The organism is Paenibacillus sp. PastF-3, from assembly GCF_029893135.1.
Lineage (GTDB): Bacteria > Bacillota > Bacilli > Paenibacillales > Paenibacillaceae > Paenibacillus_AQ > Paenibacillus_AQ nitricinens.
Window position 1 is genome coordinate 1 of record NZ_JARXWM010000020.1, and the last position, 57671, is coordinate 57671.

General features: G+C 42.8%; 54 protein-coding genes and 1 pseudogene (1 of these 55 running past the window's edge). 11 read left to right on the plus strand and 44 right to left on the minus strand.

Features of this window, described 5'->3' with window-relative positions; translation table 11 throughout:
* Positions 1 to 139: IS3 family transposase (locus M2444_RS27710; protein ID WP_280788653.1), on the plus strand; the 139-nt coding region annotated here is incomplete at its 5' end.
* A 52-nt stretch (positions 140 to 191) separates the two neighbouring features.
* Here M2444_RS27710 and M2444_RS27715 read toward each other — a convergent pair.
* A complete protein-coding gene (locus tag M2444_RS27715) occupies positions 192 to 413 on the minus strand; it encodes a hypothetical protein (protein WP_280788605.1) in 222 nt (73 codons plus the stop codon).
* Positions 414 to 548: 135 nt separating this feature from the next.
* Positions 549 to 1274: an HAD family hydrolase gene (locus M2444_RS27720; RefSeq protein WP_094878387.1), complete on the minus strand. Its 726-nt coding sequence runs from the start codon at positions 1272 to 1274 to the stop codon at positions 549 to 551.
* Positions 1275 to 1468: 194 nt separating this feature from the next.
* Between M2444_RS27720 and M2444_RS27725 the strand changes: the two genes are divergently transcribed.
* Complete coding sequence (locus M2444_RS27725) at positions 1469 to 2632, plus strand: YhgE/Pip domain-containing protein (RefSeq protein WP_094874132.1); 1164 nt, start codon at positions 1469 to 1471, stop codon at positions 2630 to 2632.
* Between the two features lie 96 nt (positions 2633 to 2728).
* A complete protein-coding gene (locus tag M2444_RS27730; protein ID WP_094878389.1) occupies positions 2729 to 3238 on the plus strand; it encodes a PadR family transcriptional regulator in 510 nt (169 codons plus the stop codon).
* 142 nt (positions 3239 to 3380) lie between these two features.
* Here M2444_RS27730 and M2444_RS27735 read toward each other — a convergent pair whose 3' ends face one another.
* The 6 genes from M2444_RS27735 to M2444_RS27760 all read right to left on the minus strand — a co-directional run bounded on the left by M2444_RS27735 (position 3381) and on the right by M2444_RS27760 (position 9180).
* Complete coding sequence (locus M2444_RS27735; RefSeq protein WP_042125931.1) at positions 3381 to 3638, minus strand: AbrB/MazE/SpoVT family DNA-binding domain-containing protein; 258 nt, start codon at positions 3636 to 3638, stop codon at positions 3381 to 3383.
* 540 nt (positions 3639 to 4178) lie between these two features.
* Positions 4179 to 5183, minus strand: a complete 1005-nt coding sequence (locus M2444_RS27740) for a CapA family protein (protein ID WP_445671633.1) — start codon at positions 5181 to 5183, stop codon at positions 4179 to 4181.
* Between the two features lie 138 nt (positions 5184 to 5321).
* Complete coding sequence (locus M2444_RS27745) at positions 5322 to 5981, minus strand: class I SAM-dependent methyltransferase (protein ID WP_280788607.1); 660 nt, start codon at positions 5979 to 5981, stop codon at positions 5322 to 5324.
* A gap of 138 nt (positions 5982 to 6119) precedes the next feature.
* Positions 6120 to 7142, minus strand: a complete 1023-nt coding sequence (locus tag M2444_RS27750) for an SDR family oxidoreductase (protein ID WP_094874129.1) — start codon at positions 7140 to 7142, stop codon at positions 6120 to 6122.
* A gap of 225 nt (positions 7143 to 7367) precedes the next feature.
* Positions 7368 to 8216: an NAD-dependent epimerase/dehydratase family protein gene (locus tag M2444_RS27755; RefSeq protein ID WP_094874449.1), complete on the minus strand. Its 849-nt coding sequence runs from the start codon at positions 8214 to 8216 to the stop codon at positions 7368 to 7370.
* 31 nt (positions 8217 to 8247) lie between these two features.
* Entirely contained in the window at positions 8248 to 9180 is a 933-nt protein-coding gene (locus M2444_RS27760; protein WP_280788608.1) for an aldo/keto reductase family protein, read from the minus strand.
* Positions 9181 to 9354: 174 nt separating this feature from the next.
* On the opposite strand from M2444_RS27760, the gene M2444_RS27765 reads away from it, so the two are divergent.
* On the plus strand, positions 9355 to 9699 hold the full coding sequence (locus M2444_RS27765) for a winged helix-turn-helix transcriptional regulator (RefSeq protein ID WP_042186450.1): 345 nt from the start codon (positions 9355 to 9357) through the stop codon (positions 9697 to 9699).
* Positions 9700 to 9999: 300 nt separating this feature from the next.
* Here the strand turns inward: M2444_RS27765 and M2444_RS27770 are convergent, their stop codons facing one another.
* From M2444_RS27770 to M2444_RS27810, 9 genes are all read right to left on the minus strand, one after another.
* Positions 10000 to 11001 (minus strand): anti-sigma factor, encoded by a 1002-nt coding sequence (locus M2444_RS27770; protein WP_280788609.1) that lies wholly within the window; start codon positions 10999 to 11001, stop codon positions 10000 to 10002.
* Positions 10998 to 11489, minus strand: coding sequence for an RNA polymerase sigma factor (locus M2444_RS27775; protein ID WP_094874451.1), 492 nt, complete (start codon positions 11487 to 11489; stop codon positions 10998 to 11000). The genes M2444_RS27770 and M2444_RS27775 overlap by 4 nt, the downstream gene beginning before the upstream one ends.
* Before the next feature lie 109 nt (positions 11490 to 11598).
* Positions 11599 to 12711, minus strand: a complete 1113-nt coding sequence (locus M2444_RS27780) for a response regulator (protein WP_094874452.1) — start codon at positions 12709 to 12711, stop codon at positions 11599 to 11601.
* A complete protein-coding gene (locus M2444_RS27785) occupies positions 12708 to 15806 on the minus strand; it encodes a sensor histidine kinase (protein WP_348536935.1) in 3099 nt (1032 codons plus the stop codon). Before M2444_RS27785 ends, M2444_RS27780 begins: the two co-directional genes overlap by 4 nt.
* Positions 15807 to 15962: 156 nt before the next feature.
* On the minus strand, positions 15963 to 17090 hold the full coding sequence (locus tag M2444_RS27790; RefSeq protein WP_280788610.1) for an ABC transporter permease subunit: 1128 nt from the start codon (positions 17088 to 17090) through the stop codon (positions 15963 to 15965).
* A gap of 5 nt (positions 17091 to 17095) precedes the next feature.
* Complete coding sequence (locus M2444_RS27795; protein ID WP_280788611.1) at positions 17096 to 17959, minus strand: ABC transporter ATP-binding protein; 864 nt, start codon at positions 17957 to 17959, stop codon at positions 17096 to 17098.
* Positions 17949 to 18773, minus strand: coding sequence for a hypothetical protein (locus tag M2444_RS27800; RefSeq protein WP_280788612.1), 825 nt, complete (start codon positions 18771 to 18773; stop codon positions 17949 to 17951). The genes M2444_RS27795 and M2444_RS27800 overlap by 11 nt, the downstream gene beginning before the upstream one ends.
* On the minus strand, positions 18770 to 19366 hold the full coding sequence (locus M2444_RS27805) for an RNA polymerase sigma factor (protein ID WP_280788613.1): 597 nt from the start codon (positions 19364 to 19366) through the stop codon (positions 18770 to 18772). Before M2444_RS27805 ends, M2444_RS27800 begins: the two co-directional genes overlap by 4 nt.
* A gap of 150 nt (positions 19367 to 19516) precedes the next feature.
* Positions 19517 to 20374 (minus strand): LysR family transcriptional regulator, encoded by an 858-nt coding sequence (locus M2444_RS27810; protein ID WP_280788614.1) that lies wholly within the window; start codon positions 20372 to 20374, stop codon positions 19517 to 19519.
* 124 nt (positions 20375 to 20498) lie between these two features.
* Here M2444_RS27810 and M2444_RS27815 point away from each other — a divergent pair, with 124 nt between their 5' ends.
* From M2444_RS27815 to M2444_RS27830, 4 genes are all read left to right on the plus strand, one after another.
* The gene (locus M2444_RS27815) at positions 20499 to 21008 is read left to right on the plus strand and encodes a GNAT family N-acetyltransferase (protein ID WP_280788615.1); all 510 of its coding nucleotides are present in this window, start codon (positions 20499 to 20501) and stop codon (positions 21006 to 21008) included.
* Positions 21009 to 21371: 363 nt separating this feature from the next.
* On the plus strand, positions 21372 to 22328 hold the full coding sequence (locus M2444_RS27820; RefSeq protein ID WP_280788655.1) for an ROK family protein: 957 nt from the start codon (positions 21372 to 21374) through the stop codon (positions 22326 to 22328).
* Between the two features lie 29 nt (positions 22329 to 22357).
* Positions 22358 to 22975 carry a sugar O-acetyltransferase gene (locus M2444_RS27825; protein WP_094874455.1) on the plus strand — a complete coding sequence of 206 codons (618 nt, stop codon included), beginning with the start codon at positions 22358 to 22360 and terminating at the stop codon, positions 22973 to 22975.
* Positions 22976 to 23041: 66 nt separating this feature from the next.
* On the plus strand, positions 23042 to 24241 hold the full coding sequence (locus M2444_RS27830) for an MFS transporter (RefSeq protein ID WP_094878742.1): 1200 nt from the start codon (positions 23042 to 23044) through the stop codon (positions 24239 to 24241).
* Positions 24242 to 24357: 116 nt separating this feature from the next.
* Here the strand turns inward: M2444_RS27830 and M2444_RS27835 are convergent, their stop codons facing one another.
* A complete protein-coding gene (locus M2444_RS27835) occupies positions 24358 to 25116 on the minus strand; it encodes an HAD-IIB family hydrolase (RefSeq protein WP_280788616.1) in 759 nt (252 codons plus the stop codon).
* Between the two features lie 80 nt (positions 25117 to 25196).
* Here M2444_RS27835 and M2444_RS27840 point away from each other — a divergent pair, with 80 nt between their 5' ends.
* Positions 25197 to 25886, plus strand: coding sequence for a Crp/Fnr family transcriptional regulator (locus M2444_RS27840; RefSeq protein WP_280788617.1), 690 nt, complete (start codon positions 25197 to 25199; stop codon positions 25884 to 25886).
* A gap of 16 nt (positions 25887 to 25902) precedes the next feature.
* Here the strand turns inward: M2444_RS27840 and M2444_RS27845 are convergent, their stop codons facing one another.
* The 3 genes from M2444_RS27845 to M2444_RS27855 all read right to left on the minus strand — a co-directional run bounded on the left by M2444_RS27845 (position 25903) and on the right by M2444_RS27855 (position 29023).
* On the minus strand, positions 25903 to 26241 hold the full coding sequence (locus M2444_RS27845) for a hypothetical protein (protein WP_280788618.1): 339 nt from the start codon (positions 26239 to 26241) through the stop codon (positions 25903 to 25905).
* A 411-nt stretch (positions 26242 to 26652) separates the two neighbouring features.
* Complete coding sequence (locus M2444_RS27850; protein WP_280788619.1) at positions 26653 to 26946, minus strand: hypothetical protein; 294 nt, start codon at positions 26944 to 26946, stop codon at positions 26653 to 26655.
* Between the two features lie 19 nt (positions 26947 to 26965).
* Positions 26966 to 29023 carry a zincin-like metallopeptidase toxin domain-containing protein gene (locus M2444_RS27855; protein ID WP_280788620.1) on the minus strand — a complete coding sequence of 686 codons (2058 nt, stop codon included), beginning with the start codon at positions 29021 to 29023 and terminating at the stop codon, positions 26966 to 26968.
* Between the two features lie 240 nt (positions 29024 to 29263).
* Between M2444_RS27855 and M2444_RS27860 the strand changes: the two are divergent.
* A pseudogene (locus M2444_RS27860) lies at positions 29264 to 29595 on the plus strand (transposase); the annotation flags it as partial.
* A 439-nt stretch (positions 29596 to 30034) separates the two neighbouring features.
* Here M2444_RS27860 and M2444_RS27865 read toward each other — a convergent pair.
* From M2444_RS27865 to essC, 23 genes are all read right to left on the minus strand, one after another.
* Entirely contained in the window at positions 30035 to 30508 is a 474-nt protein-coding gene (locus M2444_RS27865; protein ID WP_280788621.1) for an SMI1/KNR4 family protein, read from the minus strand.
* A 24-nt stretch (positions 30509 to 30532) separates the two neighbouring features.
* Positions 30533 to 31729, minus strand: coding sequence for an HNH endonuclease signature motif containing protein (locus tag M2444_RS27870; protein ID WP_280788622.1), 1197 nt, complete (start codon positions 31727 to 31729; stop codon positions 30533 to 30535).
* A gap of 708 nt (positions 31730 to 32437) precedes the next feature.
* Positions 32438 to 32689: a hypothetical protein gene (locus M2444_RS27875; protein WP_280788623.1), complete on the minus strand. Its 252-nt coding sequence runs from the start codon at positions 32687 to 32689 to the stop codon at positions 32438 to 32440.
* Positions 32690 to 32695: 6 nt separating this feature from the next.
* Complete coding sequence (locus M2444_RS27880) at positions 32696 to 34771, minus strand: hypothetical protein (RefSeq protein WP_280788624.1); 2076 nt, start codon at positions 34769 to 34771, stop codon at positions 32696 to 32698.
* A gap of 109 nt (positions 34772 to 34880) precedes the next feature.
* On the minus strand, positions 34881 to 35264 hold the full coding sequence (locus M2444_RS27885; RefSeq protein WP_280788625.1) for a WXG100 family type VII secretion target: 384 nt from the start codon (positions 35262 to 35264) through the stop codon (positions 34881 to 34883).
* Positions 35265 to 35305: 41 nt separating this feature from the next.
* Positions 35306 to 38623 (minus strand): DUF5704 domain-containing protein, encoded by a 3318-nt coding sequence (locus tag M2444_RS27890; RefSeq protein ID WP_280788626.1) that lies wholly within the window; start codon positions 38621 to 38623, stop codon positions 35306 to 35308.
* 6 nt (positions 38624 to 38629) lie between these two features.
* Positions 38630 to 39820 (minus strand): copper amine oxidase N-terminal domain-containing protein, encoded by a 1191-nt coding sequence (locus M2444_RS27895; RefSeq protein ID WP_280788627.1) that lies wholly within the window; start codon positions 39818 to 39820, stop codon positions 38630 to 38632.
* A gap of 78 nt (positions 39821 to 39898) precedes the next feature.
* Positions 39899 to 40879, minus strand: coding sequence for a hypothetical protein (locus tag M2444_RS27900; protein ID WP_280788628.1), 981 nt, complete (start codon positions 40877 to 40879; stop codon positions 39899 to 39901).
* Complete coding sequence (locus M2444_RS27905; protein ID WP_094870410.1) at positions 40866 to 41417, minus strand: hypothetical protein; 552 nt, start codon at positions 41415 to 41417, stop codon at positions 40866 to 40868. The genes M2444_RS27900 and M2444_RS27905 overlap by 14 nt, the downstream gene beginning before the upstream one ends.
* A 14-nt stretch (positions 41418 to 41431) precedes the next feature.
* On the minus strand, positions 41432 to 41794 hold the full coding sequence (locus tag M2444_RS27910; protein WP_143812135.1) for a hypothetical protein: 363 nt from the start codon (positions 41792 to 41794) through the stop codon (positions 41432 to 41434).
* Positions 41791 to 42333, minus strand: a complete 543-nt coding sequence (locus M2444_RS27915) for a hypothetical protein (protein WP_094870408.1) — start codon at positions 42331 to 42333, stop codon at positions 41791 to 41793. Before M2444_RS27915 ends, M2444_RS27910 begins: the two co-directional genes overlap by 4 nt.
* A 27-nt stretch (positions 42334 to 42360) precedes the next feature.
* On the minus strand, positions 42361 to 42882 hold the full coding sequence (locus M2444_RS27920; protein ID WP_094870407.1) for a hypothetical protein: 522 nt from the start codon (positions 42880 to 42882) through the stop codon (positions 42361 to 42363).
* 56 nt (positions 42883 to 42938) lie between these two features.
* Positions 42939 to 43445 carry a hypothetical protein gene (locus M2444_RS27925; RefSeq protein ID WP_094878484.1) on the minus strand — a complete coding sequence of 169 codons (507 nt, stop codon included), beginning with the start codon at positions 43443 to 43445 and terminating at the stop codon, positions 42939 to 42941.
* A 13-nt stretch (positions 43446 to 43458) separates the two neighbouring features.
* Positions 43459 to 45540, minus strand: coding sequence for a hypothetical protein (locus M2444_RS27930; protein WP_094878483.1), 2082 nt, complete (start codon positions 45538 to 45540; stop codon positions 43459 to 43461).
* A complete protein-coding gene (locus M2444_RS27935) occupies positions 45537 to 47384 on the minus strand; it encodes an ATPase, T2SS/T4P/T4SS family (protein ID WP_280788629.1) in 1848 nt (615 codons plus the stop codon). Before M2444_RS27935 ends, M2444_RS27930 begins: the two co-directional genes overlap by 4 nt.
* The gene (locus tag M2444_RS27940) at positions 47377 to 48210 is read right to left on the minus strand and encodes a hypothetical protein (protein ID WP_280788630.1); all 834 of its coding nucleotides are present in this window, start codon (positions 48208 to 48210) and stop codon (positions 47377 to 47379) included. The genes M2444_RS27935 and M2444_RS27940 overlap by 8 nt, the downstream gene beginning before the upstream one ends.
* Positions 48211 to 48216: 6 nt before the next feature.
* Positions 48217 to 48786 (minus strand): hypothetical protein, encoded by a 570-nt coding sequence (locus M2444_RS27945; RefSeq protein ID WP_094878481.1) that lies wholly within the window; start codon positions 48784 to 48786, stop codon positions 48217 to 48219.
* Positions 48787 to 48791: 5 nt separating this feature from the next.
* Positions 48792 to 49841, minus strand: coding sequence for an SAF domain-containing protein (locus tag M2444_RS27950; protein ID WP_076208263.1), 1050 nt, complete (start codon positions 49839 to 49841; stop codon positions 48792 to 48794).
* 21 nt (positions 49842 to 49862) lie between these two features.
* The gene (locus M2444_RS27955) at positions 49863 to 50210 is read right to left on the minus strand and encodes a hypothetical protein (protein ID WP_094870401.1); all 348 of its coding nucleotides are present in this window, start codon (positions 50208 to 50210) and stop codon (positions 49863 to 49865) included.
* A 21-nt stretch (positions 50211 to 50231) separates the two neighbouring features.
* Positions 50232 to 51692, minus strand: a complete 1461-nt coding sequence (locus M2444_RS27960; protein WP_280788631.1) for a hypothetical protein — start codon at positions 51690 to 51692, stop codon at positions 50232 to 50234.
* A gap of 27 nt (positions 51693 to 51719) precedes the next feature.
* Positions 51720 to 51971 carry a hypothetical protein gene (locus M2444_RS27965; protein WP_094870399.1) on the minus strand — a complete coding sequence of 84 codons (252 nt, stop codon included), beginning with the start codon at positions 51969 to 51971 and terminating at the stop codon, positions 51720 to 51722.
* A 20-nt stretch (positions 51972 to 51991) separates the two neighbouring features.
* Positions 51992 to 52699: a hypothetical protein gene (locus M2444_RS27970; RefSeq protein WP_280788632.1), complete on the minus strand. Its 708-nt coding sequence runs from the start codon at positions 52697 to 52699 to the stop codon at positions 51992 to 51994.
* A gap of 20 nt (positions 52700 to 52719) precedes the next feature.
* Positions 52720 to 56706, minus strand: a complete 3987-nt coding sequence (gene essC / locus M2444_RS27975; RefSeq protein WP_280788633.1) for a type VII secretion protein EssC — start codon at positions 56704 to 56706, stop codon at positions 52720 to 52722.
* 545 nt (positions 56707 to 57251) lie between these two features.
* Here essC and M2444_RS27980 point away from each other — a divergent pair.
* A protein-coding gene (locus tag M2444_RS27980) for a Crp/Fnr family transcriptional regulator (RefSeq protein WP_280788634.1) crosses the window boundary here: on the plus strand, positions 57252 to 57671 show its 5' portion. The gene runs 15 nt beyond the window's last position; the window shows 420 of its 435 coding nt (coding positions 1-420); the start codon lies at positions 57252 to 57254; the stop codon falls past the right edge of the window.

Sequence of the window (57671 nt, forward strand, 5' to 3'; positions counted from 1 at the left end):
AAAGGAATTCGAAAGTATCGCACATTTTAAACAAGAGCTATTAAATTACATCGATTATTACAACAACAAGCGAATTAAAGCAAAACTAAAAGGCCTGAGTCCGGTTCAGTACCGAACTCAGGCCCAACAAGTTGCCTAATTATATAACCTGTCTAACTTTAAGGGGTCACTTCATTCATGGGCGGCCTAATCTACATTTTACCTTGTTTAATCCAAGACCATATTCGGTAAGAGCCAAACAAAGACGCAAACAATAAAAGTGCCAACATGATCAGCCAAATGCCCAGCCGATTTATATCCCGTAGCCCAAATACATTAGAGAATACAAATACACCACAGACCATAAAAAGAACATACATAAAAACATTAGGAATTACCCAAATAATCCGCAGCTTTATGTTTCTATTCTTCAACCCTGTCGCCTCCTTTGGAGTGTCATCTTTATTATACAAATAATTGATAGCAAAATTTAGAAACATCAAAAAAAGGCAAACCTCCACTTACGAGGTTTGCCTTTTTTTGTTTTCCAAATCTAAATCGCGATACTCCTATTCGCTAACCGATGCGTTGTCGTACAAGTCTATCAACTCATTGAAGGAGGTGATAATTACATCGGAGCCCTTCAGCTCATCCTGACGTCCAAACCCTGCATATGCACAGCCGATGACGGTTTGAGCATTTCCCTTACCTGCCTCCACATCGGACGAGCGATCGCCTACCATCCAGGCACTCTTAATTCCATGATTGTCCAGCAAAATGCGCAGCAATTCTGTCTTCGTCGCAGTGCCTTGACCACCCGCACTATACAATCCTTCAAATAACTCTTTAAGCTCATGCACCACAACTATACTGTGAATGTATTCCTCCAGCCCATTACTAGCCACAAACAATCGTACTCCACGCTCTTTTAGGGCAGTCAGTGTTTCGACCACTTGAGGATACAATAACGTCCCACCTGCTTCAAGTCCTTCGACCTCTAGCTGCAACAGCAGCTCATCTGCACGGCGGTGTACCGCCTCATCGGCATCAGGCATAACCTTCTTCCAAATATCTGCCAATAGCATCCCTAAGCTGCTTAGAATACGCTCCTCCGGTGGTGTAGGTCCTGCATATAGTCCCTCTTCCCGCAAAATATCGAACATTTTATGATATGCAGGTAATAAAAGACTTTCAGTCTGGAACAATGTTCCATCCATATCAAAAACAATCGCTTCCGGCTTGTTCAACTCCGAGTGAACCGCGTTCAGTTCTGTTCCTTGTACCTCATTACTCATCTGTTGTTCCTCCCCATTCTCTTTTGCTTCAGGTAAGCACATTCATCTGCACGAATTCTCCAGTACAAGCCCTATGATATATGATATCACTTCAGAATGTCCATGCTCTCCACATTTCTTGTTGCAGTTTATATTTCATTATGATATATTTCAATCTGTAATATAACACATTGAAATATAAAGGAGAGATATCCATGTCACTTCAATTAATCATGCGCTTTCTCAAGCAGCCTGCTACTATCATTGGGATCATAACTGCACTGTTGTTCCAAGTCTTTTTCAGTTTGATCTGGATTACAGGCTATGACCATGTAACCGATCGAGTAGATCGGTTGCCCATTGCTATAGTGAATGAGGATGGTGCCAATGCCCAGCCCATTGCCGAAGGGATTGCAGGCTCGCTGCAGTTCGTAACTAAACAGGACTTCACGCTGAAGGAAGCCCAGAAAGAGCTGGAAAATCGGAAAATTCGTATGATTATTAATATTCCGCAAGGGTTTACCGGACAGATCAGTAATCCTTCCACAAAGGCTGAACTCCGTTACCTCGTAAATGAATCCAATCCGCAAATGGTTAGCAATGTTATGCAGACTGTAGCCCTTAAAGTCACGGCTGCCATGAACACTCAAAGCAGTGATGCAGCACTAAACCAAACCCTTGAAGCTATGAAACTGCCGAAGGCACAAGCAGAGGTCATCAAAAGTGCGGCAAGCAGCCGAATCTCCGCAAACGTTCAAATCATCAATCCCACAACTAACTTTGCACAAACTATGGTTCCGTTAATGATTGTTACTGCCTCCTTTACCGGAGCTATGTTGCTCGCTATGAATCTCCAAAAATCGTCCTCCAACCTGTCTGGCCAATTCGGTAAATGGGATCGTTTGGCAGCACGATTCGTAATCATGGGTGGAACAGCCATAATCACATCACTAGTGGGAACTATGATGGTTAACTCACTAGGGATTCACTCTAGCCGCGGTTTTCTACTCATGTGGCTGTTTGAATTCACCGTTATTCTCTCCTGTATGATCCTTGCCCAGTTCAGTCTGCTGCTTCTTGGGGACGCTGGCGCCTGGTTAAATATTGCGCTGCTCTCCATCCAAATGTTGGCTTCCGGCGCAACGATTCCTCGTGACGTATTGTCTCCGTTTTATAGCTGGATCGGTCCCTTCTCACCTGCTTACTACGCGGTAAATGGTATGCTCGACCTGGTTATCGGAGGAAATGGTATATGGAAAGATATGTTCTACCTACTCTGCATTGGCGCAGCAATAGCTGGATTAAGCATTATCCTAACCTTCATTCGTAAGGAAACTCAGTTATCGAGAGAGCAAGAGCCTGTACCAACAAATGCGTAATGATGTAGTTTGTCACTTCGATTATGCCAATTCAAATTGAGAGCGATATGCAGTTGTGATATGGTAGGAGGTGAACGAAAGGAGCGGTAACGATTCATGAACATACAAGATGTGATTCTAGGATTATTATGTGAAAAACCACAATCGGGTTATGAGATAAAACGGCATTTCGAGGAATACTTCTCTTTTTTCTTTGATGCTAGCTACGGCACTATCTACCCAACCCTAAGTAAGATGGAAAAGCTAGAGCTAATCACCAAAGAATCCGTACGCCAGGAAGGCAAACCTGACAAAAATATATTTACTATTACCCCTGCCGGCTTGAATCAGTTCCATGCTTACTTGCAAAGACCGGCCGAAAAGGAAGTGCTGCGTTCAGATTTTTTTATGCATCTGTATTTCGGAGATAAGACCGATAAAGAGAACATAGATAATCTACTTCGGCAAGCATTGATAGAAAAGCAGGCAATGTACGATGATCTTGATCAGAAATTAAAGCAACTAGATTGCAAACTGTCCCCTTACGAAAAGCTATGTATGGAACTCGGCCTTGTGCAATATGAAGCCTTTATCAAAAAAGTTCAAAGTGTGCTGGAGCCTGAATAAATATCGTTTGGGCAGTGGGTTTCCTATTTTTTAAGGGGATCTGCTGCTTTTTTAATGTGATATTAAAAAAAGAACCGGCAGCATGCACAATTCGTGCTTGCTGTACCGGTTCTTTTTTTAACAAAAATGTGTAATCTATCGACTACACTCTGTCAAAGCTAGAAATTAGCTCATCGAGAACATCTTTGCTTACCATTTTACCTTTGAAATTGATGAGGTTCTCTGCGCTTCCGGAGAAGATACAAGTTGGCTCATATTTTCTAAGAATAATTTTCTCTCCATCTACAAAAATCTCGAGCGGGTCTTTTATGTCAATTCCCATCGTTCTACGTAGTTCAATAGGAATTACGATACGTCCCAATTCATCTACTTTTCTTACTATGCCTGTCGCTTTCATCATCGTACATCCTCCCTTGAATTAACATTAATAATCATTTTTGCTAAAAGCTATGTAGGCTTCTAAGTGATAGTAATGATTACGCTATACTCTAATATTAAAGTGCTATTCATTCCCTGTCAATTTTATTTCTACAAAATATGATATTTATCGACAATTTTTCGACAAAATGATGTACGTTTTCGACAAAATGCTGTAAAGCGAACCAAATTATTCGTCTTGAAATTAATAAATATCCAACATTGCGATTACAAATTAGCTTGCAGAGTATCCCTATTGATACCCTCATTTACCCAATACATCAAGTCTGGAAACACTCCGACGTAAATAAGAGCATAGATATGTTTAGTAGATTTAATACAGACTATTTATGCTTTATGCATCAACTTTTTTCGACAATCTAGCTTTCAACTATGTACTGGTTTAATATAAGTATTACATATTATTAATAGAAAGATCAAATATTGGATAAATTTAGTATAATTAATTGAATTTAATTACAAAAAAAACCGACCAGTGATCTCTGGTCGATCTATTCTATCGTTATAGTGGCTTCTCCGTAACCCTGCCATTCGCATCAACAATTGCATTATAAGAAAGGTTATTCATTAGCTTGATCGTCTTCCTATTGTAAGAATCATCCATAAAGTTGGGCTGTCCCCCAATAATCTTGACTGGTGTAATCTTACTCGTCACCTGGGCATCATTAATCTCAAAATTCACTAGCATCGAGTGAAGCGTCTTTTCTCCACCACGTGTTGAACGATTAAACACAAAGTTTCCAAGTGAATAATAGATCGGTTTATTTTTGTAGTATTCAATGCCCATCAGGCAATGGCTGTGTGCGCCGAGTATGATATCAGCACCACTATCAATCATCTGTTTAGCTAGCGTACGGGCATATTTTTCAGGGTAATCCTTAAACTCTTCATTCCAGTGAATGTACACAACCGTGTAATCATTCTCCTTAGACATCTTCTGAATAGCCGTAAGCATAGGCTGCGAGGTGTACGCTGAGGCAGCTCCCGGTTTATTGTTGCCTGCATACCAAGAAGGGCCTGAAAGCACTCGACTTACCCCTAAGATAGCGATCTTCTTCCCCTTTACCGTCCGTGTATACGGTTTGAACGCTTCCTCTACATCTTTGCCTGCTCCTGTATGGCCAATTTTGTTTCGATCCAGATGCACCAGTGTGTCGAGCATAGCGTCTGTTCCGAAATCTAATATGTGATTATTAGCCAAAGATACGCCGTCAATCCCAGCATAGGTTAAGCCACTAAGCACTGTTGGTTTGGACCTAAAGGCAAAGGTCTTCTCTGCAGCCTTCCCTCGAATAGACACTGGCGTTTCCAGATTCGCGAAGGCGATATCTGCCTTTTGCAAGGTAGGTGCGACTTTCACAAACGGAAAGTTCACTCCGTATTTCGCGATCTGATCACCCACAAAACCATCCAACAGAATATCACCAGCAAAAGCAAGTCTGATAGGTTCTGAAGATGGCGAGGCTGCACTAGATGCAATCGTCGAAGGGAGGATCAGTGATAACATAAGGGTTGTGAGTATCATTCTTCGCAGCATATTCGACCCTAATCTCAAAAATACAGCCTCCTATCATCAGCATTATTCTATATTAGCTTATTCTAGCTTACTGGAAATAGATTACTAATTTAAGGGTAAGAAGACCTGTTATCCCTTTGATTTTTTCAAAACAGCCCGGAAGCACTGTAACCCACCCCACAAATCTGTGGACACAGCATCTGCAGGCAACTCAAAATCCGTCTCCCCCCAATATTGAAAACCAGCCTGCAGCAGCAAATCATTCATAAGATTTAAGTTTACCGTTGGGTAATCAAACGTTAGCACGAGCAACCCTTCTTCATTCAACGTTCGGTGAAATTCCCGTAAAGTGCCCACCGTATCCTCTAAGGTCAAATGCTCCAGCACTGATATGCAAAAAATAGTGTCAAAGCTCTCGTCCTCATATGGAAGAGCCGCAAGATTGGCCTGAGCAAGATGCAAGTTGTTAGTTCTTCTAGCTATAACCTGTTTCGCCGCTTTTTCCCCGATCTCATCTGTAATTGCATCTAGGATGTCCTCCCGGTAAATAACCCTGCTGTCCATATCGCAAGCATAAACCTCTGCACATACCCCAGCTAAATAAAATTTCAAGGGATGAGGAATTCCACAAGCAGCGTCCAGCACCACACCATGTGGAGAAATGAAGTTAATACACCACTCATATTCAAAGGGACGGCTCCACCAGGATTCAGGCAAATCATAAATTAACTTCTCACGACTTGCATCTGAGTTTACAAAAAAACGCGAGACAAAGGGATGTGTTGGCATGGCCAGGACTCCTTTTTAACGGAATTTAAGGTAGTGAGAGTATATTCATGATTTTCTGATTCATTCCATAACCTTACATAGACAAGAAAAAGACGGCTGCTCCTGAAGGAAACAAACCGCCTTTTTAAGGACCTACACTTATGAGAAGTATGAAAGCGGCTTCGCTTCAACTCCATGTTTCTCGATCAGCGTATCCAATAGCTCAGACCATTCTGCATCCACCGTGCATTGTTCAGGATGTGCCTCAAACCAAACAACCGACTGCTTTATCCCTTCAGTGAAAGGGACGGTCGCCTGGAAATCAGGCACGAGACGTTTGATTTTACGATTGTCAAAAACACTGCTGACCGCTTGATCGCCGATCAAGCCATCCGCCGTCCCTGAAGGAGTGAAGGCTGTGATAAAGTCTGTAGAGATATGAACCACTTTCGGCTCCACCCCTGCCGCTCGCCCGATAGCCGCATAGATCTGATTCCAGTTCAATACCTCGTCAGATGTAATATGAATGGCCTCCCCAATCGCATCCGGATGCCCTAGCAATCCGACGAACCCTTTTGCAAAATCTGAGTTATGCGTCAGTGTCCACAAAGATGTTCCATCTCCATGAATCACTATAGGCAAGCCGCGACGGATACGATCTATCAAGGACCATGGATGCTGTCCACTCGTGAGTGCCGCAGGGATGGCAGTGTTTCCGTAAGTATGGGAAGGACGAACAATCGTTGCCGGGAACCCGCTGCTCTTGTGTGCTTCCATCAATAGCTGCTCGCAGGCTATTTTATTCCTCGAGTATTCCCAATAAGGGTTCTCCAGGGGTGTCTCTTCAGTGATTACATAATTACGCTGTGGTTTCTGGTACGCCGAGGCTGAGCTGATAAATATATATTGCTTCGTCTTCCCTCTGAACAGGTCAATATCTGTCTGCACATGTTCCGGTGTAAAAGCAATCCAGTCCACCACTACGTCGAATTCGTAATTTCGTAATATTTCGGCAGCCTCCGCCGGGTTACGAATGTCTCCTTGAATCACCTTCGCCCCATCCGGAACGAATTCGCCTCTTTGTCCTCTGTTGAACAAATACAGCTCGATCCCTTGCTCTACGGCAAGCGGGGAAACAGCCTGACTAATCAGTCCCGTACCTCCGATAAATAATACCTTCATTTCAAACGCTCCTTATAGAGGATGTTCAAAAAGTCCGCTTTTGATCACGAAGGATCACAAGAAGCGTACTCGACATCGAATATTGAATTCAGGCAAAACTTCCGGTGCTCACGTAGCTAACACTACGCTCCGCTCCTCAGTTTCTACCTTCATCCAATCTTCTCGGTGCTGAAAACCGTACTTTTTGAACTCTCATTTATAGTAAAAATAAACCTGGCTCGTTATTTAATCGTTAACATAATCTCGCCATAAGTGCTTTGGCTGCCAACTCAGCAGCTTCTTAGCCTTCGCATTACTGAGTAACGACTCATGGCCTTCCAGCGGCTGACGGTAGTCCGTCACTTCTGGATAACGTGCGGCCATTAGCTCTCTGCTAGGTATAGCCATGCTGGTCTCATCTGCACATATGTTAAGTGCCACCGCACCGAGTCCGTCCGTTTCGATCGCCAATTGGCAAGCTGTCGCTACATCCCGTGTATCAATATAGCTCCACAATATCCGATCGCGCTGCGCAGGATCATGAATGAAGGAAGGGAAACGTTCATACGCGGATGGATCAATGACATTTCCGATTCTTAGGGAAACGACCTGTATGCCCGTTCTGCGCTGGAACATCTCTGCGGTCTGCTCATTCACAACCTTGGACAGACCGTAGCTGTCTTCAGGCAATTGTGGGTGATCCTCATCCATAGGTACATACTGTGGTCCTAGAGGGTTAACCGCAAAACAGATGCCATAAGAGGATTCACTGGAAGCAATAACGGCTTTGCGAATGCCTAGTCCAGCAGCAGCCTCCAGAATGTTGTAGGTGGATACTACATTGTTTTGAAAAGTGACTTCACTCGTCTTTATATTTGCGGCTGGGATCGCAGCCAAATGTACGACTGCATCAGCGCCTGCTAATACGCCATACACTTCACCCAGATTATTCAAATCAGCAATCAAAGTTTGGCACAAAGAATCCGGTGATTTCTGCGTATCTACATTCACAACCTCATACCCTTGTTCTACAAAATGCCGTACTACCCATCTGCCCAGCATCCCGCTTCCGCCAGTAACCACTACTTTCGCCATGATCATATCTCCTTTTTTTATAAAGCTGTCTCTATTTAAGAATCTCTTCAATTTTCTTCAAAATATCCTCGGTAAGCTCTATCCCCGAAGCCTTAACATTCTCTTCAACCTGCTCCGGACGACTGGCACCCACCAGCGCACTAGCTACATTAGGCTGACGCAAAATCCAAGCCAAAGCCAGATTTCCCACAGAAATATTCAGCTCTGCAGCGACCCCGCTTAATTGACGAACCTTTTCAATCTTCTCTTCCGTAAACGCCTTCTTCAACCGATCCAGCTTAGCCGCACGACTGTTTTCAGGGATTTCTGCGTTATATTTTCCAGTTAGCAGCCCTTGAGCCAGTGGAGAAAAAACAACCTGTCCAATGCCACGGCGCTCGCCGAGCGGAATGATTTCTTTTTCAATATAACGTTCGAACATATTATAAATCGGTTGGTTAACCACGATATGATCCAGCAAATAACGATCGGCTACAGCTAAAGCATCCGTCATTTGCGCCGCAGTCCACTCACTAACCCCGACATAATACACCTTACCTTGACGAACCAGATCATCCAGCGCACGCAAAGTCTCTTCAATTGGAGTTTCTGTATCAAAACGGTGGCAATACATAATATCCACGTATTCTACGCCGAGACGCTGCAAGCTTGCATGACACTGTTCCGTAATATGCTTGCGGGATAATCCACGATCGTTAGGCCCTGTCCCCATTTCGCCAAATACTTTCGTTGCGAGCACATAGGATTCTCGCGGATAATTCCGCAAGGTCTCGCCTAGCACTTTTTCAGCAGCACCCTTTTCGTAAACATTGGCCGTATCAAAAAAATTCACGCCTAAATCGTAAGCGGTTTCAATGGCTTTAACAGCATTATCTCTTTCTACGTAACCTCCATATGTCAGCCAGCTTCCCAAACTAATCTCGCTAACTTTAAGGCCCGTTCCACCTAATCTACGATATTTCATAATAACTGCTCCTCTCCATAGTTCCGTGTTATGATTTCAGCAGGTTGCCTAGCGAACATATTCATTCTAGAATAGTTTGTATATAATAGGAAGAAGTGAAATTTAGTTTACTATATGATCTCTAGAGTAGTTACTATACAAGAGTATAGTGGCACCAAAACAGGAGGAGATTCCTTGACAACAGCTAAATCTAGCAATAATTATATCCCTAAAACCCCACTTACTATTGAATGTAATGTAGAAAAAACACTTGAGGTATTGGGCGGAAAATGGGCTTTTCTCGTACTAAGAGAGTTATTCGACGGTACCCAACGCTTTGGAGCGCTTCAGCGAAAAATCACTAATGTCAGCCCTCGCGCGTTAACTAGTACGCTGCGCCATTTAGAGGAACACGGGGTACTAGAACGTCACGTGTTTCCTACCGTACCGGTTACCGTGGAATATTCGTTAACTCCAAAAGGTGAGGACTTGCATCAAATTTTGAAGGAAATGAAACTTTGGTCTGCCAAATGGACGTAGCTTTGGTGAGCCGTGAACTAAATTAAAAAGAAGCTATCCAAGAAGTAGAGTACCTACTTATGGGTAGCTTCTTTTTTAGAAACAGGCACAATGCAGTCTTTACTTTAACCGGATAGTGTATGTGCGCTGTGCGCTAGAGTATAATTGAGGGGATTTCTTTGTTTTCCACCAAATCAGCCAAATGACAGGGAGGAATTCCTTAATTATTGATCTCAGAATTTCAGGGGAAATTCCCTAATTATTTCAGAGATTCAGTTACGCTTGTACGGTACCCAGTTGTTTTAGCGTTACTATACGGATCTAATATTTATCCACAATCGCGCCGAGAACTGCCGTATTAACATAGGGCTTTCCTTTGAGGCTTAGCAGCTCCTTCGCAGTTCCTGTAACGACGACTCCATATAACAGTACGTCGCTGGCCTCCGGTGCCGCTTTATCCTTTTTCAAATAATTCGTGATTCGCTCAAATTCTCCATAATACTTGCCCTTCTTCTGAAGTCCATAGGCTAGTGATTGCAGAAAATCCTCTGGTTTCGGGTTAAATAACCCCTCCCATTTGACACCGTAACCGTATACTTGTCTCGCTGATTCTGGCAATGCATACTTGGTTGGACTACTTTCATTTGTGATAAACTCAAGTTTCTTCTTATTGTCATACGTATCTACCCAATACCATGTCTGTGTCAGCTCAGCCGGCAGCATTGCTTCAACCTCGGCCTGTGTATAGCTTTTATCAAAAGAAACTGCCATCTCTACCAGCTTACCTGGATCCATTTGTTCAAGCGCAGGGAGGTCATTCAACACTTTTCCGTTATAATTCACTCCCGGCACGTAGAATAACATTTCCCGCTGTCCATTTTGACTGTTATATCCTCGGTAGTATTCATAATTTTGGCTTGTCATTACGGGGTCAGGCACATTTATACTAGAATATCCCCTATTAAGCAGAGAAAAGCGGCTGCTCATACTAAAATCTAATTTTCGGGTATCCCATACGACAGGTACCCCCTCAATAACCTTGTAAGAGCTGATCTCAACTTTGCCCGCTAAAAATCCTAGATCCAGCTCCGTTCTCAACTCATGAAGGTTAGGACTACTAATCTCCATCATGATCTTCTCCTCATCCAGACCACGCATCGCTAACCAGCTTGTTAAATGAGCGTTGCCCAGCATGCCTCCGAACAATACTATAACGGTCACGACCAGAGAAATGATCGTATTACGGATCATTGTTTTTCGTTTTGCTTTCTTAATTACTTTTGAAAGGTTCTGATCATCCTGTTGTTCCCATGGAGCCGTCATTCCACTTCACCTCTGTACTTTTTTTGGAATTGCTTGCGGGCACGAAACAATGCCGATTTGACCGTATCCGTCGTGATCCCGAGGAGCTCTGCTATCTCCTGATAGGACAGCTCCAGCTCATATTTCATAATAATGAGTTGTTTATGGAGAGGTAGAAGCTCATCCAATACACGTTCGATGTCTTCTCGTTTCTCTTTTAACAGCACATAATCCTCCGGCAGTTCCATAACTGGCACATCCACATCATCAATCGGAATGACTATCCGCTTGCCGCGGCGGCACAGATCATAGTAGCGATTGATCGCCACTTTATATAGCCACGCACTGAATTTGTTCTCATCAATGGAATCGATATACAAAAGAGCCTTATACACCGTTTCCTGTACGATATCTTCCGCGTCGGCTGCAGGTGCCCCGAGACGAATCAAGTATTTTTGGATTTCTAACATTTTCGGTTGAAGTATCTGATGTAGCTGCCCGGGCTTCATCCTGCACCTCCCTTCGTATGTATAACGGTAAAGTTCTCGAAAAGTTAGCTACTCTTAGAAATAAAAAACAGAGAGATTTCTCCCTCTGCTGAACTCTTTTCATATAAAATTAGGCCAGATATGCAGCTACATGCGTTTTAAACTCCGCTGAAGGAACCATTCCCAGCTCCGAACGATAAGCCGTCTCGAATCTCTCATAGAGTCTTGTGATCTTTTCTTTATTTCCAAGTTTGGCATAAATAACAATCATTTGCTGGTTCATCTCTTCATGTAAAGGATATAAGCTTAAGAACTTTTCTAACCGTTGCTCTGCTTTAGGCCAGTCCTGTGAGGCACAATCATTGTCAATTAGGATACGCGTCCAGTTTGTATAATACTTAGCATAAACTTCCTCCAGTGAAATCTTCCACAGATAGGGCTTTCCATCCAGCAAGGGCCCCTGATATAAGAAACAAAGACGCTCCATTTGCGCAGTGTTTTGCTTCCCATCAACCATTTCTAAATGAAATCTTTGATAATCAAGCGCATCATAACTTTCATTTCCCGTCTCCAGCATATATCCATCATTCATTTTGCGGATTTCCATGCCGAAGCCTTTTTCTTTCAGCATTTTTTTCAAGAGGTATATCGTATTATACAAATTGGATGCCCCTCTCTCATCCTGCATATCAGGCCATAATAAATCTATCACTTTCCATTTGCTGATATAACGACCTGCATTACATAAGAAATACGCGAATAATTCCTCCGCTCTGCGTGTGCGAAAATGAATAGGCTTGCCTTCTGAATCGCAGACTTCAAACCCACCGAAACAGCGGATCATCGGACCCATTTTCTTGGAATCTAGTCTCACCGCAGGTCTCATCCGTTTAACAAGTCGTTCAGTAACCCTGCTGATCGCTTCGGGTGTTATTGGCTTGAGAATATAATCTAGCGCACTTACCTCGAACGCTTCGAGTGCATAATTTTTATAGGCGGTTGTAAATACAATTTCCGGTGGATGCATCAGCTTCTGAATTCTGCTCGCCAGCTCAATGCCGTTCATTTTTGGCATTTCGACATCTATAAACACGACGTCTGGCTGTAGCTCAGGTATGCACTCCAGTGCCTCCAATGGATTTGAAAAGGTCCCACTAATGAGATAATCTGAATTGCGGCTGATCAGTACCTTCATCAAATTCAAAATCGGTTTCTCATCTTCAACAATCACTACACGAATCATCGTGTGTCTCCCCCCATGCCCCCAAGGCTTACTGGTAAATACATCGTCACTTTGGTCCCATACCCAAGGTCAGAATGAATCGTTAAAGTGGCTCCGGGTATAGCGCCTATGCGCTTTCGAATGTTATGGATACCGATACTGCCATCCAACTGCTCGTTTCCGGTTAATTGATATAACAGATCATCTGGTATTCCCACACCATCATCTTCGATGATAACTTTCATGTAGTTCCCTCCAGCTTGAACGGTGAGCGAAACTCTGCCCTGACCCTCTTTTTCAAACAGTCCATGTCTGATCGCATTTTCGACAAATGGCTGAATACATAAGGATGGGATTTCAACAGAACGCAGACCCTCATCCATACGGAAAATAAAATCGAACCGCTCTCCAAAACGAGCTTTTTCAATCTCCACGTAGGCTTGAATCAGCTCTAACTCCCGGTGCAAAGGAACCACTAAAGTGGAACGATCCATATCGAGAATATAACGAATGTATTGGCTTAGCATAGATAACAAATAGGCGGCTTTCTCGCCATCTGTATAGCAGAAAGAGATCACGCTGCTCAGTGCGTTATACAGAAAATGAGGCTTAATTTGGGCCTGATGAAAAGCATACTCATTTCGTATAGCTTCCTGAATCGATGTTTTCATCGCAATCAGCGTATGGATTCTCGCAATCAGCGTCTCTCCATCAAAGGGCTTCGTGATATAATCATTCGCCCCTGCTCGGAAACCTAATGCAATATCCGTTGGCGCGTCCTTAACTGTAGCAAACAGAATAGGTAAATTCAGAATGGAGTAATGCAATCGCAAGGTTCGGCACAACTCAATGCCTGAAATTCCCGGCATCATGACATCCAATATCACTAGATCCACATTGGGGTATTGCTTCATTTTGTCCATCGCTTCATTCGCCGAAAACGCCGTAATTACATTGTAACGATGCCGTCTTAGAATGTTCAGTAGAATATGGATATTAGATGCTTCATCATCCACGATTAAGATCGTATAACCACCACTCTGATCCATAATATCAAGCGAGGTATGCTCAAATTGCGCATGTTGCTCCACGCCCGTAGCAGCTACTTCATGATAGCCTGGAATCCGCTCTATTTTGGGCAAGGTGAAGATCATTCGAGTGCCATGGCCGATCTCGGACCAATCTACCCAAATCTCACCACCCATCCGCTCGATCAGTTTCCTGCTAATGTACAAGCCAATTCCCATTCCAGTGTAACCATCTTGTGGCAGCGGTTTATCGACTTGCTCAAAATATTCGAATATGGCTGTTTGCAGATCTGAAGCTATTCCAGTTCCCGTATCCTCCACTGTGACAGATACTGTATTCCCTGCTACACTGGCCGTGATCTTAATGATTCCTTTATCCGTATGCTTAATTGCATTGTGAACCAGATTGTACATGACTTGTCTTAATCGACTATCATCTGCCAGAACCCAAATATTAGGTTCCACTTGGTTATCTAATACAACGGACTTTCCTGCTAGTTCGAACTGAAGTACATCAAATACAATCTGTGAAGCCACCCTTAGATCAACCACTGTCTGCTGCAGTCTTAACTCTCCATGCTTCAAAAGACTCACATCAATCAAATCCTGAATGAGCATAGATAGCTTAGTAGAAGTGTCCTTAATTAACCAAAGATTCTGTTTCTGTATAGGATACAGATTATCTTCCCCATCTTCTAATAAAAAGGATGTCATATTCATAATGCCATGCAGCGGAGTTTTGATCTCATGAGAGGTGTTCATTAGAAATTCATCTTTAAGCTGGTTCGAGATTAGCAACTGGCGGGACAACGTTTCCGTCTTGTCATACGTGTTGGAGAATCGTACAGCTAACATAATGTTGAAGAACACAATAAAACCAATCACTCCGAATTTACCCACCAAATCAGTCTGTAGAACATTTTCAGAATAAAGACTTACATCAAAGAAAAAAATCAGGAGCGAGATCGCCCCGCCAATGAACAGAAACAATTCTTTCCGATCCGTCGTTTCGCTCTGACTGCGAAGATATAAATAGATCATTCTTACGATGATCACTAGCATAACGATTCCAAGATAGGCTACAAACAAATATTTCGCACGAATATGTACACCATACGGGAGCACCAAAACCGAAGCCAGATAAAGGACAAATGGAGATAATACGAGCCTCATCCTCTTACTTGACATTAACCGGGACTCAACCGAGCAGTAAAACATAATAATGATAATTGCGCCGATAAACTGGCTAATTTCCAACAACTTGTAAACTTGTTCAAAAGGTACCCTGGGTAGTAGCTGCTGAAATATTTTCTCGCCATATAGTGAATTATTCAATGAGAGAATTAGCAAATATAAACCGCTGAGTAAGTATGCTTTTTCTCTACGCCCCACGAAAAAGAAGCTGAGATGGTATGCCCCAAACATGCCCAGTATCAAAATAATTCCAATATCTGAGCCGATCTGAATACTGTTCACTTTGGTAATATCCGCATGGACGCCCAGCGGGATTGAATTCACGATCCCTCCCGTAATAAAGTTGAAGTTAGACACTTGTAATACAATTTCTATCTCTGGGGTATTGGAATGAAAAAAAACCGTATACGGCGTATTTCCTGGCTTAAAGAACTCACTGTCCGTTGATGGAACCCCGCTCTCTCCCTCTTGCTTCCCATTGATAAATAACTTTTGAGACATACGGATACTTCTTATTTTCAAACCAAGAATCTCATCCGAATCTTTGACCAGCACTTTGAGTCTGTAGGTGCCCGCACCTTTGCGGTCCATCCCACCTTCTATGATCTTACCTTTCCATGTGCCTGGGACCGTTAAATAGGTAGATTGCTTATCTATTTTTGGCTGAATCTGAGATGGACTCAGTAATTCATTTTCATAAAACTCCCATTCTCCGTCCAGATCAACTAGTCCCTGCTTTTCAAAATCCCATCCTGATAAATCCAGTACGCCATGCTTTGCCACCGGGGTATCAAGGACCTGAATCGTTGGTGAATTTATACTTACTAATAGGGAAAAGGCAAGAATAAAAAACAACCCCATCCCGACTAATCCACGGTATTTCTTCGTCCTCAACCTTCAGGCTCCTCTCTTTGCGAGTAATTCTACTATTCTACCCGTCGGCTCTCACAAAAATCTCTCAAAACCACCTGTAAGTTTATCCCATCCACTCTAGTATGTTGCTGACGTTATTCAGTATAATCGGCACTTAAATAGACGTCTATCTACAACTCAAGCCTTTAATTGAAGTTCAAACGCCTTTGGAAGGAGTAGCATGGCAATCATGCTTATTATTATCACCGAAATGATGGCTAAGGGGAGATACAATATGGGTGTACCAAAAATATTATAAGATACATATTTCTCAATTAAGGAAGTGCTCATAATTACGCCTGACGGCAAAAAACCTATCCATTCACCAACAACCCCCGGCAGTGAGAAGTAAGGCATGATGACTACACATGCTGCTACTCCAAGAGTACTCAAACTGCTCCGAAGTAAAGCGGAGATCAGCGCAGTCAATAATAAAAGGCCACAAGCTGCTATCAAGGTTACGGCATATTTTAAGAGCAATCCCTGAAGCTGAGTTAAGTCATAAGGACTTTCTGCAAAGTAACTATTCAAGGGCGCATTCCAACCCACGAAACCAAATGGCAAACAAGAAAACAATATACATACACCATAAAAAAGCGTCACAAAGCCCACGGTTACTATAAATCCCGCTAATAATTTTGCAGCAACAATCTTAAGTCTCCCACTTTTACTGGATAGAATAAGAGAATCCATTCTGTAGTTTGCCTCACCGGAATATAGTGGTGCCAAAGCGAAGACTAGAATCAGACCTATCAGCATGTTACCTACACCCGGGACTGAAAAAAATCTGTACAGAGATCCCCAGTCATTCGTCACATAAAATCCGGGCGGCCGAATCCCTTCCAGCATTGAAAGTCTTTTCGTAACATCCTTTAATACATATGACCCTTGATTCTGCCTCTCCAGCAGAGCTTTATGCCCTCTTAACTCATTCAAATTTTTATTGAATGAATCCAGACTATAAGCCGAAGCTGCATAACGCTGTTCCAGAATTCGAGTCATTTTTTGCTCTTTAGATCCCACGCTGTCCTCGGCATATTCTTCTTTAAGCCTTGGTGCGTATTTAAGAGCTAACTCTGGTTGAATCGGTCCCGTATGTGCAGCGATAACTTCGGGTTTTTCCTTATTTACAACCAATAGACTATTTGTACCGGATGGATAGAAGCTTACAAAATAGAAAATCGCAATCGCCAAACCTACTGCTATGGAGATCCAGACTCTTGGAATCATAATTTTACGGAACTCAAATATGATCAGACGTTTCATACAAATTATCCCCTCCGAAAGTAGTGCATATATACATCCTCTAGTGAAGGGGCCACCAACACTGCATTCTCATTTGGTGGATACTTGCTGACTACCCGAAGTGCTAGTCCGGTCTCTGTCTGCTGTACGTTAACCACAGTACCCTTTTCTTCGATTTGAGCGAGCATCCGTCCAGGGACATCTGCCTCCCAAACCTCCCCTTCCAGATTAGAGGTCAACTCCTTAATCGTTCCTTGACGTAGTAACTTCCCTCGTTCCATCAGCAGCACCTGCTTGGCGATATGATCAACGTCGGAAACGATATGAGTAGACAAAATAACGATACGCTCAGCTGAAATTTCAGATATCAGATTTCGAAATCGTACGCGCTCCATGGGATCAAGCCCAACCGTAGGTTCATCTAGAATGAGGATGCTCGGATGATTAAGCAAGGCTTGAGCGATGCCAAGTCTACGCTTCATGCCTCCGGAAAACTTCCCGCATTTTTTATCCATTTCGCCAGATAAATTCACCGTTTGAGCCAACACCTCTATACGGTCGCTAGCCTCCTTCTTGGACAGCCCCTTTAGAGCGGCAACATAATACAAGAAATCGCGAGCCGAGAAATGATTGTACATTCCCAGATCCTGCGGCAGATAACCAATCTGAGCCCGGTACAAATCCCCCATCTCATCTTTGTTCTGTTCATTCAATAGTACCTTGCCACGCGTTGGATACAGAATATCTGCTACAATGCGCATCAAAGTCGTTTTCCCTGTTCCGTTGGGACCTAGAAGGCCATATACACCAGGAGACATAGTAAGGTTGATGTTATTCAGAATCCGTTTCTTGCCGAAATCATGTTCAATACCCCGTAGCTTAAGCTCCAATCAGAAAACCTCCCTTTCTCAGTACTCTGGATTGAAAGATCATCGCTATGGTAAAAACTCCTGCTGACAGCACAGTTAGACCCATCAACCCAAGTAATTGGACGGAGGTCATCCAGTTCACTACCACTTCTCCGGAAAAGAGAAGCAACCAAAAAACAGGCAGCATGGTGAGCATAGTCGTCAGATGTCTGAAATTATGGATCCGCGCAGATAATACTAACGCTACAGCTCCATTGATTAGAATCGGAATACACCATAACAGTGTAGTACGGAATACTAATTCATGATCCCATACTGGGAATGCCGTTGCAGTGACACTAAAGTTAAGTAGTAGTGAAATCACACCTGCCATAAGAAACCGTGCTTGTACATATTTATGTAGAGGGATTCGAAAGCTGCGTGCGAGTTCACCCATCTCACAGAGTGTATTACGTGCCGTATGGAAGACGACCACCAGTAAAGGAATACAACCCACGATAGACAGAATAAACATTGGGCTAACCATCTCAGTAACACTTAGAACCAAATAGCCTATTCCAAACAAGATCACGCCAACCACAACTTCTCTCCACCACCCCTGTGAAAAAAGAATCTCAATCTGTTGTCGAGCTGATAGAGGAACGGGAGATATCGGCGCCGGTAAAGCTCGCTTGGACCGTCTCCATCGATTCATTGCTTCTTCAGCAAAACCATCAAGGGGTGGTGGTTCAGGGATATACTTGATATAAGTCACGATCTCATTCATTTCCACTGCCGTCATCTCGTGCTGTAAATTCAATTTCATGTAATCTTGTTCGTTATGTTTAATGCTCATTTCTTTACTCCTTTCTTAAGGGGGTGGGATAAATCATTTGGAATGGGATGCTTAAGTAGTTCGCGTAATTTCATCAAGGAGCGGCTCACCCTTGATTTCACAGTAGATTCTGGTTCATGGGTTACAGCTGCTATTTCTGTAAACGTAAATTCATATTTATACCTCAATAAGAGTGCATCTCTTTGATCCTCTGGAAGTGAGCAAATTGCGGCGTATATCGTTTTAACCTCTTCACGAAGTAAGATGCCATCTAAAAAATCTTCCACATCTGTAATCTCATCAGATAAGCTTTGGTTCAACTCTGCTTGCCGAGCACTTTTACTGCGAAAATAGTCGATGCAGACATTTTGGGCGATAGCCATCAGCCATGCCCGAAAGCTCCCTTGCTCATTTTGATAGCTGCCAAGCTTGGTCCATGCTTTTTCATACACTGTCTGTGCAAGATCCCAAGCTAGTTCATCATTATGTATTTTCCATCTGATAAATCGATAAACATCACTATAAGTATGCCGAATTAATAGCTCCACCGCCGCCTCATTGCCTTGCTGCGCTTCTATGACCCATTTATCCTCGCTGATTTCGTTCCCCTCCAACCTTACACTCTACTACATATAACGAAATTGCCTATGGAGTAGACGCATCCTACCATGTACTATTTTTACTAGAATCGATAATTCCACATAAAAAAGCCACCCAGAACACGGTTCTGACTAGCCTAAAATAAGATACGATCCAGTCACAGGTTACCTATCCACCCCAAGCATCTCCAGCCCAAGCCGTACACGAATATCTTCTGCATTCTCAGTTAAATAAAGAGCGTAAGCTTTGATAATCGGCGTGTCTAACTCACATTGAAGTTGAAATAGCTTTAGCTGATCGAGATAAGGTTGGGCTATAGATCGTGGTAGAAATCCAAAGCCTGCTCCTTGTAGCAGCATGTCCAGCATAATCATCGAGTGATCCGTCTGAAGTGTAGGCACAAAACCCGCCCCAACTATGCTAGTAAACCATTCCGGAAACGGACCTCCCCACTCTAAATGACAATACTCCCGCTGAAAAAAATCCTTCCTGCTTACAGGTGTTTCTCTTAATTGTGTGGAGACCAGAATAATCTCATCTTCAAACAGGAGAAGTCTGGTCACCTTAGGATGTTCCGGCGGGTCATATTTAATAGCAACCTGGACTATTCCGTCCAGCAAAAGATCACGTATCATATAGCTAGAATCAATATAACTTAGGAATTTGATGGCTACCTTGGGATGATCACGTCTAAATGAAAGAATATGCTGCAGGTAATAATAATGCCATACGGACCCGGGTCCACTCAAAATGATATAGTTCTCCAGTTCTTCGGATAGAGTCACCTTACTCTCTTCAAACAAACGAAGCATCCGCTCAGCATAGGGAACAAAAGATATCCCTGCCTGCGTTAAGCTAACATTCCGGTTATCACGTGTAAGGAGCACCTTGCCCACGGAGTTTTCTAAAGCTTTTATTCTTGCGGTAACGGCGGACTGGGAGATATGTAGATGCTCTGAGGCCTTGGTGAAATTTCGAATTCTGCATACCGCCAAAAAAGCTTCTAATTGAGATAAGTCCATGGATAACACCCTCTATGATTCAAAATATTAATGATTACGATCTATAAAATTTGTTATACAAATTATATGCATTCAGTTATGATTTCGCTATATTTTTAAACTTATAAGTGCTGGAGGAATTTATATGGTTAGCAAAGTGAGCATCGAACAATTACTAACGATTGAAGAATCAATAGATGAGCTTTCAAAGCTTCTGACACTGGTGGTGAAGGATGGAGCCTCCATTGGTTTTTTACCACCCTTAGATCCGTCAGACTCTACATCATATTGGCACAAAGTTTTGGCACCCGATGTGATTCTTTTTGTCGCAACAATGAATGATATTATCGTGGGAAGTGTACAACTACATTTATGTACAAAAGCAAACGGAACGCATCGAGCCGAAATTGCAAAGCTGATGACACACCCTAATTATCGCCGTAATGGTATTGCTCGTTCTCTTATGGAAAAGGCTGAAGAAAGAGCTAAGCAGGAAGAACGATCGTTATTAGTGCTTGATACAAGAGAAGGCGACCCTTCCAATCTCCTTTATACTTCAATGGATTACATACAAGCTGGACGTATACCGAGCTATGCAATATCAGCAAATGGTGAATTACAAGCGACGATTTTTTATTATAAAATCATTGGCTAGACATTTTGAACTTAAAAACATTCTAAAAGGAAGAGTGGCGGAGGGGAAGCTTGGAACTGTAGGAGCGATAGCGCCCGCCTTTGTCTCCGGATTTCAACCGTGAAACACGATATATAATCAAGAAATCTGAGGACAACAGCGGCCGGAAGTCCAAGCATTCACCGCAGTCACACAATTACCTTAATAGAAAAATCTTAAGTTCAACTAATATAGACAATTGTAAAACACCAAGTTATAGTATTGATAACACTTTTAATAACCATTTCCAAAAGTCTAGAGGTGAATAAAATAAACCAAATCGCAAACAATTCTATTCGTGTTAAAAAGATAAATCAGGAGCTCATCAAGCAAGCCTTGAAATCGATGAAAGAAGGAACCAAATCAACGATTGCTACCGCCACCGGGTTAAGTGTTGCCACTTGCGGAAATATTCTGAATGAGCTTATGGAGACAGGTGAAGTCATTGAGACGGAGCTGGAGGCTTCGAATGGAGGTCGGCCGGCCCGAAGATTCATCTATAATGTCGATTTCTCCTACATCGCATGCATCTATGCCAAAATTGAAGATGGCCAACAATCCTTAACCTATGCCGTAACGAATTCCGTTGGCGAGCGTGTAGATGATGGATATATCAAGGCTGAGAGTATTGACGCTACAACCGTTGATCATTTAGTAGGCACACTAATTCAAGCCTATAACAACATCAAAGCCGTTGGCATTGGAATCCCGGGACTGGCTCACCGTGGTGTCATTAATATTTGTGATATCAAGACTTTAATTCATGCTCCCTTAGAGTCACTCCTCAGAGAGAAATATGAGGTTGAAGTCACAGTCGAAAATGATATGAATCTAACCGTTTACGGATTCTATAAGCAGCAGGATTACGAAGAGGATAAAACCATCGTCGTGTTGACCTTTATCAAAGGAGCCTTTCCAGGTGCAGGGATGATGATCGACGGGCATATCCACAAAGGCAATACTAGATTCGCGGGTGAAGTCTCCTTTTTACCGTTTGGAATGTCACGTGAGGAGCAATTTATCCGTTTGGGGCAGACGGAAACGTTTATCCCCTTGGCAGCGCATACCATCGCCTCATTGACAGCAGTTATTAACCCTGAAACGATAGCACTCACAGGCGAACAAGTTAAACAAGAGGATGTGCCACTTATCTATCAAAGTTGTCTGGCGTTCATTCCAGAAGAGCATATGCCTCATCTAATTGTGCTGGATCACCCTGATGATTATTACATGAACGGATTAATTGCGATCACGCTGGAAAGCTTGACCTATTCACTGCAGCTGGTTGAAAAGCGCCGGTAAACCAACAAGAACTTCAGGAGGAATTACGAATGGCAACAAACAAAGAGAATATGATTGCAGGAAAGCTTTACATGGCTGGTGGAGAAGAATTAGCTAGAGATAGTAAAAGATCCAGAATGCTCACTCGTTTATTTAACAATACGACGGAAGAACAAGGCGAATATAGAGTAGAATTACTTAAGCAATTATTCGAGTCTACAGGTGAATCGTTGCATATTGAGCCACCTTTCCGCTGCGATTATGGCAGCAATATTACCGTCGGAAATAACTTTTACGCCAATTTCGACTGCATTATCCTGGACGTAGCAAAAGTAACGATAGGTGAGAATGTTCTCTTTGGACCTAGAGTAAGTGTATATACCGCTGGCCACCCCATCGATGCTGACGTTCGAATTAGTCTGCTCGAATTCGGTACACCGATTACCATTGGAAACAATGTCTGGGTTGGCGGAAATGCCGTTATCAATCCCGGGGTAAATATCGGCAACAATGTAATCATCGGCGCAGGCTCCGTCGTGACTAAAGATATACCTGACAATGTAATCGCAGTGGGGAATCCTTGCAGAGTGCTAAGAGAAATTACAGAAGACGATAAACAACACTGGGAGAAGCTTAAAGAAGAGTACTACAGAGACACCGAGCAATAAAGATACCCGATTCTGGAGGTTCTCACGTTGAAAAAACGCTTTGGCGGACTTAATAAGGTGTATGCCATGCAATTGGCAACGATCTTTTTGGGGTTTATTGTGTTTGGGATATCAGAAAATATTAAAGGGCCAGCCATTCCAAGAATTCAGTTTGACTTTAGTCTGGATGAAAAGCAGCTAGGTACCCTTTTATCCCTAAATGCACTAGGTTATTTGATCGCCTGTTCTTTTACAGCTGTATTGGTTCGGAAGTGGGGGATCAAGGCTGTCAGTATTATTGCTTTCGCATCCATGATATTCTCTGGCGTTCTCATCTACATCTCCCATAGCTATTCCTTCTTCTCAGCTTCATACTTCCTGATGTATATCGGAAACGGAATGCTTGAGATTGGACTTGCCATTCTAGGAGCACGTATCTTCGTTAAAAATACCGGGACCATGATGAACTTATCCCATTTCTTTTATGGATTTAGTTCTACCTTGGCTCCACTACTGGCAACAGGGCTAATGACGGTAAATATATTCGGTCATACCCTGGATTGGCGCGGAATGTATCTAATTATGCTTAGCCTTTCTATACTGCCTATTCTATTTGCATTACGGAGTACATTTCCAGGTGATGATCTTCCGCATGAGGACCGAATCCCTTTAAAAACGCTCGTCCGTGATCCTGCTCTATGGCTCATGGTCCTAATCCTTTCCTTCGGGGTAGTGTCGGAGCTTGCTGTAGGCGGATGGCTCGTAAATTTCCTTGAAAAAGCGTACCTGTGGGATACGGTTACTGCATCCGGGATGCTGTCTACCTTCTTTCTCTGCTTCTCGTTAGCAAGACTCCTACTCGGACCCGTTACTGATAAGATTGGATTTAACCTATCGCTTATCATCTTTTCAGCCTTCTCTGCCCTGTGTACGTTTGCCGCAATTTTGGGTGGAGAAAAGCTCGCATTTCTATTTGCCGCTGCAGGAATCGGGATTGCGATGATTTATCCTACTGTTATGGCTTTTATCGCCAAAAGATATCCACATGGCAGCGACACCGCCATCACATTTACAGTCACGTTAATGGGAGTAGGTAGCGTAATTGGCAACTATGCTATAGGTGCTGTGATCGAAGGCGTGAAGCGGCTTTACGGTGCAGAGACGCAAATAGGTTTGTTACGCGGACTTCAAGCCGGTTATGGTTTTATCGGATTATGTGCAGCGATATGCGCGATATCCGGTTGTATTCTATATCGTTATTTACATCGCCGCCAAGAACTTATCTAACCTCATCTATATTACTAAAAAACCTGTCGATTTAATCGGCAGGTTTGTTGGATTTCAACTATAGCTTCCCTGTATGTGCTGCACCGTACGGCGAGCTAAGATCATCAGTTGATGGACTAAGCGATCTGCAGCCCACTCATCAGCTCCAGTATTTTTCTAACAATTTGCTCCTCTTCGTTGCTCACCTTTTCCGTTGCCAATTCACCAAGCTCTTTGTGTTCTCCAACACAAACTGAATGAGCGGAATGTCTAAACATTTCTATGTCGTTAGCATCGTTACCAAAAGCAATAAATCGCTGCATTTCTACGCCTAATTGTTGTAATCCTGTCCATTTATTTATACCTTTAGGGCTAATATCTATAATGTCCTCTTGACCATGTCTATATATCACAACAGGTAGTTTATGTAGCTGATCTAATAACTGTTCTCCGTTTAGGCTATTAAAAATAACTATCTTCACAAGCTCATCCAGCTCTAATGGAGTTACATTTTTGGCGCGTTGTTCTGGATCTACATTTCTCCGAATGGGATGATCATCAGAACCTGAATATGAATAATCCCAGTGACTGTCAATCAAATAAGCTGCATCAAATTCTTCGATTAATTTCAAGAGGATGCCCGAAGTTTGCGCGTCAAAATGTATCGTCGAAATAACCTCTCCACCTTTTGCAATAAATGCTCCATTCCCGCCAACCATAGAAAACTGGTGCATATGTGCAGGCAACACAGGCAATAAATCACGAATAGGCCGGGCTGACGCAAAAATAACCTCATGTCCTTTTTCAATTAGAGTATCCAAGACTTGTACGATTCGTTTACTCAAAGGTTTGCCGCTAAAACATATGGTTCCATCTAAATCAAAAATAAATTTCATCGTCTATATCCTCCCCTTTTTCTCTATAATAACGAGTTCGTATATAATAGAAAGGACCGATGTCCAAAAAGGAGTACGCAATGAAAACTATTCAGGATCCAAATCTTATAGCACATTACATTACACAATTTAATCTAAATCAAGTATTCACGACATCAAAACATGCTTTAATTCAGTTACGTGTCTATGAGCAGAATGAAATCATTTTGCATGAGGGCGATGAGCTGGACGGAATTTTTTTTCAAGTGGAGGGGCGTACTAAGGTCTCTTCTAGTGTGGGAACGGGAAAATCCTTGTTATTACGGTTCTGCTCACCCTTGTCATTATTCGGGGACATTGAATACGTGCAGGAGGTTGTGGTCCAATCCCAAGTGGAAGCGGTACAACAAACCTCTCTCTTATTTATCCCGAAACAAAAGATTGAGTCTGACCTAATGGACAACCATAGCTTTAAAGACTTATTGCTGAAACATCTTTCTTACAAGCTTCTAACCTGCACATCCGCATCACGAACGAACTTACTAGGCGCTGTCGAGGAACGACTTGCAAGTTATTTATTAACGATTAAGCTCGAGCGGGAGTTTGGAAAAGAAATTCAGACACCCTATATCCCAGATATAGCTTCGTTAATTGGGACTACTCCCCGCCATTTAAACCGTGTCATTCAGCGGCTCACCGACATGGAGATCTTATATAAAGTTAAGCAAGAAATTGTAGTACTCGACTGGGAGCGTTTGGATGAATTATCTAACGGAATAAGATTTGAATAACCTAAAAGCCCATCATTTAATTGAGGATAAAATGATCGATGTCATCATAACGGATATCGATCTTTTCTCCGTTTCTTTTGACAAGATTTATATACAGAGGAGCTGTATCAACACTTCCGCCACCCACCAACACATGGTAGTCATCATTGATTTCATATTTACGGATGTACAAACCTGAACCAACGTCTTCAAAGGGATAACCTTCAAAATCCTTCCACGACAAAGCCTCGCCTTGCTGAGCTAGATCCCGTACTTCATCCATGGACAATATCGCAGCTTTTTTATCATTACAGGCTGAAAGTATAATCGTCAAAGCAAACAATAACAGCATTATCAAGTTACGCTTACTTCTCATTCATAAACCTCCAAACTTTATATTTTGTTATTTATAGGAAAATATAAGGTAATAATAACATAGCATAGACTAGATGTTAAAAGGGAGTAACGCCCCTTTTGGGGGTGCTTTACTCCTTTTTAACATCTTTAATTGGGAGTTTTTTTTGAATTGGCACCGCAAGCTACGACACCGGAGAATGAATATAAAAAAAAACAGGTCAGTCATGGTGGTATCTGACCATAATCGACCTGTTCTATGTAAGTTATAAATTCTCAAGCATTATTGTGCGTACAAACGAAATGACAAAATCTTTATACGAGTATTACATAGGTTAAATCTGTTATTGGTTGAATGATAGATTCATTCGGCACTGGGTAGCCCCAAACTATTAGGAGTCTTCACATTCTTTTTCTTAAATATCCCAAATAATTACTCAGTCATTGTTTCTAAGTGTGGACAATATACATGACCATTAGGGTCAATAATATATTTGACGGTTGCTTCTTTATCTGAAATTACAATTGTGTATTCATTTTCTGCAAAAAAATCATTTGGTTCTATACTTACTGTGACTAACCAAACTGAACCATTAATGCTATCAAATTCATTATAGAATTTTATAGCACACTCCAAATTATCTGAAATATCACCTGACAACTCAAATTTATTTTTATATTCTTGAGCAATGCTCAAAGCTACATCCGAAGTTAAACTTGAATTCATTGTATTCCCTCCCCTCTCATCATTCAACCCCTTTCCACTCAGGTGGAGGCCACTCACCATTCCTTAATTTATATATATACCTTTGTGAAAATAAAATCTCTTCAGAAGTGTATAAATCTTTATTTTTCATGATTTTATTATATACATATTCTTCCCTTTCCAATGTTGATAGTTTCAGATATTTCTCTTTCCCAATTTCGATCCATTGTTTTGCATGATAGGACTCGTGCATTGCACTTAGATATGTCGGATCTTTTTTCAGTACAATTTGACCAGTTCTTGGGTCAAATCCTCCTGCCGCAAAATCAGGTAAGATTTTTCCCTTTTCATCAATAACCACCTTGATACTTTTTCCATTCATATCTTTCGTGAATAGTTTTAAATCACGAATGCTTATTAATCTTTGACCGTTAGGTGCGAGTTTAACCTGACCACTTACGGGCATATCTGCCCATTCCTTGTAATCAAAATCACCCGTCCCCTCAATCTTACCACCTTTCACATCCCCAAACCCATTCATCTCATTTATATAATGCTCCTGCACAAATGTTTTGGGTAGTGGATTCGAATCCAGGGGGATCTTTCCTACACTGAAAGGCACGCCTTCTGACGTGCTTAAAAATGGCTTGAATTTCGGGAGTTCAGCCAAGTGACCGGAATTCTGAAGGACTTTATTAAGGTCTTTCACGCCTTCCATCGCTTTAGTGGCAAAATCTTGTACCCCATCGGCCACTTTTCCTACCTTTGTACCCTTAGTCACAGATAGCCCCGGTACCAATACAGAAGCAGCTGCACCCAGCATGGAAGCCTTTTCCTCCGGCGTTCCTTCATTAAAGTTATGATACATCTTCTTCGCTGCTTCTGCCAATACTTCTGGATGTTGCATGATATAAGATGCTGTATCTGCCATTTCCTGTGTCGTCTTCTCCGGGTCTATGATAAAATGGAATGTAAACGTCACTGTATCCACAACACCCATAACGGTTTCCTCGATAAGAGATCCCATAAATGCGCGCGTAACCGCATCCGCTTGTACCACTTTTTTCCGCCATTCGGTCATTCCGTAGGTTGATTCCAACCACAAATAATATGCCGATAACGAATTGGTCTCGTTAGGTTTTAATACATGCGCATTAAAATAGTTGAGTGTTATCTCATTTTCATTGTTATATGCGGTAATCGGTGTCCCATCTGGAAGCTCCATCGGCGGAATATTCAGTCGTTCCCCTACGAGTTGGCGCTTAGCCCAGGCTCCCTGATCTCCTGGTTCCATCGCCATTCGGAGCATCAGCAGATACGATTCATTCTGAACTAATGGTACGCTACTGGAGGTAATCGACGGATCATAATCACACGCCTTAACCACTGGCTTCTTGAAATACCCACTTAGATCCTTACCTGCTTGGTAATGGACTTCGTCTATGCCTAGATATTTCAGCTTTTGGCGTGCGTCTTCCGCCAGCTTATGCATTGCGTCCATTTGGGTCTTGTTTCCAAACGCTTGATATACTTTATAAGCAGTCTGCGCTTTTGCAATTTGATCCCGTGCCTGGTAGATATCCTTCAGCTTGCTATGGGCTGCAATAGAGTCGATCGTTCCCAGTCCGGAATTCTTAACCGTTGTTTGGAGTTTCTGCACCAAAGGATCGCTATTCAACTCATCCCGTCCCATTAAAGAAGCAATCGAGGTGATCAGTTTCGTGACCATCTTCTGGGCATACGTTGGGATCGGAAACTGCCCACTTGCACTGCCTCCCCCAAGTTTTCCGAACATCCCTCCAAGAGTACCAAGCTGCTGAAAAAGTTGATTAGCCTGCCTCTTATTCTCATCCTGTGCACCTTGAACACCTTTTACTGCAAGACGAATAATATCTTCAAGCTTTTCAGCTTCTACCGTCAGTTCATTGATAAGCGTCTGTGCTCGTATCAAATCTGAACCCAGCGGAATACCACCCCAGTTATTGGTCTGACCTCTCAGCTGCAAGTAAAGCCGGTTGGTATCTTGGCTTACCAGTTTGATTTTTGTCTGCAGGCGTTCGACTTCATCTTCTTTAAATACCATTTTGTCCAATGCCATTTATGACCTCCAGTTCTTACATTTAGACCATCCAATGCACTACTTCCTTCGACCCCACAGGTCTTTATGTACTACTTCATCTTTAAAAACTTAAGTATTTGGAGCGCACACCTAACCTATATATCGGCTTTACTTCCCATTATTTTACTTTAAATCCTTTCTTTTAATTTCTTTAATTCTAATCACTGCTGTAAGAATAAGTAGATAGCAAAAAACAGGTGAAGGGTTGGGGAAACACATGTGACTTTGGACAAAACACAATTGCGAGAGTTTATCAAAGAGAGTAATTTAGTTTCTGCAAAAGATGAGCAGAATGCCTTAAAGGATCTATCTACCGAAACGATTCAGGAGATGTTAGAAGCCGAAATGGATACTCATTTGGGCTATGGCAAGCATGAAGACAGGGCGAAACTCACACCAAACAGTCTCAACGGAAAGAGTCGGAAAACGGTAGTCAGTGAGTAGAGCAGGAAATCGTTATCCCTCGAGACTGTCTATGGTAGTTTGAGCCTCTTGTCGTTAAGAAGTATCCATCGCATAAAACGGGATCGAAGAACAAATTAGTTACCTTACCTGTATATGTTGACTGGTCGTCACCAGATTGCTTTCCTGCATCGTAATCATCGTTACAAGTGTCCGTTAAGTTGCGGACAAAGTCCTATTCTTTGCATTTCACCTTTACTATAGTTGTCGTGCTATCCATCTTGAAAGGTGCGATTATGCCTTCCTCTCCCTCACTATCGCTACAAGGTTTCTATAGTTGCAAGTAAATTTGAAAAAACCGCAAGAGAGCGAACATAACAAAAAACAGGTCAATCATGGTAGTATCTGACCATAAGCAACCTGTTTTATGTACCTGAAAAGCATTATTTAGGTTATAAATTTCTAGCATTACTGTGCTGTGCGTACAAACGAAATGTCGAAATCTCTATACCTGTATTACATGGATTAAGTGTGTTACTGGTTAAATCATAGGTTTATTCGGCACTTCTTGATAGCCCTTCATGCTTTCTATTCAGATAACATTGTTAGAAATTCCTCGAAACTATCTGCAACATGATAGCTGACTGGATCGAGTTCACCAGAATTTTCATGATCCCACACACAAACCTTAGGATTATTTCTAGATTCACGGAAATCTAAACATAGAAAATCACCAGCAAATAGAATTGCTATTGGTAAAATATCAACTCCAATCAAATCCTCATTATCGGTAAGCCTATCTTCAATTTGAGTTAGTGTTACATCAATTTCATACATTCCTAACTGATTATCTCTGGGTGTTTTTAATAAGCATAGAAATCTGTCTATAGCATAGTCATGATTATTACATTTAAAACTACTATTTATTGGTCTACCACCATTATTCACTTCTAAAAATGAAACAAAATCATTTGGTAACTTGATTCTCCAGAATCCTTCTTTTCTTTGAAACAGATCTTCCGTGGGTAATGGTAGTATTATTGTGTTTGGATCAACCTTCATTTTAAACCTCCTCAATTTAGTATATTATCTAGGTGCATCTGCCCACATTCCTGTTGTTCTCCCACCGTTATGTGGTGTTATATTATGAATACCATATGGGACTAACTCCATTTGCCCTGGCACTTCAGTATGGTGCCAAGTCATTCCTTCTCTATGCCCTCCTATTTGTTTATCTAACCATTCAAACTGCTCTTTATCTTTTAATAGCCAAAATTCCTTAGGTAGAGACACTGTTTCTTGAACTACGCCAGCGCCTTTAAAATCAGCAAAGCCATATTTCATCCCATTAACTTTAGTTACTTTTATTTCTGGGATTAAACTTTTCTCTATTGCTCGTTCTTTTATAAGTTTTTTCTGACCTACGGTTAAATTCCCACCTCCTATTATATCTTCATTCCACGACCATTTTTTATTTAAGTCAACAGTTTCTTGATAAAAATGAGCGTAGTCATCAAGAACATCTTCAAATTTCTTAATCCCATTAACAAAATCATCTATATTTTTTAGATAACCTTTACCCGTCCCCTCAACCGCCTTCACTTCTACATCCTTTATTGAATGATTACTCTCACTCTTCCCTTCCATCTTCTCTCTTAAAATCCGATCCATTTCATTCTTAAAATTGATTTGCATCGGAGTCTGTGGAAGTGCCGGGGTATCTACATCTAGATTATTTATCTTGAATTGAAAACCTTCATTTGTGCTGAATGCCGGCAACGGTTTTTGTACCTCAAAATCTTTTACAGAATCTAACCCTTTTGGAGGCTTTAGACCTCCACTTCCTGTAGGAAGCAAAGATTTTTCTACCGGACCATACAACAACGTTACCATTCCCAGACTATTGAGCCAATGATCCGCTGACCATGCTTCGTCTGGATTAAATGCTCCTTTCGCCATCTCCACTGTTCCCAGTGTTAACCAATCCGCAAACTTCTCCTTTGAATCAAACATATGCTCTGATCGATCTTTGGCTGCTTCAGATATCCCGACTGGGATATCTCCTGTTATCCCTAATGTTAACCAGCTGAAAAAGTCATAGGGGGTGTCTGTGGCTTTATCCACACGAGTTCTTAATGTACCTACAAAACCCGTTCCAATCTCTTTAACACTGTCTATCGATTTATAAAAGGCATTTTTAGAATCCTCGGGTTTTGCTTGATCCTCCGGTTTATTCTTTCTAAACAGATTATAGGAATCCAGTTGGGCGACTGATGAAGTCAATTCTAGTAATTGATCTACAACGACAATCGGACCATATTAGAGCTTCGCATTAAAATCTAGCCTACCTGTATATGTTGACTGGTCGTCAGCAGTCTGTTTACCAGATAACTATCGTAACAATAGTCTATGAAGTTGCGGACAAAATCCTACTCTTTAATGACCCCAACACTATCAGTAGTCGTTATATCTTTCATGATAGTTGGGATCTATCTTTCACCATCAACTAGCGAAGCAAAATCTAATACAGGTGTTATAGATTTAGAAAACCGTGAGAAACAAAGATTACAAAAAAGAGGTCAATTATGGTAATATTTGACCATAATCGACCTGCTTAATGTAACGCATTAGCATTATACTTTTAAAGCATCTGTTATGCGTATAAATAAAGTGATGAAATCTTTGTACGGGTATTACATGGGTTATATGTGTTATTGGTTAAATGATGGATAGGCACTATATAACTCCCATATCAAAATAGAGCTATAACTTGGAACTCAACTAAAGATTCCATTATATTCGTTATCCCTTTGAATTGTTCACCAGTTTTTTCATTCTCAAACTTTTCAGATAGTTTACTTATTTTTTTGTCACTCATATCTTTCCTTCATTGTTCTCAAAGTTCAATAAATGGAGCAGTTGCACTTATTTTGTTGGTTGATTGTAAAATCTTGTTGTTGGACTGGTAAATAGGACTTTCATTTCCACTATCTAAGATTCAATAGTTGTCCTCTCAACAAAGTTGTTATTCTCTTTAATAATCATTCTCGCCAGTCTTCTTCCAGCTCTTTTAAAAAAGAAATCATCAGGGTAACTGTCAGAGTCAATTGGAGAGAGTTGATTTATAAAACCATTTATTTTATCATATTCAATTTTCCCCATTGTCTCTTCACTTGGTCCATAACTATATACAACTCTTTCTTCATCCTCGTAGTCTTTTAGCATTATCACAAAAACTGCCATTAAATCTCACTCCTCATAATTCTTATCCCAATCCCAGGTTCTCCCTGATTCTATTGTCTTATCATGAGCTGTTCTATAGTTAGTCTTAAATATACCTTCAAATTTTGATTCGAAAATTTCATGATGCAATAATTGTATATCAGAGTCTACATACTTACCATTCATTAATCTTTCCCAAGCCTGTGCTAGTTCATAGTCAGGATCAAACTTCCCAATACCATGATCTTTAATATGTGTGCTATTAAAAACATGATCTTTGATTCTTTGAACCCTGCTAAGAGGAAAGTCAGTATTTCTTGCGATAGCTTCTATATCTTTCGTCCCTAAATTTCTGAATTTCTCATACATCTCCTCAGCAATTGTTTCTTCTTTAAAGAACTGTTCTGGAGGTATATTTCTTGCTCCAGACTCAGCATATTTTAAATCATCAGCTTTTGCCCCCCCCTCAATATGGGGTTCCTTTATCTCCTTTACTTTAAATTCGAATTGTTCAATGGGTATATCTACCATTTTATCTACCTTTATTTCTCGCAGCTTCCCACGCACAAATCTCATCGTATTAGCAAGCACTTTGCTTCCAGCGGTTATCGCTACATCTCCGGCACCTGCAATTACGGTATTGACTCCAACCGTAGCTATCCGTTCTCCTAAGCTTTGCTTTCCATCATCCCTATAATCATTGAATGCGTCAAATGCTTCGCCCACTGTTCCACTGATTGCACCCGATACCATGGATTTCAATAAAGTTGGTGAGAATTTCCCTAGCATGCCTGGGGTCTTTACTGCTTTTAAATACTTAAACGGTAGTCCTATGCTGATTAGTTGCCCTGCAAATTGCCCAGCCTTTTTCCCGTACGGATCGTCCATAGGATCTACATAACCCTTCAGTTTCGGTCCTACAATCCAATCGGTGATCGTTCCTGCCATTCCAAACGACGTCGTATCGATGGCATGGGTCAGGATACTACTTCCGCCCTCTAAAATATTGGCAATTGTCTGATTTCCAACGCCACTTCCCAGTAGACGGTTTTTATCCGCTACCTCCTTCTCATGTTTTTCATAATAGGCCATTGTCTCTGCAAATCTCCGATCCTGTTCCTCTATCGATAGGTCGAACCAGTACGTACCTTGCAATCGCTTGATTACTTCAGGATTATTCCGATTTAAGATATCCTCATCCGAAACAAAATCATGTGGGTCATATGGTCCTATCGTAGACTGTGGCTTCATCATTGCTAATTGTTGCTTCGCCCAGTCCCCCTTCGTGCCTTTCTCCATCGACATTCGTAGCAGAAATGCATATTTTTCATTCTCCATAAGTGGTACACTTTTGGTTGTAATCGACGGATCATAATCACACGACTTGACCGCCGCCTGCTTGAAATAGCCGCTTAGATCTTTCCCCACTTGGTACTGAACTTCGTCTATACCCAAGGATTCCAGCTTCTTGCGTGCCTCTTCCGCTAGCTTATGCATTGCATCCATTTGCGCTTGGTTCCCGAATGTTTGATATACCTTATAGGCGGTTTGCGCCTTCGCGATCTGATCCCGCGCCAGGTAGATATCCTTCAGCTTGCTTTGCGCGGCTATGGAGTCGATCGTTCCCAATCCTGAATTTTTAATAGTTGCCTGGAGCTTCTGCACCTTAGGATCCCTATTCAACTCATCCCAACCCATCAGAGTAGCAACCGAGGTGATCAGATTCGTGACTGCCTTCTGAGCCGTCGTCGGGATAGAAGACTTCCCTATTGCACTTTTGCCCCCAAACCTTTCGAACATACCGCCAAGAACACCGAGCTGCTGAAAAAGTTGATTGGCCTGCCGCTTATTCTCATCCTGTGCGCCCTGAACACCTTTTATCGCGCCTCTAATGATGTCTTCCAGTTTTTCCGCTTCTACCGTCAGTTCGTTGATGATTATCTGTGCCTGCACCTGGTTTGATCCTAATGGGATACCACTCCAGTTACTTGCTTGACCTTTCAACTGGAGATACAACCGATTGGTGTCCTGGCTTACCTGTCTTATTTTCGTTTGCAGGCGCTCGACTTCATCTACGTTAAATGTAAGCTTCGTTGACGCCATGTGATTCCCCCTGCTTGCTTCTAATAAAATTAGCTATGCAGCACTCTGCATAGCTAATTGCATTCTTATGTAGTGGGGCTCATGTTGTTGAAAGTATATTGATAGATTCTTAGAAACCTTTTTGAGAGTTCTTAATATTTTTAGAAAGTTCTGAATAACTCTTAGATACATTATTCATATGAGTTCCAATATCTTCAAGCGCTTTACCAAATGCATCGAAAGTTTTCTGCATACTTTTTACCTTCTCAGCAAAATCTCTAGCTGCTGCATCCTCCCAAATACTATTCAGATTCGTTGCTGTCGTCATAATTTTTTTCATTAATGCATCGTACTCTTGTTTTTGTTTCAAAACCGTATTTGCCTGCGATGCCAATCCCTCGTAACTCAATGTAACTTTGTCTGCCATTATTAACCTCTCCTTTAAGTGATTGTTTTTATATAAAAATGAACTTAAAAAATGCTTTTTCAAACCTATAAGATCTTTTAAGTTCATTATTATAACTCCAGTTTCCTTATTAGTTATTATTTCAAGTTCTATCTACCCTGTCCCTGATAATCGTTTCGCACAGAATAATCTGACTCGAACAGAATGATATCCCCAGAGGAAAAAGAGAACGTCTGCCCCATTTCATCTGTGCTCCCAGTCATCTGACCTTCAATCGCCCACATGTTAGCAATAGGTGCCTTGTAGCCTAAAATACGAGTGTCGGCATCCCCATTTTTAACCGTATAGATTTCGAAATTTACTAGGATATAGCCGCCAGTGATGAACTCCTGCTCATGCCCATCTAATGCGCCTCCATATTGATTCGCCAGAGTGACGATGTTTGTTCCCTTTGGCAGGATATATGGTGCAATCGGCAAGTTATACTCCCCGTACCAATGCTGTACGCTGCGGACGGCTGTGATCGGATTAACTACATCCGGGATGTCGGTCGGGCCGATTAAAGTTCGCGATTCAAAGGGTAGGACTTCCATGTCGTAGCCGTATGCGATTTTGGTTTTTCGCTTTAGATACTGTTTGTAGAACTTAAACCAAGGCGTCTTATCTCGCTCCGCTTGAGTCATTATATAGTTGTACTCATAGCTTGCTGCCGTCGATAATTCACCATTCGATATATTCCGCAAGCCATCCGCCAAGCGGTAGGTCCGGGTGTAGCTCAGCTTGTCCTTTGGGGAGCCGACGCCGATCATCTTATTCTTCGAACCGGAAATATCATAGTACAGATCGACGGGTGTCGCTGTGCCTCCAGTTTTCGGAATAAAATAGAAGCTTGGCTCGATCCGGATACCTTCGCCTGGCTGCCACAAGTTCCCGATGGTCCGGAAGTCAAACAGGAAGGAATAGCCGTTATGTGGTACCGTCCTTTGCTCCGTGGGGTGAGAACCCTTGCGGATCGGCAGCTGCCACTGTGGCTGTCCACTTAAAGCGGTCGGTATGCCATTCTCATCATTTCCGCCGGTATAATACATCGCGTTGCTATGCTCCAATGTCCCAACGCCAGTTCGAAACACCTTCTCAAACCGGAAATCTCCAATGTCCCAGATCCGGAAATTGAACAGCCGACCGACCACACCCACATTGAAGCTCTCTGATGCGCAATAATTCCATAAGTCTCCGTTCCGATTCACTTCGCAAAGATCTGAACCATCCGATGGAGCATTAATCGCCCAAGACTGCGTCTGAACCGTATAGTTTCCTTCATCAACCCAGGTTGGCATCTTAAAGGTCATGGACGGCGTCCCTACAGGAATGTAGATCCAAGTATCCTCTGGGTAATAATTGCCATCTTGAAACACACCAAACGGAAATTGAATCCGCTTGTTTTTCGTGTATTTGGCATAATCCCGGTTGCCGTACCCAGGGATATTGAGATGCTGGCCACTCTCCGTAAAATGTATGGTGAACGGTCGATCCAAGATCAGCACCGCCCTAGTCATATCCGGTGTCATACGTTGATCGAATGGGCGGTTATCGTCAGGAAGAATCGAGTAGTTGACGACCGGTGTGTGCACGGTGACGGAGTTAATCGGAGAGATCAAAAATTCCTGATCCCCGTTTCCCTCTACGTTCTCCGACAGCATCGTATAATAAATGGTACCCGTGCTGGTTGTATTATGCCGATTGAGTAAACCGCTATTGATCATCAACTGACCCTCGTAAAGCACCCCGTCTCCGATGATTTGGGGATCAGGAATCCTCCCCGGAGTTAGTCCGGTCTTGGTTGCCACGGTATCATCCATAATCGTTTCCCCGTTAAATACTAGACGGTCATTCTGCACCTCAGGATCTTTGGTCTGCATTTCCGCAAGATCTGTGAGCACGGCTGTATCATCAACATCGTTAGGACCCGGTTCGTGGTCTCCACCATCTACCACTTCTGGATTGAATTCTATCCCACCCGTATCTTGGGGAACAACATGGTCTTCTACTTCTGTACTATTGGTGAGCTCAACCGTCGGTGAACCATAATTATTAGGATATAGAGTGACTTCTCCTCCAGGCAGCGCATAGTTCTCCATCTGGGCACGATCGATTTGATAAACAGCTAACTGATCTACCTGCCAGTACGCATATTCTTTTGGAGTCAAGTCAAAGGTATAGGTCTTATCAAATTTCCCTATTTTAGGAAGCGGAGATTGAGGAATCGATGTTCCATTTGGTCCCGGAAGATTCGGCTGCGCTTCGTCCCACTTCGTCGGATATGTAACCTTTACGCTGCAGGAATAACGAATCTCACCTGCCATATTGGCGAAGGTATGTTCAAATAAATAGTCCTTTGTCCAGGCATTGGCATATAGATTCTCTGATGTAGGGATTCCCGATGACACATCAAAATGACGTCCATTTGCCGCGTCGTCACCAAGAATCACTCCGTTCGCATTGGGTTCCATAAATGACGTTTGCGGAGCAGCGATCTTGTTAGGCGGTTGAATGGTGTATGTGCATTCGCCTGTGCCTTCCCCCGGTTCAGGCGGGTCATTGTCTTTTTTGTAGCTTGCTACCATATTGACTCCGCCTACATAAACCTTAAAATTACGCTGAATCACAGCAGGATCATTCGAAGCCTTACTTTGAATATATAATTGTTCACCTGGCCTTAGGATCGGAGAAAGCCAGGATTTGGTGATGGCATATGTCTGCCCCCCATAGGTAACTGTCTCTGGAAAAGATTTGATTACATTATAGCCAGCTTTATAATTACCTATTTCTTGAGTCTTCACCACCGTCCCGTTCGACAGCTTCAGAGTCATATTAACAGGATAGTCTTTTCCTTTAAAGGTTATAGCGACATCGAAATATTGCCTAAAATCTTCGGGGTGAGCCCAACTCTCTGCATGTTTTATTTGATATAGCGTATGGAAGGGTCCCGAAACCTGGGTGGGGTTATTTCTGGGACCCGTCACTACCCGCATAATGGCGCTAGCGTATAACGGGGTGCCTTCAGAAATATTTTGTTCCGCTTTAGCTTGTTTAATAGCCTGGAGCACTTCGGTTTCAGTCCACATGAAATTTGTAGTCACTATCCCTCCTGCAATAGTTTCTGAAGTCACATGTCCTCCACCATTATCCTGTAATTTAAAATGTTTATTAGCTGCTAATTTGGTAGGATCACATTGTACTTCACCTCCATAAGCTTCAGAGGACGCACACGTTGGCTCGGTATGAATATACCAGCCTACTGTTTGGAACCTTATACTTGAGGTGGCTTCATTGGAAGTAGTTGTATATAAAAAAAACCCATTTTCAAACTTGGCATATGGGACAGCCTCAACAAGACTAGTCAAAGGCGAAAGCAACAAAGAAATTAGTAGAATAAACAGTAGGCAATGGAGACATTTACGTCGCATCTTTCATCACTTCACTTCATGCAGGGTAGTATTTTCAAACAAACTGGAGAGTCCATCTAAATTCTTAGTTTCACCGTAAGCACCATCATAGCCAGCACCATCATAATAGTTCGAAGAAATAGCTATATCAGCATAACCTTCATACCAGACACCCTTCTTTAATTTTCCAGAGAGTCTGATATCAGCAAGTTTGAGATAAGTATCATTTAACAATTCTTTATACTCTGTATAATTATTTATTCTGAACCGGAACTTGGATCGAACGAACCAACCAAAACCGGAGTCATATACCATTGAAGGCTCTGGATCGATTGATCCCTCTATTTGAATCTTGTTCTTTTTCACCCATTCGGCATACTCTTTAATATTCTGCTCACGGTAAGAAATCGCCTGATTCTCGTACTTAAAAGATTCTTTTGCATAACTTGCCGGATCAATCGTTTTGTAATCCACGTTCAACCGTAAATCATACCCAATCTTCATACGGTTGATGATCTTGGCCATATCTTCACTTGTTATCTTTTTGCTACTATACATTAGCGATCCGGTCATTGCATACTTGGGATCATAGAATGTTATGGAATTTTTCATTTCGTACATTTCATTTGGGATGTCTTCCAGAATGTATGGATAATTTTTATAGTTCTTAGGTAGGATAGTCGTACGTATCTTCCTTCCAAAATAATCAAGCTCCCCTAAATCTTTACCCGGCATGTGAATATGTACACTTTGAGTAAACTCGTCCACCTCTACTTCTGCGGATAACAGATCAGAGACAACGGTTAATGGAATCATCGTCATTCCATCTTTTTGTACAACCATGGCGCCAAGCGCTACTGGTTGCCCGTTCACTTTCGCAAAAGAAGAACCTACTGTCAGCACAATTTTGTTTTCTTTTCGCTGCAGGGTTAACGTCTTGGCAGCTGCGTTCCAGTTGGATTGTGTACCAAGTTTGCCCGAAATCATGCGGAACGGAATCATCGTCGTCCCGTTCTCTGTATAGGGATGGCCGGTTGTCAGTGGATATTTCTCCCCATCCATGATGACGTTCACTGCTTTGGCAGCTGTTCCTGCCGCTCCCGCTGTAGTAATTAACAACACTAAGCTTGCGAACACACACATGACTATAGTCATGCCTCTTCTTGCCTTCTTTGATCTAATAATTGCTGATAGACTATTAAACTTAAAATCCCTCATGTTCTCACTCCTCCACAATGAAACTTTTTTTAATCCGATGATCCTATTCTCCATACCAAATCTTTAATCCCACATCTATCACCTAACCGCACAACCCTCAATAAAATACCCTTTTCGCACGGCCTCCTCTGGATCGAATAGACTTTCTATAACAGTAACCCCCGGGGGTACACAACTTTCTCCGTAAGCAATATGTCGCCCAGCTGAATTTCGGGTACCTACCAGAACCTTTCGTCGCATTACTGCCCCACGACCTAAGGAATATGCATCCAACAGTTCTCCACCAGGAAGCGGATAACCTTGAATAAAAGCCATGATCCCTACATCCTGTATGGATTGCTCCTGCAAGCCGCGGGGAAGGGTGAACTGAATCGACAAGCCCATTCGTTTCACCAGCTCCAAATGTCTGTTAATGGCTGTTGCCAAGTCTTTTTCAACGAGTGATGTGATCGTACTCTGCCGGATTTCGTGAAATAGTTCTATTGAGGTCAGAGGATTAAGATTGGTCTCAGCCGCCAGGGCTGTATAGTCCCCCTCATAGAATTCATTAGAGCTAGTATCATACACCCGCGCATTGTCATCCAAAGTGAAATAAAGCAAATTGCCGTTCTGAAGCTTGTAGTAGTAGGGACGCTCAGGCCAACTCACAGGCATAAGTTCGTCCTTCCCGCTATCACTAGCCGTGTCGTCCAGAGTAACCAACGTATAGCCGCTATATCCAAACATCACCAGTGCGGGTATATGCATTTTTAAATTGTTCATTTCAGTCTGGTTGTTCTCCAGCCCAAATTTCAAAGCTAAATTACTGTAAAAAACACTTAGCACATCCTGATCCAGTTGCAGCTGGCGTTCCCGCCCATAGTGCACTGCTGTGGTAGTAGGCTGCTGTTCCAGTCGTGACAGATAATCACCAGCATCATCCACTGCGGCTTGAAAATCATCCGAATAGCGTTTATACATGTCCTGATTAAAGACCTGAAGATCTTCTCGAGTGTCACCCATAAGAACAAGAGGAATGACCAGAATTAGAAAAATAAGCACAACACTAAGGGGCTTCACTTCGTACCATCCCCCCATACTTCAAATTGACCGGAATCATTTCACTATGAAACAAGAGCGATCGCATCCGTGAGGCAAGTGTCGTCCCTTCAGATTCCAGCCGGACATTGAACAGATCGCCTACATGCATGGTAAACCTTCTAGCTGGATCATCTGCAGCCAGTAAAGGTCCTGAATGCGGATATAAGATTTCCAAAATATCCTTGCTGAAATATCCGTCATATCGGACACTAAAGCTGTTCTGGAATGTAGAATAATCATCAGGATTCGTATATAAGGGCTGTAAATTCTTTTTGTAATACTCCATTTGCACTTTGAAAACACCATATGAAGCATCCAACGAATGAAGAAACAGCTCATAATCGGAAGTATCCACGTACCCTTTAGCACGAACGGTATCCACAAATTCCACCACAGCCGCATTGGCGGCGAGCTTAGTATTCCTTTCTACAACTTCGGATTGACGGAATGCCGGATAGACTCCGAACACAAATGCCAGCAAAATAATTATAATTACACCTTTCAGCGCGTCTGCCATGCGGCTCCTCCTTTCTAGCGGGTGGCGGAGATTTCCGTAATCATCTCATCGGTTCGCGTGACTCTTAACTGATAAGCAGCATCAGGCACTCCACGCAAATCCACTGCTGTAAGGTCCGATTCCTCATTAATTGCAATGCCATCGATATATAAAATATATTCCCCCTCCAGTGCTGGAGGGATCATACCGATGACCTGCTCACCGCTAATTTTGTTCAAATCACCTGTCCCTTTGTAAGGTGCCGATGCAACTGTCGGCAGCTCATAGTGCCTGTTTGGAACAGCACTCTCCATCTCCAGCCGCAAAAACGTAAATCCGCCTACGGCGAACAAGATCCAAGCAAAGAGGGTTAGTAGGAATTGGGTGCTATTTTTCATTTATGATCCGGGTTCTGATTAAATTCAATAATTCGAACCTCATCATTTTTGTCCTTATGTAAGGTAGCTCTAAAAATAGAAAGCGTATTGACATTACAGTTTTTACTGTTATCTTGGTCTGAGCTCTGGTCAAGCATTGCTGATACACTAAAGTTATCGGCACCACTGTTCTTGTCTCCAAGATCAAGCTCTGATGCCGGGTCTTCACCACTGGCCGCTTTCGCTGGCGCATAATAAGTTTTATATGTGTTTTTCGCATAAAAACCTGTTTTATTTACGCCAGTCTTTATCAGAATGGAAAATTGCGGACGCCCCTTATATCTCATTGCCGCATTAATCACATCCTGGCCAGATACATCCTTATTATCATAAGAATTGAACTCCGCTTGATTGATCATCTGAGTCTGGGCCAATGTCTGCTCCTGGGCACGAATAAAATAATTATTAATGACAAGATATATACTGACACCTGCGGCAATAATCAGAATTGTAACAATAATGCCAATCACCCATTTAAGTCCCGTAGAAATATTCTCCATCTATACCCACCCTTTTCGATATCGTTTTTATTTCTGTTTAAAAACAATTAAACGAACTTCCTCATTGCTGTCCTTATAAACAACCGCTTTAAAGACAGAGAGTGTATTCACCAAATAATTATCTCTGTTATATGAATCTGTATTTGTTTGATCAAGCATTGTCGAAACACTGACACCCTTTGTATATTTGTTATTCTTAGATAAATCAACTACCGGATTAGACGTATCTTTAGGTTCTTCGTAACTAGATTTATAAGTATTCTCCGCATAGAACCCAGTCGTATTTTCCCCTGTTTTAATCAAAATCGCGAACTGCGGACGTCCCTTATACCGCATTGCCGCATTAATCACATCCTGGCCGGATACATCCTTGTTATCATAGCTGTTGAACTCCGCTTGATTAATCATTTGGGTTTGGGCCAGAGTCTGTTCCTGTGCGCGGATGAAGTAGTTGTTGATAACCAGATATATACTTACGCCTGCGGCAATAATAAGAATGGTAACAATAATGCCGATAACCCATTTAAGTCCGGTCGAGATATTCTCCATGATGTTTCCTCCTCACCTTATTTGAAGCTAGTTTTATTTTTTTGCTCTTTACGCATCTACTCCGCAATGAAATAAATAGCTGCAATCCGCTCATTTTTATCTTTTATCAGCTTAGCCTTAAATCTGGCTTGCGGACTAATATAATATCTTCCTGAAGCCTCCGAGATTTTTTCTACATCTACACCTCTAGTATCAGGTCCCTCTTTGAAACTCCCACTGGAATAATCAAACGCACGGCAATAACCTTCTCCGTTTGGATTCATGCTAAATCTTCTTTCTGCCTCATTCTGACCATTCGCATATGGTTTTTCAATGTATAAGCAGAAGCCCTGCTGCGATTCGTACCTCCGATAAGCCGTAAGAATCTGGGAGCCGCTGACGATCTGATTGTCAAATGCGGAATATTGCTGCTCCGAAAGCTCCCTGGCCTGTGCCGCCGCCTGGCTATTCGCCAATTCGACAACTGGCTGTGTCTTCCCCCACAAGAACAGACCGGATGATATAATGGCCAGCGTAATCAGAATCGATATCGTTGTTTTCAAAAAGCTTGCTATATTCTCCATGCCTGTATCTCCTTCACATTTTGCCAGTTACAACAGTCAGGTCACCCAGCTGCTGGAAGGCCATATAGACGAAGGGAAGCAGTAAATATAAGGTGAACGTTGCCTGCATCGGCAAGAACCCAAACATTTTACCCAGTGTACTTTTCCTGCTGATGACCTTCTCATAGTGCTCCTTGCGCTGATCCATCGCGAATGCTCTTTCCGCATCCATATCATCAAACGCCTTCTTCACCGGGATCAGATCGGCTGCCACCTGCAAGCGGTCTGCGAGCCGTTCGAGGGGAACGAAACGTGCGTCCTCCTTCAGATTCTCAATAGCACTCCAGCCTCCAGCCTCATAATCCAGCATGCAGCGCAGCAGTTGCCGCTCAAAAATATAGCTGTAACGATGCAGCCACTCTATCATTTCGTACACGCTGATATTCGGAAATTGAGACAGCATCATGGAAAGTGTATTGAAGCCATCCACCTCATTCTGCATTTCCCACTTTCGCAGCTGAGTACGAATGATTAAGTAAGCATCCGGAAGATAAAACCCTGCCAACGCCAGCCCAAAAGCCAGCAAAAGCTCATACCATTTGTAATACTCCTCATGATATTGCTCTACCCTGTTCATTAACTGTGCAGCATAGGCATTCTGGTTCAGATTGTTCTGAAGGAAAGACTTATTCTCCGCTTTCTCCTGAATGTAGGGCAACATCTGATCCGGTGTAATATCCTTCGCTACCAGTTCTCCAATTAAAGTCTGCTCAAAAGCGTACCGTTCCTCGCTAAGCATCTTCTGAGATTCTGTCTGATTGCCGCCTGTGGTGATCTGCTTATTGGGGTACAGGATGTTATGCTTGATATTGGCATGGATCGAGAATTGAAGCGATACGATCAACGTAAAGATAACGACTGCCGCTAGTGTTTTCTGCAAAAAGAAGGCATGTTGCGACAACCCAGAGTTAGCATCCTTCAGTTTGCCGGCTACCTTGAAATGAAGAGGCTCATGTTCTGCCGGCGTGATCCGATCCACCAGTTTGAAAATCCATTTTTTCTTCAGGATCCGATTTAACCACTTACCCTCATCTTTGATAGATTGCGTGTCTTCATCCACACCCTTGAGAATCCGCAAGGCAATAAACGATATTATGAACGTGATATACAGTAAGATTAAAGAATATAACCCCCAGGCCGAATTGTAGTAATTAGATACAATAGGAAACATCCCCTCCGCCCAATTGCGGATTGGATCCAGCATGAATACCGGTGAAATGGCTACAAAAACGATACCGTATAACAAACGATCGATTCGTTCACGGCGATTAATATCCATATGAATCTCTTCTCTGATATTGCCAAGCATCGATAGATAAATCGAACGCTCCCCTTTATGGATATCCGCATCACCATATTCACCTATTTTGTAACTCACCCCAGCCAGTTGCTTCATATAACGGTTAGGTGCAATCTCATAATATTTCTGCAGTTCATCTTCCGGGTCCACCGCTGCCAGAATCCCGGCAATCTGCCGGGCATGCACGGCTACCATTGGTTTCGAACGTTCCGCAGAATTCTCCAAGCTGACTTGCACCATATGTGTCTGATGATATTCATGGCGAATATCCAGAATCATGGACGATTGGTCATATAACATCTGCTTTACTAAACGCCCAATGAAGAGATCACTAAGGACACCTCCAAGATAAACTGAGACTAGCATAATAGTCGCACGGCTTACCCAGGATGAAGTCCAGAGGAATGAACTCAACGAAATGATCAGAATACAAGCAACAATCATTAGCGTCAGCGCAGCCGCGCGACTTCTGATCATGATTTCATTGCCTGCATGAACCAAGGTCAGACGCGAGCGCATCCGGTGAAGAAGTTTCTTCACTAATGGCAGTTCATCAAGTACCGGATAAGTTTTATGGGCCTGCTCCAACCATCTTTTTTCCTTTGTTCTCGTTGGCAGGAGAGCCTTTAGTCGCCTTTGCTCTTGATATTGTGTTCCCTTCAATTTACGCTGCACTATGTTAAGCAGCACAAGCAGGACAACCAGTAGCACTCCCGAGGTTCCTAAAATAATCAACAATAGGTTTTGCAGATTCATGCGGATTGCCCCCAATACTTCTCAAGAAATGCAGCGAATCCTAGTGCATCCTCTTCATCCATATTTTTGCGCATTTCATCGATTTTACGGCTGCTGATCGGATGCTTGGTCACGTATTCTCCGGCTTCCCACACAATGACATCCTTATAGTCATAGGAACGCCGATCTGTCATCCGGCCAAAATATTCGGTCACGGTATCCATAAAAGCATCCAGCTTGTCCGTAATATTCTCAGGATCCTTGTAGTTCTGAGGATATTCGAACTGGGGATCAGCCGGGATAATCTCTGTAATCCGTTCGATATATCTTTTCCCAGCACGCAGGACCAGATGGACGTTGAAGCCTAGCGCCTCAACAACCTGAACCTCAGCAATTTTCTCGTTACTGAAGGCTCCCGATGCGATAAGACTGTTGCGCAAAGCGCTGACCAAATTGGGCAGTGTTTTGCCGTGGTGTGTAAACAATGTATATTCAGAAGCTACCTGGGCTGCCTGAATCACATAACTGACCACACTATGAGTAGCCGCCTCACCGACGATATTCACAGCGCCATCCGTTTTTTTCTGCACATCCAGCCCATCCTGCCCACTAACGGAGGGGGTTTCTCTAAAGGATAAAATATTTTTACCCGGATACATTTTTCTTGCCCAGATCTCGAAGGAAGTCTCCTGAATCCGGATATTCTTCGCATCAATATATTTGATCAGTGCCTTAAGCAGCGTTGTTTTCCCCGAGCCCTGTCTGCCAGTGATAGCAGTGACCTGATGGCCCAGGATGAGAAAAACAAGCATATCAATCGCAAGCTGTGCCCCTTGATCTTGAATCTGCTGATCCAATTCCACGAGCGAATCGTTAAATTTGCGGACAAAAAAAGCCCAGCTTTCAGCCATTTTGGGCCGCACAACCACGACCCGGCTGCCATCAGCCATATCGTTGATGATATAACCCTTGGATTCATTTAATTGTCCAGGGTTACCAAACCCATAGATATTTTGGCAAACCCGCTTAAGCTCCTTCTCAGAACCAAAACTTAAGAATTCCAGGTGAAGCGACTTTCCGCGATAGAACGTCCACACCGCATCATAGGATTGTGGTATGAAATGCTGCTGCTTCGTATATTCCAGAAAATCTGTAGTCTGAACGACATCAGGAGGCATGCCACTTGTTCCTCCATTGACTCCGTCGATGTTCTGATCTCGAAGCTCATCAATAACGCCGAGCCCCTTATAAATTTGATAAGCTCTCTGGACAATAATTTCAATCTTGTCCTGGATGGACAATCCCGGCTGCTCGGACTGATAGATATGGCGAATCTGCTCTTCGGTGATCTTATACCCCTTAGATCCATCAGGCAGCTTTTGCAGTGTATCCAGGCTATATTTGCTTACTATTACATTAAATGCATTCTGACCATGATCTTTTTTGAAAACATAAAGCAAGATATCGAAGCAATCCTGTGAAGTCAAGCGATTCGTATGGCCGAAGCTGATAATCTTATCTACATTTCCTTCATCCAGACCGTAGGTCTGAACTAATAGATCCTTCATATAAAGCTTCACGTATTTCTTAGCGGATAGATCGCCATGCATGCAACTTCGGAGCGCTTTCTGCAATTCCCTTCGCCGCGCCTTCCGACGGTTGTATTCTTCCTCACTTGGGCTTCCTTCATAAAGAGACGCAGCTATAATCTCCTCAAAAGCCCTTCTCAGAAACAGCACGATTTCATTCATATCATATTTCAGTTGGACGGAAGGTGGAGCAGCATCCTTACGTCTGCCCAGCCATAAGTACAGGAACACTCCAATAGCTATCAGGACTACAAAGATCAGAATCAGATTAATCATTCGCAGCATCCAATTCCGATACTGGAGAAATCTCCAGCATCCGGAGAATAAGCTGTCCCATATGTCGTACCGCCTCAGTGAAGCTTCCGTCCTCACTAAACTCCAGAAAACGGGATTTAGCTTCTCTTGCCTTCAATAGAAACTGAACAAAACGCCGTTCATTTTGAGCATCCATATAACCAATATGATGTGGGATAACACCTACTGCTTTTTTCTTCAATTCATACAGCTTAATAATTCTCTCTTTATTGAACCTGGAGCTGCGCTCATAAGCCCCAATACAATAGAGGACTGGCTTATGACTCGGCACAGGAGCTTTGTTTTTATTCAAAAAATAGGAATCCAGACTGACCTGATTCTGATTTAGGTTAACCACAATCAAATCTGCCTGCTCCATAACCAGAGACACAACATCCGGATCATCTTCAGAGGAAAGGTCCACAAATAACAAATCATAAAACCTGCGATAATCCTTGTAGATATGCGGAAGCAAGAGCTTTGTCTCATGTTTCTCAGTACTCATAGATCCCCTAAGCAGTTCCAACCGATCCTTAAGAATGGACTCCGCATGATCTCTAATTCCTTCAGGTGTCAGCATTCCACACTGCACTAATCTCTCAATCGCATCCATTCCGCCGGTTGTCTGTGCAGACTGAAGCGTTGTTCTTGTCTGTGAGAATAAATGCTCAAGCACCCCTTGCTCCAAATGCGTATGTGTCATTAACACGCGGATATGATGATCTAGCGCTATGGTAGCCGCAACAGCTGCCATATTCGAAGTTGTTCTCCCCTGCCCTTGAGCAGGTCCCCAGAAAGCCACTAGCACAATTACCTACCCCCGTTTCCTTGCATACTGCCATAGCTTCTTGATGTCTTGCTTTGGAACATCGCAAATTTCAATCAAAAAGTCATTTACAGCTTCAGCAAAATCCTTATCTACCTTAAGATCCACCCTTCCATCATGGACCCAATCAATTCTTCGCTCCGGACTACTGATGTAACTGATTTTTGAAGTAATCACTGGATAATATTTATCCACATACTTCAGTCCAAGTCCGCATTCTTCTTCTATGATAAGCAGTACAGTAGGCATCCGTTTCTGATCCAGCAACATATCTACGTTCTCCATAGCCTGACGTTCATAGGTGGTTGCGAAGACAATAATCTCCTCCTCAAGACCCTCAGGATACCCATGATGCCAGTCATACAGAACGATATCCGGTTTGTCAGCTACGCTTGAATCAGCAATCTTTATACCAGACACTTCGCCTTCAAAATACTGATAATTCCTGCTGTTATCCGAAATAATCATGACATCGTTGTTGAAATAACTTTTCAACAGAATAGCCGCTGCCAGTATGAAATCGTGCTTCTCGCAATCCCCTGCGACAACAATGTGCAAATCGGTCACTCTCCTTCCAGCAGACTGTCATCTGTGGCTGCTTCTTTATTCGTCACACCCGTTGAACTCTGGTCTGCACTTGAATCGATCGGCGCTTGATTGGTCCGATCTATCACTCCGTTCACGGATTGGCTGTCATCAACTTTCGCAGCTTCCTCTGCTGCCGCCGCTCCCTGCACAGCCTTTCTCTGGATCACACCACTGCCGCTTGGTGCCTGTGCTCCCACACGAATTCTATCTTCATCCTCCATAACTTCGAGCCGTTTCTCCAGTTCCTTACGAAGATTGGCAGCAAGACTCCACTTGGCCTGATCTATAATGAAAGGATTATCCTTAATTACTCCAAGTACATCCAGATTAGGGACATAATTGACTACAGGTTCAGGCTGAAGCTCCGGTTCTACGTACTGTTTCATATACAGCTCCGCGTTATTTATGTATGCATCCACCAGGGCAGCTTGCAGGAGCTGTGCTTCTTCTTCATTGTCATTAAAAAATGTATATTGATTCGCTAAATCTACGTCCTTCAGCGACTTCTTTCCTACGACTATGTAATCCTCGCCATTCGGGAAAACGATCCGAATATCTACGACATCTTTTTTCGTTAACCGAAGCGGCAGTTTAATATATTCAGTCTCTTCTTTTCGTTCTGATGGCTCCAATCTCGCTTCATCACGTACCATTTCAGTAGTTACCGCTGTGCCTGACAATGCATCAATCTTCAAGTACTTGCCTACAATCGCTTTAGACTCACTGATCAGATTATCCGGTGAGGAGAATTTGGGTAGCTTCTCTTCCATTACATCCTCAGCGGTAATCACCTCTCCAGCTAGCTTTGGAGATATCAGAACATACGCTGTCTGGGATTGATCCATATAGCGCTGCAAGACTTCATCTTTATCATTCAGCTGTTCTTCGTAAGCTGCCCGCTCGTCGATCAACTTAGCGTTATAATGGCGATAAGTTGCAAACCATACCCCGGATGTGGCAACGGCAACAAGACAACCTGATAGGATCGTATATCTCAGTATTTTTTTCCGCTTACGTATTGCCACTTCAAGACCTCATTTCCATCCCTATTTGATTTTCCCTTTCGATTTTGCGGCCGCCGCTGCCGCTGCTGCCCGTTCGGTGGCTTGTCTTTCAGCTTCCTTAATTCTGGCTGCCTCTGCTCTCTCTTCCTCCACCTGTAATTTATCTGCATATTTCATCATATTTGATTCAATTTGGGCTATGGCGGCTTTAAATTCGTTCATTTTCTTTATCCATTCCTCACAATGCTGCTTAAACTCTTCTCCACCCAAATCTACCCAATAACCAGACACTCCTGTGATTGCTGCTCTCATCTTATCGCTGCACTCCTGGGCAGGGGAGAGAAGTCGATGGCAATCAAAAGCAATGCCCCTTACCATACCTGAATTCATACCCAGCCTCCTGATTGATAATTACCGGCTCTCCGGAACAAATGAAAATCCAATGCCTATTAATAACAAGGTCACAAACAAAACCGTCCCAACAATTCCCCAGAGCAGCGTTTGCTTGCGAAAGAGCTTTTTCTGAACGGTCAGCAGCTTCATTACCCATTCAACAGCCGCTTTATCTGGATACAAAGGATCTTGATGTGCAGGCATCAGAGTCGTTTGAATTTCTGCAAAATCCTTTTTCAACATTTGTAATACTTCCTGATGTCCATTTTCCAGCAGTAGCCTGCACCGCTTGCGCTCATAAGGATTAAGGGTGTTCAGCTTCTCTTTCAGCAGTTCATACTTCCACATAGCCCCGTTGCCTACCAAAATAGGAATTTGCGAGTTCCACCACAGCTCGAGTCCGCTGGTGCCCTTCCGCTCCCGATGGATATCCACCCATAGAATGATATGCGTGAACTCACTGGCCAAAAGCTCCGAAATATCCCACGAATACCCTCTGCGATAGAAAGTGACTCCTTCATATTCGAACATGGTAGAAACCGAATCTTCTTTCTCACCCTTAAAAACAATCTGTTCAAGCGAACTGATTTCGGGCCTGTCATCTCCGCATACCAGGGGCTTCCAGCCCAGTTCTGCCAGACCCGCGGCCAGTAGAAACGCCGCTGCACCTACGTCTTCTTCCCCTCCGACACCACAAACTCCGATGACAAGTGGTACATTACTGCCCAGAATTCTCGCACTAACTGCTGGCGTAGATTTTTCTTCTACCGGAATAGATTGTTCCAGACTCTCCAGCGTTTCCGCTTCGGTTAATGACGGGGTCTCCTTTCTGGCCGGAGGCCCCGGTCTTGACGGAGTTGATCCTGCTGAAGAGCGAGGAGCAACGGATGGTCTCCTGTTGGCGGCATCTGCTACAGTTCTGGAACCGGCCGCCACTGGCTGTGGACGGGTAAGCGACTCCACCGGTCTCGGAGGAGCAGACGGTGCCTCTTCCACTGCCGCGTCAAAAGCTACTCTTGATGATGAGCCTTTAAACGAAGAAAAAAGGCCTTTCTTTTTACCCAGGATATGATAATAATCCCTTGTAGTTTTTTTCTCTTTGATCCAATTCAGAAGATCATCGCCCTGGAATTCCGTAGTGAACTGAAGATCATGTATGTTCATATTTACCAGGGTCCGTATAAATTCAATATCCGTTTGCAGCGCCGGGTCTAACTGAACGATCAGCCGAGTATGTTTAAGATATTTGCGGATCAGTGTCATGAAACTGATAATATCCGCAGCCTTGACCGGTGTGCCCAGACCCGCGCCGCCCTCCATAATTACAATGGATGAAGGATCGACTTCCTTACTACTGAAACCACTTATAAAACTATGTAATGTAGAATGTTTACCGGAAATTACATAACCCTCATGCTCCAGCGACCTGGATAGCAGCATTATAAGTTCAGGTGAGCAGACTAAGTGTACGCTTTTCATAGGAATCCTCCTTTACGATCTCCCAGCTCAATAGGGCAAAATACGAACTATGGCTCCGTCCCCTTGTATAATCTCTGCGAGAACAGCATGCGGCCCCAACTCCATCCATTCTTCGCCCGTACGGCTGGCTTCACATTTAAATTCCCAGTGATCCGGAAGCCAGTTGGCTTGCTTAAGTAGCTCGATACATTGCCCTGTAGAAATAGAAAGAGAGACTTCCAAATCCAAATACTTCTCTCTTTCACCTTTAAATACAAAAGTAGTCAGTGCAGTTGACATAGTCTGATCCCCCAGATTTGTTAAGCTTCTTGCAGCCAATTACATAATTCATTTACTACTGTAGACAAGGATTGCGTGGTTTGACTGGCGTCTTCTTCCCCCCCGCTCAGCAGCCACATTTGATCTTCATGAATCAACAGGTTCAGTTCGCGAATCACCTGTGCCTCCTCGGTAATGCATTGGATTTCTGCCAAGGAAGTTATGAATGCACCTGCTAGTAGAGACTTTCCCACCCACGTTTCAAAATCCACTTCTTTATTTATCGCTTTTTGTAATTTATCTTTATCGCTCAATTCCCACACTAAAGGGATTCTCTCAATGACCTGATACATCAGCTCATGTAATGCATAAATCTCCTGAAGCTTATAGGTGTTACTTTCCGGCTGATGCTCAAGTTCAAACCAAACTTCATCCTGAACAAAATAGAAGACCTTGCAAGTCTGTCGATTCGTATGCATAAGCTGGCAAAAATAAGATTTGCAGCTGGATGCAACAGCGATACCTCTATGAAGCACTTCATTCACTTTGGCGAGCCCCGCAAAATCAACCTCTAAATATCCCTTCACTTCCAGCGACCTCATCTGAGCATCCATTAAGGAGCGTAAATTACGCTCCGACTCGTCTTTGAGATCGATTTCCAGACCTGGAAAACTAGTTCCTCCTATCAATGCAGTCAAATAGATAATTTCTAAAGGATGCAATTCAAACATTTCACGAGCCGGCTTCATCGCTTTTTTCACCTGCTTATCTATAGTTCTGTAATCATTTTGAGGCGTGAAATGGTCCCCTCAGTTAGCAGTATCGCTTCAGTATTATCCAATACCTCGTTCAGCTCATGGTATTCCATACTCTCGAGTAGTGGAGCATAAGACAAATGATCATTGGGTCTTCCATCGGACAACAACGCATGTCCACTGTTAATCAGTTCACCCGCAAAATCAGTGACCAATTGCATTTGATTCAGTTCAAACGAATCGCTGCCGACCAGCAGCATTACACCAAGTCCACCGCCAAACCTCGCTACCCGCTCCAAATGATCCAGTGAATCATTCTCCATCAGATCAAAAGCGGACTTAAGATGAGGCATTACAATGACGAGAAGCGGATACTTAGACAGAATATACTCTGCCTCGTCAAACTCTTCACGGTTTTGGGCATCTGCAAAAGCTTGCCGTGCATCATTTTTCCTTAGTTGCAGCTGATCCACTAAAGATTGTGTGAGCTGTAAAAACTCTTCAGCTGTGCACATATAGCGGGTAATCGTTGAACTAGCTTTCAAGCTCGGTATACTGACAACACCACTATCAAACAGATGGAATTCCATAGTTACTTCACCTGCTGATTTATCAAGAACTTGTATTAAGGCGTTAAATCTAAAATCCACATGCTTTTGAGTAGTATAAGACACTACAAAATTGCTAACCTGCTTTACATTGATCTCTACCGGAAGTGTAGTATCCCAATCCAGCCCGAGCGGTACCTGATAATTCCCCTGCGGTTGTTCCTTCGGCACACGTTCCAGAAGCTCTGCCAGTGAAAGCTTGTCCGGGATCACTGAAATCCCCACAGGGTTATTCACACCTGCCACTGCTTTCATCTCCGAACTAATCCGGCGGAGAGAGGCAGCAATCTGATCATCCGAGCTGCCATCCACAGGAAGCGCGGTATGAAATTCCAGAATCCGGTTATCTTTGAGCAGTCCGCGGCCTACTGTATTCGTTGGCTCCATCCCTTCTGTTCTGCCCAGAATACTGGAATAATCCAATCTATCAGACATTTGGTATACTAGAGCCTGCTTAATATTCTGGCTGATTCGGTAAGGATAAGAGTTTACAGCATTGGCAGCGAACACGAAGTATATCCCGTAATTACCGCCTTCACGCACCAACTTGGAAAGCTCTAAGATAAAGTCATCATAGGCTTCTGAGAATCCTGTGTAATTATCGAGTAGAATAACAATGTAAGGAACCTTCTCTCCAGTGGCCGCACTGTACGAGACCAAATTGCTGATTCCAAGCTGAGAAAACTTACGTTTGCGTTCATCCAATTGGGACAACAACCAACTGATCAGTTTTCCAAGCTTTTGTTCGTCCTCTGGAAAAATAATATCCCCTACATGTGGAAGCTCGTGGAATACTCCCAAGGTGCGTGTACCAAAATCCAATATATAGAAATGAACGTAATCAGGTTCATATTTCAAGGCGAGGGACATGATAATTGTCTTTAACAGCGTAGTCTTACCGCTGCTCGGTGCTCCATAAACCAGTAAATGTCCATCCTGATTAAAATTAATATCCAGATTGTATTGCTCCTGATCTGACGGATTATCAATTCGTCCAACGGTGGCAATAAGATTCTGATCTGGCTGCTTCCATGATTGCCCATCCCAGATCTGATTCTGATCCATAACATCCACTAAAGTCATAGTCTCCGGAAGTGGAGGCAGCCATAGCTGAAAGGCCTCTCCGATCGATTGCTCAGCAGAAATGGCAGCTATATGATTAACCACAGCCTGCAGCTCACTTAGTTGCGAGGCATGATCACTGTTTTTCACCTTAGGAATCAGAGCTCTGCGTTCACCACTTAGTGAAACGATATCCATCTTTGGACTTCCATCCTGATCTGTCTCCCCTGCTTGATAAGGCGCTCCGCTCCAGGAGGATTGGAACAAAGTGAACACTTCATTATTACCAACTTGCAAATACCCACGGCCTTTTTCTTTGATCTCTGCTGCCTCCGTGCGTTTCAGCATCTCCTGACTATCCGAAGGTGTCTGCACCTTCAGACATAGCTTAAATCTGGAGTTACTCCAGATCTGGTCATCGACTACGCCAGAAGGTTTTTGTGTTGCCAATATTAAGTGAATCCCCAAGCTTCTTCCGACCCGTGCCGCACTGACTAGCTCTTTCATAAATTCCGGTTGATCTGATTTAAGTTCTGCGAACTCATCTACCACTATGATCAAATGCGGCAAGGGAAGGTTAACTTCTTTATTGCGGTAAAGAACGATGTAATTATCAATGCTGGTCACTCCGGCTTCACTGAACAGTCGCTGTCTCCGCAAAAGCTCACTTTTGATGGAGGCAAGGGCCCGATTGATCTGATTACCGCCAAGATTGGTGATTGTCCCCACCAGATGTGGAAGTCCAAGAAAAGCATTAGCCATTCCTCCACCCTTATAGTCGATCAGTACAAAAGCAATCTCATGCGGATGAAAGTTCACTGCCAGACCCAAAAGTAGAGACTGAAGCAGCTCACTTTTCCCCGATCCGGTAGTGCCGGCTACTAGACCATGTGGACCATAGCTTTTTTCGTGCATATCGAACAAAAGAAATTTCCCGCCTGCCCCGAGCCCCAGAGGAATGGACAATGTACGGTTAGCCTGGTTTTTTGACCAGCGCTCCAATACCTTTAGAGCCTCTACCTGCTCAACCTCAAAGCTCTCCAGAAAAGTTACCATTGGTGGGATATAGCTGTTATTTTGACCTTCCTTAATTCTGAGCGGAGACAAAGAACGGGCAAAAAACTCTGAATTTTTTTTATCCAGAGAATCGGCAGAAAAATAATCCGCTAAATGACTTAACAGCTGATTAGTATCTTTTCGAACCATCCCCTTACCATCCTTGATTTCCAGAATAGCCTGGGAATTCAGCGGCAGCGCAACATCAATCTTTTCCGATGTAAAAATGCTGGTCACCCCAAGTGAAGCATTGGCCGAGAGCAAATACTTCATCATATCCGTGCTGTCCCACAGTTCAGGAGCAAAAACCAGAAAAACATAATGCGGGGTCTGCATTGGCTGTAGTCCATAACCATTCGTGCTGTTTTCTTCTCTTTTTCTAAGCTCTGGAAGTAATTCATCCGCAATATTGGAGGCATCAAAGGATGTTGTAGCCAAACTTCTCTGGCTTCGATTTTTATTCCATGTATGGGGCAACCATTTCAACCATTCCCAGTGTTCCAGATCATCAGGCTGCATCACGCATATTACCCTTACATCATCGTAGCCTTGGTGTGTTGTTAAATGAACTAGAACACCATTGAGGAAATCACGAACCTCCTGCTGTTTGCCGTAAATTCCGAGCGTATTAATATTCCTTAGCGGTATGTAGACCGGAATATCTCGCACAAAATACATCTCTTCGCATATTTTACTGGCGATTTCTTCAAGTGGGTTGTCATCGTCAATCGCTTTCGCTTTCGAGCTATATATTGGCACCAGAGCAATCGGCTGGATACCAACACCAACCCTGAGATTCAAAAAGTCATCTTCAATTCCGGTTTTTTCCCACAGCTGCTTGCTTCTCACCCGTACGATTTCAACACAAGATTGAATACTTGGATGGATATATGTATAGGCTTCTCTTTGCGTACTGGCGGCACTTTGTAAATCATTACGAACCTGGAATAAGTAGTTGAGATATTTCTTTTCAAGTTTTTTGTTCTGTTCATGATGTTTTTTCACACTGGATTTATAATTCAAAATTGAAACCATGACCGTCAGAACAGTCATACCCATGGTTGAAATCAGCATGGTAAACGACCTGGTCAATGTTGACATAAATATAGAGATGACTAACATCCCGATGGGAGGGACTATAATCGTCAACCATGAGAAGGTTGGTTTTCCCGATGGTCGGGCAGGATCCTCCAAAACCAATTCGCCTTCCGGGTAATTCGGTTTAATTCGAGGGGTTCTTTGTACCTGATTAGTTAGCATTTCTTGAGTACTCATCTTTTTCATCACCACTGGATAGGAATTTTGGATTAACAAGAATAAATAGTGTAAATTTTAAATAAAAAATAAATTATTTTCCAATTTAGGAGATACATACTGCATTATCGGTTCGACGACTAAATAGTTTATATTTTCCATAACATTTTTTGCTAAAATGGTTCAAAGATCCCCAATAAATTACCATTATTTTCATAAAAGTAAAATTACTAGTGCATATAGATCCAGTTCTAAGGTCACCTAATCGCACTTTCTTTTTGATATAATTTAAGACATTTGGCACATTTACTTTTTTATGTTTTCTTCATTTCTTGTTGTTCATCTTACTTCTCAGGAGTAAAATTACGAGTTTTTTGTATCAGGTATTCCATTTTAGATCCTATGTATCAGACCAATTCTACCAAACTGGAGAGAATTCATACTTCTGGATGGAATCAACCCGTGAAAAAACTAGGAAATCCCTGCTAACTCGAACTATTTCCCGGTATTAAATCTCATATATGTTTAAGCAAATGCAAACAGACAACCTCGTATGAGGCTGCCTGATGTATTCTTTAATCCAAATACGTGTTTACGAGCAGAATGAAATCATTTTGCATGAGGGCGATGAGCTGGACGGAATTTATTTTCAAGTGGAGGGGCGTACTAAGGTCTTTTCTAGTGTGGGAACGGCAAAATCCTTGTTATTACGGTTCTGCTCACCCTTGTCATTGTTCGGGGACATTAAATACGTGCAGGAGGTTGTGGCTCAATCACAAGTGGAAGCGGTACAACAAACCTCTCTCTTATTTATCCCGAAACAAAAGGTTGGATCTGACCAAATGGATAACCATTGCTTTAAAGATTTATTGCAGAAACATCTTTCTTACAAGCTTCTAACCTACACATCCGCATCACGAACGAACTTACTAGGCGCTGTCGAGGAACGACTTGCAAGTTATTTATTAACGATACAGCTCCAACGG

What these genes read in the sequence shown, in the direction of transcription:
- M2444_RS27720 (WP_094878387.1), bottom strand. Translation starts at nt 1,274, where the DNA reads ATGAGTAATGAGGTACAAGGAACAGAACTGAACGCGGTTCACTCGGAG.
- M2444_RS27725 (WP_094874132.1), top strand. Translation starts at nt 1,469, where the DNA reads ATGTCACTTCAATTAATCATGCGCTTTCTCAAGCAGCCTGCTACTATC.
- M2444_RS27730 (WP_094878389.1), top strand. Translation starts at nt 2,729, where the DNA reads ATGAACATACAAGATGTGATTCTAGGATTATTATGTGAAAAACCACAA.
- M2444_RS27735 (WP_042125931.1), bottom strand. Translation starts at nt 3,638, where the DNA reads ATGATGAAAGCGACAGGCATAGTAAGAAAAGTAGATGAATTGGGACGT.
- M2444_RS27740 (WP_445671633.1), bottom strand. Translation starts at nt 5,183, where the DNA reads ATGTTATCACTGATCCTCCCTTCGACGATTGCATCTAGTGCAGCCTCG.
- M2444_RS27745 (WP_280788607.1), bottom strand. Translation starts at nt 5,981, where the DNA reads ATGCCAACACATCCCTTTGTCTCGCGTTTTTTTGTAAACTCAGATGCA.
- M2444_RS27750 (WP_094874129.1), bottom strand. Translation starts at nt 7,142, where the DNA reads ATGAAGGTATTATTTATCGGAGGTACGGGACTGATTAGTCAGGCTGTT.
- M2444_RS27755 (WP_094874449.1), bottom strand. Translation starts at nt 8,216, where the DNA reads ATGGCGAAAGTAGTGGTTACTGGCGGAAGCGGGATGCTGGGCAGATGG.
- M2444_RS27760 (WP_280788608.1), bottom strand. Translation starts at nt 9,180, where the DNA reads ATGAAATATCGTAGATTAGGTGGAACGGGCCTTAAAGTTAGCGAGATT.
- M2444_RS27770 (WP_280788609.1), bottom strand. Translation starts at nt 11,001, where the DNA reads ATGACGGCTCCATGGGAACAACAGGATGATCAGAACCTTTCAAAAGTA.
- M2444_RS27775 (WP_094874451.1), bottom strand. Translation starts at nt 11,489, where the DNA reads ATGAAGCCCGGGCAGCTACATCAGATACTTCAACCGAAAATGTTAGAA.
- M2444_RS27780 (WP_094874452.1), bottom strand. Translation starts at nt 12,711, where the DNA reads ATGATTCGTGTAGTGATTGTTGAAGATGAGAAACCGATTTTGAATTTG.
- M2444_RS27790 (WP_280788610.1), bottom strand. Translation starts at nt 17,090, where the DNA reads ATGAAACGTCTGATCATATTTGAGTTCCGTAAAATTATGATTCCAAGA.
- M2444_RS27800 (WP_280788612.1), bottom strand. Translation starts at nt 18,773, where the DNA reads ATGAGCATTAAACATAACGAACAAGATTACATGAAATTGAATTTACAG.
- M2444_RS27810 (WP_280788614.1), bottom strand. Translation starts at nt 20,374, where the DNA reads ATGGACTTATCTCAATTAGAAGCTTTTTTGGCGGTATGCAGAATTCGA.
- M2444_RS27815 (WP_280788615.1), top strand. Translation starts at nt 20,499, where the DNA reads ATGGTTAGCAAAGTGAGCATCGAACAATTACTAACGATTGAAGAATCA.
- M2444_RS27820 (WP_280788655.1), top strand. Translation starts at nt 21,372, where the DNA reads ATGAAAGAAGGAACCAAATCAACGATTGCTACCGCCACCGGGTTAAGT.
- M2444_RS27825 (WP_094874455.1), top strand. Translation starts at nt 22,358, where the DNA reads ATGGCAACAAACAAAGAGAATATGATTGCAGGAAAGCTTTACATGGCT.
- M2444_RS27830 (WP_094878742.1), top strand. Translation starts at nt 23,042, where the DNA reads ATGCAATTGGCAACGATCTTTTTGGGGTTTATTGTGTTTGGGATATCA.
- M2444_RS27835 (WP_280788616.1), bottom strand. Translation starts at nt 25,116, where the DNA reads ATGAAATTTATTTTTGATTTAGATGGAACCATATGTTTTAGCGGCAAA.
- M2444_RS27840 (WP_280788617.1), top strand. Translation starts at nt 25,197, where the DNA reads ATGAAAACTATTCAGGATCCAAATCTTATAGCACATTACATTACACAA.
- M2444_RS27845 (WP_280788618.1), bottom strand. Translation starts at nt 26,241, where the DNA reads ATGAGAAGTAAGCGTAACTTGATAATGCTGTTATTGTTTGCTTTGACG.
- M2444_RS27850 (WP_280788619.1), bottom strand. Translation starts at nt 26,946, where the DNA reads ATGAATTCAAGTTTAACTTCGGATGTAGCTTTGAGCATTGCTCAAGAA.
- M2444_RS27855 (WP_280788620.1), bottom strand. Translation starts at nt 29,023, where the DNA reads ATGGCATTGGACAAAATGGTATTTAAAGAAGATGAAGTCGAACGCCTG.
- M2444_RS27865 (WP_280788621.1), bottom strand. Translation starts at nt 30,508, where the DNA reads ATGAAGGTTGATCCAAACACAATAATACTACCATTACCCACGGAAGAT.
- M2444_RS27875 (WP_280788623.1), bottom strand. Translation starts at nt 32,689, where the DNA reads ATGGCAGTTTTTGTGATAATGCTAAAAGACTACGAGGATGAAGAAAGA.
- M2444_RS27880 (WP_280788624.1), bottom strand. Translation starts at nt 34,771, where the DNA reads ATGGCGTCAACGAAGCTTACATTTAACGTAGATGAAGTCGAGCGCCTG.
- M2444_RS27885 (WP_280788625.1), bottom strand. Translation starts at nt 35,264, where the DNA reads ATGAACTTAAAAGATCTTATAGGTTTGAAAAAGCATTTTTTAAGTTCA.
- M2444_RS27890 (WP_280788626.1), bottom strand. Translation starts at nt 38,623, where the DNA reads ATGCGACGTAAATGTCTCCATTGCCTACTGTTTATTCTACTAATTTCT.
- M2444_RS27895 (WP_280788627.1), bottom strand. Translation starts at nt 39,820, where the DNA reads ATGAGGGATTTTAAGTTTAATAGTCTATCAGCAATTATTAGATCAAAG.
- M2444_RS27905 (WP_094870410.1), bottom strand. Translation starts at nt 41,417, where the DNA reads ATGGCAGACGCGCTGAAAGGTGTAATTATAATTATTTTGCTGGCATTT.
- M2444_RS27910 (WP_143812135.1), bottom strand. Translation starts at nt 41,794, where the DNA reads ATGAAAAATAGCACCCAATTCCTACTAACCCTCTTTGCTTGGATCTTG.
- M2444_RS27915 (WP_094870408.1), bottom strand. Translation starts at nt 42,333, where the DNA reads ATGGAGAATATTTCTACGGGACTTAAATGGGTGATTGGCATTATTGTT.
- M2444_RS27920 (WP_094870407.1), bottom strand. Translation starts at nt 42,882, where the DNA reads ATGGAGAATATCTCGACCGGACTTAAATGGGTTATCGGCATTATTGTT.
- M2444_RS27925 (WP_094878484.1), bottom strand. Translation starts at nt 43,445, where the DNA reads ATGGAGAATATAGCAAGCTTTTTGAAAACAACGATATCGATTCTGATT.
- M2444_RS27930 (WP_094878483.1), bottom strand. Translation starts at nt 45,540, where the DNA reads ATGAATCTGCAAAACCTATTGTTGATTATTTTAGGAACCTCGGGAGTG.
- M2444_RS27935 (WP_280788629.1), bottom strand. Translation starts at nt 47,384, where the DNA reads ATGATTAATCTGATTCTGATCTTTGTAGTCCTGATAGCTATTGGAGTG.
- M2444_RS27955 (WP_094870401.1), bottom strand. Translation starts at nt 50,210, where the DNA reads ATGAATTCAGGTATGGTAAGGGGCATTGCTTTTGATTGCCATCGACTT.
- M2444_RS27960 (WP_280788631.1), bottom strand. Translation starts at nt 51,692, where the DNA reads ATGAAAAGCGTACACTTAGTCTGCTCACCTGAACTTATAATGCTGCTA.
- M2444_RS27965 (WP_094870399.1), bottom strand. Translation starts at nt 51,971, where the DNA reads ATGTCAACTGCACTGACTACTTTTGTATTTAAAGGTGAAAGAGAGAAG.
- M2444_RS27970 (WP_280788632.1), bottom strand. Translation starts at nt 52,699, where the DNA reads ATGAAGCCGGCTCGTGAAATGTTTGAATTGCATCCTTTAGAAATTATC.
- essC (WP_280788633.1), bottom strand. Translation starts at nt 56,706, where the DNA reads ATGAGTACTCAAGAAATGCTAACTAATCAGGTACAAAGAACCCCTCGA.